Genomic DNA, 57380 nt, shown 5'->3' with positions numbered 1-57380 from the left:
AGCCGGTCACCGAAGCCCCGGCCGATCTCCCGGCCGGCCCCGGCACGGCGTGGGCGGAGAACTTCCGCGACCCGTTCGTCTGGGAGGAGGACGGCACCTGGTACCAACTCGTCGGCAGCGGCATCGTCGATTACAACGGCAACCAGATCACCAAGAAGCACGGCGGCACCGCACTCGTCTACACCGCCCGCCGCCCCGAGGGACCGTGGACGTACCGAGGCCCCCTGCACCACAACGACCTCGCCACCGTCCCCGAACCCGGCGAGGTGTGGGAGCTGCCCGTCCTCCTCCCCCTTCCCGGCCCGAAGGGAGGGCGCACCGGCAAGCACATCCTGCTGGTCAGCCCCTGGTGGGAGGCGTTCAACCCGAACGCCGTCAAGCACACCTACTACTGGATCGGCACCTTCGACAAGGACACCTGCCGCTTCACGCCCGACCACGACAAGCCCCGAGAGTTCGACTTCGGAGAGCACTTCACCGGCCCGTCCGGCTTCGTCACCCCCGACGGCCGCTCCGTTCTCTTCAGCATCACCCAGGACCGCCGCAGCGAACAGCAGCACGCCCAGTCCGGCTGGGCGCACAACGCCGGCATGCCCGTCAGCGTCTCGCTCCGCCCGGACGGCACCCTCGGCGTCGAACCGATCGCCGAGGCCGCCCGCCTGCGCGGCAAGCAGCTCGCCCGGATCCGGCAGATCTCCGTCAAGGAAGCCGACCGCCGGCTCGCCGACGTCTCCGGCGACATGCTCGACATCGAGGCCGTCATCGACCCGGGCGACGCCACCACCATCACCCTGACCGTCCGGGCGAGCGCCGACGGCAGCGAACAGACCCTGCTCTCCTACGACACGACCGAGCACCGCTTCTCCATCGACCGCAGCCGCTCCAGCGTCGACCCGGACGTACGCAAGGGCGTCCACGGTGGGGCGGTCGAACTCGACGGCGGACAGCTGAAGTTGAGGGTGCTGCTCGACCGCTCGATGCTGGAGGCGTACATCAACGGCACCAACAGCCTCACCAGCCGCGTCTACCCCACCCGCAAGGACGCCACCGGCCTGCGGCTGACCAGCGAAGGCGGCTCCGCCCAGGTCGTGTCCCTGGACGTCTGGCGCATGAACGGCGCCTACGACACCACCGTCGCCCCCGCCGCCTACGACCCGCCACGCCCGACGGACGTCGACGCCCTCCCCAACCACGACTTCGCCACGGGGGATCTCATCGGCTGGACCGTGGTCTCGGGCGCGACCTTCAGCGACGCCAACGTGACCACCCGCACCGACTGGGGGTGGGGCGGCCCCTTCTACCAGGCCGAGACCCCGGACGACCCGGCCGGCCACCACCTGTGGGGTTTCAACCCGGACGCGGGCGGCGATGACGCCACCGGCGTCCTCCGCTCGGCCACCGTCGTCCTCGGCGGAGACGGCGTGGTCGACCTGCTCGTCTCGGGCGGCAACGACCCCGACCGTCTCTACGCGGCCGTCGTCCGCGCCGGCGACGGCAAGGTGCTCGCCAAGGAGACCGGTCGCGGCGTCGAGCAGTACCGCCGCGTCGTCTTCGACCTCGCGGCTCACATCGGTGAACGGATCTACGTCGAGGTCGTCGACAAGGCGACGGGTGGCTGGGGCCACATCAACATCGACGATGTCAACGTGCCCGTCCGTCGGACGTGACTGTGCAGGCGTAGGACGAGCGGCTGGTCGACCATGCCCAGACGCTTGCCCGCCATCAACCGCGCCCTGCACGGCGGGGAGGCGGTCAGCCCGGGAATCGGACCGGAGAAGATCCATACGGGACAGCGGGCGGCATCGGTCTGGAGCGTCAGCTGAATGACTCGAGCCCTGGTTGTACAGGCCCAGCTGTCCCACTCCAGGCCGGTGCCCCGGGCCCCGGGGACGGTGAGGGCGTGGCTCCAGTCGCCGGGTTCGGCGAACAGGTCGAGGACGATCCGCCTCACCAGGCCGGCTCGATCGGGGCCTGGGGGAGTGGTTCCCGGGAGCGGTGCGCGAACGCCTGCGCGAGGAGCCGACCCGCCGCAGGAGGGCACTCCCCGGTGCGAAATACTCTCCCGATGAGGTCACGCACATCCCCGATCAGTCAGCCGATCACGATACGGAGAGCTGTCGCGCGGGATGCCAAACGGCTCACGCGGCTCGTGCGTGGCTCAGGCGCCTACGCGGGTAAGTACGCAGCCGCAGTCGCGGGCTACCGGGTCGGGCCTGATTACATCGAGGCCCACCGCGCCTTTGTGGCCGTCGGCGCCGACGAGCACGGGGGCCGGGTCCTCGGGTTCTACTCGCTCGTCCTCGCTCCACCGGAGCTCGACCTGCTGTTCGTCGCCGACGACGTGCAAGGACGGGGTATTGGACGACTGCTCGTCGCGCACATGCAGTCCGAGGCCCGTGCCGCCGGGATCGACCGTGTCACGGTCGTGTCGCACCTTCCCGCCGAGGACTTCTACCACCGCGTCGGTGCGGTGCGGACCGGGACCGCGTTCGCGAACCCGCCCGCCGTGCCGTGGGACCGTCCCGAATTCGAGTTTCGCATTCCCTCGGGATGACGCGGTGTGCCGGTTGGCGGGGCACCGGCTTCGCCTGCATGGTGGCCGGCTTGCAGGAGCCGCTGGACGCCGCGCGCTCCGTGTGTGTCTCCTCTGCTCTGCGTAGCCCTTCGCCCGCGAGCAGCCGAACGCCCTGGAAGAATCCTCCACGGTTGCTGACATCGCGCGGCGGCACCGACCGAGGGCCGAGCTTCCGAGGCGCCGTCAGCTCGAAGCGTCTCCTCTGTGGGGTGTGTCGGCCGCGCGGTCGCCGACGCGGGGGGTGGGAAGGGGTGCGCGCGCCTTCTCGCGGCGGAACGCGTGGGCGATGGCGTGCGCCTCGATGCCCGCCTGACGGAGAACACCCGTAAGGGGATTGGTGTATCCGGCGAAGTACAAGCACGCAGCTTCGGGAAGAGTCCGCCCCCCTACGGCGAGGGGTTGCCCGGCCTCGTCGAGTACGCCCAGGGACCCGACCAGATCGTGCAGGTTGGGCCGGTACCCGGTGGCGGCGATGACCGTGTCGGGCCGCAGCCGCGTACCGTCGGCCAGTAACACGTCGGGGCCTTCGAACGCCTGGACGGCCGCGACCGGCTCGACCCGCCCGGACCGGACGGCGTCCACGAAGCCGTGGTCGAGCACCGGGTTGACCCCTTCGCGGATATTGCGGGTGTACAGGCCCGATCGGGGCCGCGGCAGTCCCCGTGAGGTCAGGTCGGGCACCGCGAGACATTGCGTGAGCAGCGAAGTGGCGTCGCGCCACGCGAGCGGGAGGGCCTGCGTCAGCCGGCCGACCGCATGCCATCGGGCGCTGGAGCGGGGCAGGATGTTGGGTGGGGTACGGACCGCGATCCGCACCCGTGCGGCTCCGGCCCCGGACAGGACGTCGGCGATCTCGGTACCGCTGTTACCGGCGCCGACCACCAGGACGTCCCGTCCGCGGTAGGGGGCCGGAGAGCGGTAGTGGGCCGAGTGCAGCAGCGTGCCGGTGAAAGTCGAACGCCCGGGCCAGTCGGGGAGATCAGGGGTGTGGCAGCGGCCGGTGGCCACCACGACCGCACCAGTGGCCAGCGCACCGTCGGGGGTGTGGACCAGCCACTGTGCTCCCGAACCGGGCTCGGCCCGCTCGACGCGCTGCACCGGGGTGGTCACCCGGACGTCGAGTCGGTGATGGACGACGTAGCGCTCCAGGTATCGCACATAGTCGTCCCGGCTCACCCACGGGCCCGCCCGGCGCGGCACCGGCAGGCCGGGGAGCTTGGAGGTGCCGGAAGTGGTGTGCAGGCGCAGATGGTCATAACGCTGCGCCCAGCTCGCTCCCACGCGCTCCGACCGTTCGAGGACCACGGCCTGCACTCCGGAGCGGCGCAGTAGCGCGGCGGCCGCCAGGCCGTGGGGACCGGCTCCGATCACGATCGCGGGAGCGCTGAAGTCACGCTGTGGTGTCGTGGGCATCGCCTCCTACAACGGCCGACCGCGGCCCACGTCACGCCCAACGCGCAGGCGCAGAGCACGTGGAGTGGCGATGCCCGCTGTTCACCGGAACAGTGGGTGGCCGCCGTTACACCGGTGGTACGGACTCGTTGAACACCGGGCGGTAACGCGCCGCTTCGCGCAGGGAGTTCGGTCCGCTCAAGGGGCCCGGCCGTCGGGGCCGGGCGCGGCTGAGCGGCCATGAACCGGACAGGCCAGGGAACTTGAGCCTCCCGGTCCCGGCCTCGCAGGCGCACCTTCCTCCGGGTGGCTCGCTACGCCTGTCCGATCTATCGAGGGGCTCATGTGCAGGCAGGCTCGACGGGCCAACGGCCACGGCTGCGGATCCGCGGAGTCTGCAAGGAGTACGGCGGCAGGCAGGTTCTGCGCAGCGTCGACCTCGACGTACCCGCCGGGACGCTGATCGGAGTCGTCGGCGAGAACGGCGCGGGCAAGAGCACGCTGCTGCGGATCGCCGTGGGACAACTCGCACCTGACCGCGGAACGGTGACACGGACCGGGGCGGTGGGCTACTGCCCGCAACGGGCGGTGCTGAACGATGCGTTCACCGTCGGACAGCATCTGCGGTTGTTCCAGATGGCCTACCGGCTGCCGACGCTGGAGCGGGCCGGCGAGCTGATGGAGCTGCTGGCACTGACCGACTGCCGTCGACAACCGGTCGGCGAGCTCAGCGGCGGAACACGGCAGAAACTGAACTTGCTGATCGCCCTCATGCACGATCCGCAGTTGCTGGTCCTGGACGAGCCCTACCAGGGCTTCGACTGGGACACCCACCAGCGGTTCTGGGCCCTGGCCGCCGATCTGCGTGATCGGGGCCGGTCGATCATCGTGGTTTCGCACCTTCTGCACGACCTGCACCACTTCGACGCCATCGCTCAACTGCGCCAGGGGCGTCTGCACTTCGAGGAGACCAACCGTTGAGGCTGTCCTGGACGGCATTCACCGAACTGCTGCGCTGCACTCTTCGGGGCCACCTGCGCAACCGGCTGGCCATGGTCCTGGCGGTCGCGTTCATCCCCATCTGGATCGCCGTGGCACGCCTGTGCACCTCCGACCAAGTGGTGCGCATCCGGCTGGACGCCATCGGCGCCCCCGTCTCCGCCCAAGCCAGCCAGGTGGGCCAAGTGGCCAGCGCGCTGGGCGCCGTCACCTTGGTCGCCGGCTTCGTCACTTTCACGGAGACCTTCCTGTCCCGGCAGATGGACCGCCGACTGCTGCTGGCCGGCTACCCCCGGCTGCCGATGCTGCTGGCCAAACTCGCTGCCGTCGCCCTCACCGCCGCCCTACTGGCCTTGTACACCACGATCCTGCTGTGGATCTCCCTGCCCGTACGCCACGCAGGCCCCCTGGCGCTGGCCCTCGCTGGCGCCGGCCTCGCCTACGGCGGCATCGGTCTTCTGCTCGGCTCTCTGGTACGCGGCGAGTTGGAGGGCTTCTTCCTCATCATCATGCTCAGCCTGGTCGACACCGGCCTGCAGAATCCCGTCTTCAACACACTCATGGATGTGGCAGGCGTGTCCGCGCTTCCTCTGTACGGCGTGAACCAGCTGGCACTGAGCTCAGCCCTCAGCCCCCACGTCCCCTGGTCGCACGGCCTGCTCTCCCTCACCTGGTCCGCAGCGACCGGCGCTCTGGCGCTGCTCGTCCTTCACACCCACCGCCCTTCCCGCTCCCCGTGGCTCCGCAGGACATCAACATCACAGCCACGGCCCGCGCGCGACGGGAGGTGACCACGGCCGCCGCCCTCATCGCCCCCGTGCGGTTCCACCCCGCCAGAGATGGTGGACGCTCGTCTAGCCCGGCTCGTGGAATGTCACGCGCCCCAGCTGCTCGAGGGTGGTGGGGATCGGTCCGGACACGGCCGCCAACGTCCCCAGCGAGGCGCCGGCCCAGCTCGGTGACGTACGGGGCGTACTGAGGGCCCCGTACGCCGTCGTCGGCGCCATCGTGCGCAACCTCAGCGGCAACTGGCCGCTCTGGGAGCTCTACAGCCAGGAGGGCCTGCTGGTGGCGGTTCAACGTCTCCCTTCGCAGACGTTGAACCGCCAACAGGACCCCCGGGCGCCGCGGACGCATAGTGAGGAGTGGCCGTGCGGCGTCCGTCCGCGCACTTCTGGCCGCTACCAGGCGTCCGTGAGGAGGCCCCCTCATGCCGTACACCCGCATCCAAGGCGAATTCCGGATCGTGGGGACGAGCCCCGACGGGGACACGGTCCGGTTCTACCCGGACGACCCGGCGGTCTGGGACACGATCCCCGGCCCGGTTCCCATTCAGATCCGCGGCCCCGGCGGAGCCAATCTGCGCCTGGAGGGCATCGACGCCCTGGAGACGCACTTCGATCCCCCCTTCGTCGGCGGGGGCGTGCTGCACCAGCCCAAGGCGCAGGCCGAAGGGGCGGCCGCCGAACTGCTGAGCCTCCTCGGGTTCGACCCCGTACAGCGCACTCCGAGCGGGAAGGTCAAGGCCCCCACCAACCCCGCCGCCGTCCGCGGGTACGTCCTGACCCGCGGCGGTGACCGGCTCGGCCGCTGCATCGCCTTCACCGGGCCTGGAGCAGGGCCCGACGCCGATGCCGACGGCAACGTCTTCTTCACGCCGGCCATGCTGCACGAGACCGTCAACCACAAGCTGCTCGCCAAGGGCATCGTCTACCCGACCTTCTACCGGTCCCTCTTCCCCGACCTGCGCAACGACATGACCGCGACCGCGCGCAAGGCCCAGGCCGACGGCGAGGGTCTGTGGCCGCTCGACAAGACTCAGAAGCCCACGGTAGTCGTGGGCCCTCCGGAGGTCAGCAAGGACGTCATCCTGCCCAAGTTCTACCGGCGGCTCGGCGAGTACGTGCTGCTGAACGACGGAGACCCCGACCTCAGCGGTTTCGTGGTGTTCCTGCGTCGCAAGGCCGACACGTTCACCATCCTTTCCACCGGGCACACCAGCACCGGCCTCGACCTCATCATCGAGGTCATCGACAGCAAGGTCCGCTGGACCCACGACATCGAGGACATCGTCTTCGACCCCTGAGCCGGTCTGCCAGTCACCGTCCCGAGCCCCCGGCGGCCCTCAGCCGCGTCGAGTGCGGTGTGGCAGCGGTGGTGGTTGTAGGTGTGCAGGAAGTCTGCCAGGGCGTTGGTGCGTTCGGTGTTGCTGGTGTAGGGCCGCTGGAGGGCCCCTTCGTCGAGGAGGGTGCGGTTGAAGCGTTCGACCTTGCCGTTGGTCTGCGGCCGGTGTGCGTGGGAGAGCTTGCGGCTCGCGCCGACGAGGTGCTCGACGTGGGTGCGCAGCTGGGCCAGTTCGGTGGCGTTGTGGTGCGGAGCTCCAACAGTTTGACGATCTGCCGGCGCAGGCGGACCTCGAAGTCCGGCGTCCCGCCGCCGCGAAGACGCCCCCGCCCCTGCGCCGTGCCCGCCTGCGGGCCGTCCACCGGGTGCTCCCGGCCCTGCTGCTCACCGCCGTCGCCCAGGCCGGACCGTGGCTCGCCCCGCACGCCATCGACGCCCCGGTCACCGCGCCCTACGCGGAACCCGGCGGTGACGCCCCGCTGGGCGGCGACCAGCTGGGGCGCGGTCAGCGCCCTGCGCCCGGCCGTCGGACGGGTCGTCGAACGCACCGCCGACGTGCTGATGCTGCTGCCCGCCGTGCTCGGCATCCTGCTGGTCACCCTGTCCTGGCCGGACGGCGGACGGCTCGCCGTCGTCACCGCATCTGTCGTCCTCGGTGTCCCGTACGCGGTGCGCCTGGTCGCCGGGGCCGCCGCACCCGTGGCGGCCTCCGGGTACGTGGAGGCGGCGGCCGTCGGCGGCGAGTGACTGGGGTACGTCGTGGTCCGGGAGGTACTGCCCCACCTGCGGGCCACCCTGCTGGCGCTGTTCGGGCGGCGCTTCGTCGTCGCCGTCTACCTCGTCGCCACCGCCGGCTTCCTCCAGGTCGGCTCCCAACCTCCTGCAGCCGACTGGGCGTTGATGATCGGAGAGAACTCCCGCGGCATCGTCCTCAACCCCTGGGCCGTCCTCGCACCCAGCATCGCCATCGGCCTGCTCGCAATGAGCGTCAACCTGGCGGCCGCTGCCCACCCGACTGGTACTCCGACAGCCAAGCGGCGGACGCAGAGAGCGGGGGTCCGGGTCGCTCGTCCTGGTCAGCCACGACCTGCGCTTGGTCGCCGACCGCACCGTCCCACCCCGTGACCGCCGCCATGGCCACCGGGACCCTGCTCGGCGGCTGACAGCGTGACCGCGGCCAGGAGAGGGTTCGCCCACGGAGCCCGCCCTCCAACGACTCGGACGAATACCCGGTGACGACCGATAGTTGGCCGCACGGAGCGCCGTAGTCAGACCTCCAACCTGACTCAGAAGAGAGGGGTCCGCCGTAGCGGGCGCGGACGGCTAGCAGCGAGGATGCCCGCCATGGCTACTGACGGAGACCTTGCTCTCGCACGTCCGACGCACTCGACGCCTCTGGTCTTCGGCGCGGGAGCGGCCATCGGCGTGCTGGGCGGAATGATCGGCCTGGGTGGCGCGGAGTTCCGGCTGCCACTGCTGGTCAGCCTGTTCGGGTTCGCGGCACTGTCCGCGGTCATCCTGAACAAGGCGATGAGCCTGGTCGTGGTCCTGGTCGCCCTGCCCACCCGTCTGGCGGCGGCCTCGGCCCACGAGGTGGCCGCGCACTGGCCCGTCGCGGTCAACCTGCTGGCCGGGAGTCTGCTGGGCGCCTGGGCCGGGGCGAGTTGGGCGGTACGCATGCGCAGCTCCACCCTCTACAAGGTTCTTGCGGCGCTGATGGTGCTCATGGCCGCTGCCCTGATGGTCACCCACGCCACCACCCTGGGGACGCTCGCGCTGCCGCTGCGGGCTCAGGTGCCCGGCGGAGTGGTGGCCGGCTTCGGCATCGGGGTGGTCGCCGCGATCATGGGCGTGGCCGGGGGCGAGCTGCTGATCCCGACGATCGTGCTGCTGTTCGGCCAGGACATCAAGACAGCGGGCAGCCTCTCCCTGCTGGTGTCGCTGCCGACCATGCTGGTGGCCTTCGCCCGCTACAGCCGGGACGGCAGCTTCGCGGTGCTGGGCGCCAACCTCCGCTTCACCCTGGTCATGGCCGCGGGCTCGATCGCCGGCGCACTGCTGGGCGGGCTGCTCGTCGGTGTGTTCCCGGACCTGGTACTCATCCCCGCTCTGGTCGTGATCCTGCTCGTTTCCGCGGTCAAGCTCGCCCGTCACGACTGAGTCTCCGGAGCCGGCCTGCTCATCCCTGAGAACGCTGCTGGGCGGCCGACGCGTGTCCCGAGGCGGGGCCGACGGATGTGGAACTCCGCTGCTGTCGCGGGCCGATGAAGGCGGTGGCGGCAGCCGTAGCGAGGACCAGCCATGCCGCGACGCAGAAGGCGTTCCGGGCGCCTGTCAGCGCGGCGCTCCCGTGCGCGTGCGCGCCGGACGCGGCGGTGTGGAAGAAGACGCTGCCGAGCAGGGCGACGCCGAGGGTGCCGCCGAGTTGCTGGACGGCGTTGAGCAGGCCGGCCGCCGATCCGGTCTCGTGCGGGCGGACGTGGTGCAGGACGGTGGTGAAGAACGGCACGGCGTACAGGCCCTGGCCGAGACCGGCCACCGCCAGCGCAGGGAGCAGCGGCCACGGGTAGGCGCCGGGCCGGCCGGTGGCGTACACCACCGCTGCGGCCGCGGCGCCGGCGAGCAGGGCCAGCAGCCCGGCGGACATGACGCGGGCGCCGTACCGCGGTACGAGCCAGGCGCCGGCGGCCCAGGACGACAGGGCCATCGCGACCGATCACGGCAGCAGGGTGAAGCCCGCCGTCAGCGCGTCGCTGTGCGACCCCACTTGCAGCTGCACCGCGATCACCAGCATCAGACCGTTGACCGCGGCGAAGAAGAGCACGGATGCCAGCAGAGCGGCAGGGAAGCCGATTCCGCGGAACAGGCTCGGCTCGACCAGCGTGCTGCGGCCGCGTCGCCCGCCACCGCTGGTGGAGAGCGAAGCAGGCCAGCAGTGCGCCGCCCACGGCCGGCAGCTCAGTTTCGCATTCCTTCGGAATGACGCGGTGTGCGGGCTGGCGAGGCACCGGCTTCGCTGCGTGGTGGCCGGCTTGCAGAGGCGATGTCACCGGCTCAGCCTTCGGTGCCGGCTTGGCTTATGGCTTCCATGGTGGGTCGGGCCTGGTGGTGCGGTGGTCATGGGTGTTCTTTCTCAGGCGGAGCGGCCGGGCTTGATGGGTATGACCAGGGTGGTGAGATCGCCGCGGTCGGCGGAGCGGATCGTGATGGGCTGGTCGTTTCCCCTCAGGTCGAGCATCACGTCGGGGCCGGATCGCGGTGCTCACGGCGGGATAGAGCGTGGTCAGCTCGAAGCAGATCTGGAGGGCCTGCCCCGTCGCGGTTGCCGGGAGCGGGATGTCGGGGTGCTCGTCATCTGCTGACACGATGTCCACTTCCTGGGCGGCAACGTGCAGCGAGATGCGCTCGCCGGGGTGTTCTTCCAGGGCTCGCAGGAACAGTTCCTGGACCGTCACACGGGTGATGACTCGCTCAGTGACGCGAGCATCAGCCGATAGTCGGGGAACTCCTCGAGCAGCAAACGGCAATGCCGGTCCTCCCGGTCGGCCACGCGGAGCCCGATCCCGTGCGGCAGTCGCATCAGCCCGCTGCGGCGGATCTCGGCGACCGCGGCCCGCCTCTCATCGCCGTTGACCGTGCCGGCCCACGTCTGCCTCGGTGGTTCAGTCGGCACCAGGGTTCGGGTGGAGAGCGGGTATCGGTCAGTCGCGGTCAGGGGGACCGCCTCATGACTCGCCTCGATACGCAGGCCAGCAAACACCGGCATGCCGGGCTAGCGTGCGGGCGCGGTCAGGACCTGCTCGACCGCATCCGCCAGCACGGGACCCTTCAGCGCCGTGATCGGAAGACCCGGCACGTTCCCGAGCGCGGACGTGATGACAGCAGCCTTCTGCTGTGCGGCCGCCGCGTCTCCCGCGTCCGGCTTGCTGACCTGCACCCGCAGCAGGGGCCTGCTGCCCTGCCCGGCGCCCCGCTCGTAAGGCTCGATGCGTGGCTCGACAGCTCGCCCGTGGAGTGGGGCCGTTCTTCAAGGGGAACGGTTGTACCAGGCCGACCCGCTGCCAGCACCCGTACACAGGGGCGATCGGTATCGGCGGCGCGAGGTTATGCCGTGTGTTAGTGTCACGCGTTTGCGTGGTCGTCGCGGTGGGCGATTCTGTCTGTTCCGTTCGGCTTGTGCGTGGGCTGTTCAAACCTGCCGGGCCTTCCTCGGTAAGTTCCCTTGCGGAAGGCTGTTCATGAAGCATCCCAAAGACTCCGGCATAGCTCACGGCAGTCCCGCCCAGCCTGGGGCAACGACCCCGGCGCTGCTCCCGGCCGTCACCTTCGCCGGTCTGGAACTGCCGACGGAGGTGCTGCGGACACTGAGCGAACTCGGGGTGCGCGAACCCTTTCCGATCCAGGCCGCCACACTGCCCGATGCCCTGGAGGGGCGCGACATCCTGGGACGCGGGCGCACCGGATCAGGCAAGACGCTCGCTTTCGGCCTGCCGCTGCTCGCACGGACGGCCGGGCGGCGCGCGGAACCGAAGCAGCCCCTTGCTCTGATCCTGGTGCCTACCCGGGAGCTCGCCCAACAGGTCACCCAGGCGCTGGCGCCGTACGCCGAGGCACTGCGGCTGCGGATCGCCACGGTCGTCGGCGGAACGTCGATCGGCCGGCAGGTCGCCGCGCTGCGCCAGGGAGCCGAGGTGGTCGTCGCCACCCCCGGACGCCTGCACGACCTGATCGAGCGCAACGCCTGCCGCCTGGGACGGGTGAGAATCACCGTGCTGGACGAGGCCGACCAGATGTGCGACTTGGGATTCCTGCCGCAGGTTGCCGACGTGCTCGACCAGGTGCACCCCGACGGTCAGCGGATGCTTTTCTCTGCCACTCTCGATCGCGACGTCGATCAACTGGTCCGCCGCTACCTCCACGACCCCGTCGTCCACTCGGTCGACCCGGCCGCGGGCACAGTCACGACGATGGAGCACCACGTTCTGGTCGTCCACGGCCCTGACCGCTACGCCGTCATCACGGAAATCGCCGCCCGCGACGGCCGCGTACTGCTGTTCCTCGACACCAAGCACGCCGTCGACCAGCTCACCCGGCATCTGCGGGCCAGCGGGGTGCAGGCCGGGGCCCTGCACAGCGGCAAGTCCCAGCCACAGCGCACACGGACCCTGGCGCAGTTCAAGAACAGCCAGATCACCGTTCTGGTGGCGACCAATGTCGCGGCCCGTGGCCTGCACGTCGACGACCTCGATCTCGTGGTCAACGTCGACCCGCCCACCGATGCCAAGGACTATGTGCACCGGGCGGGCCGCACCGCCCGCGCCGGTGAGTCCGGCAGCGTGGTCACGCTCGTGCTGGCGGGCCAGCGCCGCGAGACGAGCCGCATGATGGCCGGGGCCGGCATCGAGCCGACCGTCACCAAGGTGCGCTCGGGCGAGGCGGAGCTGAGCCGGATCACCGGCGCCAAGACTCCCTCCGGGATCCCGCTCGACGGCGAGCCCGCCGTCCCCCGACCCAAGAACACCAACGCTCCCTTCCGCGGCCTCGGCACCAGCAAGGGCACCTCCCGCGGCGCCGGCGGCAAGTCCCGAAAGGCGGGCGAGGCCCGCAAGCTCGCCGAGGCCCGCAGGGCCGCCCTCGTGCGTCGCAACGGCTGAGAGCCGTTGCCCTGGCAGCCTGGCCAGGGGATCGACAACCCTCGGCCCGGCCCGAAGCCGTCCTGTGTGCCTCACCTACGAAGTCAACGCCTTTGGCCGCGAGAGGGATGCCCGCCGAAACGGAGCAGGATGATGTTGCCGGCGCCTCGCACTGCGCCCGGCATGACAAGCTGTGCTTGCCCACCCCCCCCGAACCCAGGAGGTCACCATGACCGCAGAGCCCGTATCCACGGAAGGTTCGGAGCCGGCTGCCCCGGAGACGTCCCCTCTGGAGCCGGACAGCGACGGCAACTACGACCTCAAGCGCAAGTTCCGCGAAGCCCTGGCGCGCAAGCGCGGTGCGCAGGCGGATGGCGCTGATATTGCCGCCAAGTCCGATGCGTCGAAGGTGCGTTCGGCGCACGGCCCGGCTGCGAGCCAGCGGTCGTTCAGGCGCAAGAGCGGCGGCTGAGTCGATGAGTCCCGCGATCTAACCGCTTCACCGGCACTCGCGCTATCCACTCGCGCGTCCCGTGCAGTGGCCCGCGACGTGCGCATGCCCGTGCGCGCGTCGCGGGCGGGGCGTAGCCGGGGACTCGCCTGGGGGAATGGCCCAGATGCGGTTGGCTCGGTCGGTGGCGCGCCGAACTGGAATTCCGGGATGAGGGCACTGCCTTGTCCGAGGTACGCGGCGGGTGTCGCGCGCCTTGCGTGCCCCTGTACCGCTGTGAAAATCGACTGCGGTTGTCCGGGGTGACGGTAGACATCCGCGTGGCAAGGACATTCGTTCCCCGTCCTGCTCGAGCGCGGCGACAGGGCCGTCGCTCGCAACACCGACTCCCTCGCGGATCTGCCGGTTTGCCCACGGCGAGGCGATCCGCCTCGTCGAGCCCGGCGGCTTCGCCACCGTCCGGTCCGGGCGTGCTCGACCTCGATGCTCGCGGGGCCGCCACCGGAACCGCGGACCGTGCTGCCGGGTGCGGCTCAGGCGTCGATGATGACGGGGATGATGAGAGGCTTGCGGCGATAGGTGCGGAACGCCCAGTTCGCCACGGCGCGGGCGACGAGTTGTTCGAGTTGGCGCGCGTCCCCGACGCCTTCCTCGGCCGCGGTGGCCAGGGTCTTCTCGATGACGGGGATGACCGGCTCGAAGGTGGTGTCGTCGTGGACGAAGCCCCGCGCCAGGAAGTCGGGGGCCTCGGCGAGGGCGCCGGTGTCCGCGTCGACGATCGCCACCACCGTGACGACGCCTTCGGCGGCGAGGGTGAGGCGGTCCTTGAGCGACGCTTCGGTGGCGCCGCCGACTTCCATGCCGTCCACGTAGACGTTGCCGGCGGGGACCTTGCCGGTGATGGACGCCCGCCCATCGACCAGGTCGACGACGACGCCGTCCTCGGCGATGACGACCCGTTCGGGGGCGACACCGGTACGGATGGCGAGGTCGCCGTTGGCCCGCAGATGGCGCCATTCGCCGTGCACGGGCATGACGTTGCGGGGCTTGACGATGTTGTAGCAGTAGACGAGTTCGCCGGCGCTGGCGTGCCCGGAGACGTGCACCTTGGCGTTGCCCTTGTGGACCACGTGGGCGCCCCACCGGGTGAGTCCGTTGATCACCCGGTAGATGGCGTTCTCGTTGCCGGGGATCAGGGAACTGGCGAGCAGGACGGTGTCGCCCTTGCCGATGCGGATCATGTGGTCGCGGTTGGCCATCCGTGACAGCGCGGCCATCGGTTCGCCCTGGGAGCCGGTGCACACCAGAGTGATCTTGTGGTCCGGGAGCTTCTCCAGCTCCTTCGTGCTCACGACCAGACCGGAGGGGACCTTCAGATAGCCCAGGTCACGGGCGATGCCCATGTTGCGGACCATAGACCGGCCGACGAAGGCGACCTTGCGGCCGTGCTGGTGGGCGGCGTCTAGGACCTGCTGGATGCGATGCACGTGGCTGGCGAAGCTGGAGACGATGACCCGGCGCGGCGCGGTGCGCATCACCTGCTCGATCGCCGGGTTCAGCTCACGCTCGGAGGTGGTGAAGCCGGGTACTTCGGCGTTGGTGGAGTCGGTGAGGAACAGGTCCACGCCCTCCTCACCGAGGCGGGCGAAGGCGCGCAGATCTGTGATGCGGTCGTCGAGAGGGAACTGGTCCATCTTGAAGTCGCCGGTGTGCAGCACCATCCCGGCCCGGGTGCGGATCGCGACCGCGAGGCTGTCGGGGATGGAGTGGTTGACCGCCACGAACTCGCAGTCGAAGGGCCCGAAGCCACGCCGGTCGCCCTCCCGCACCCGCACCGTGCGCGGCCGGATCCCGTGTTCCTTGAGCTTGGCCTCCAGGAACGCCAGCGTCAGCTTGGAGCCGACGACGGGAATGTCGGACCGCTCGCGCAGCAGGTACGGCACGCCGCCGATGTGGTCCTCGTGGCCGTGGGTGAGGACCACGGCCACGATGTCGTCCAGCCGGTCCCGGATCGAGGTGAAGTCCGGCAGGATCACGTCCACGCCGGGCTGGGTCTCCTCGGGGAACAGCACGCCGCAGTCGACGATGAGCAGCTTGCCCGCGTGCTCGAAGACGGTCATGTTGCGGCCGATCTCACCCAGGCCGCCCAGGGCGATGACCCGCAGCCCTCCTTCGGGAAGGGGCGGGGCGGCTTTCAGCTCGGGGTGCGGATGACTCATACCCTGACGGTACCCGGAGAGCGGACAGGGTGATCCATTGCCTGTGCGATCTCCTTTTCCCTACGGAGCTGGGCACCCGCAGCGTGCCTCGGCACGATCGGATCACGCCGGCGACCGGGGACAGGGAGCTGTGAAAGCGGTACCACCTTCCGTGGCCGAACCGTTCGCCCGGTGCTGGAGAAGATCTCGTGCACCCTGTCGTGTTTTCCGGCGTTCGCTGCCTCCCGGCGGGCCTCGGCACTGGTCCACTCGCAGTAGTCGAGACTCGGGTGTCCTCGGCGCTCGTGGTGCCCCATCGAACTCGACGACGAGGTCGCGCGGGGGCGGCTCGTCCGTGGTCTCGAGCCGGTTCCGGGAAGTCGAAGGTGACGTCGTGTGGGGAGGGGCCGGTCACGCATGATCGGTGGGACCCACCCGGAGAACAGTCGGCGGCGGGGAGAGACCATGCCTCGCCGCAGCCTTGTGCAGAAGAAGGGCGCGAAACTGCTTGATCACCATCGACCGAGCCTCACGGGCGATCCAGCCCTTCGTTCCGGGCCGGATGCTGGCGCGTTTTCGCTAGCGGCTTCCGTCATACCGTTATAGCGTTGTGACCAGCAGTCGTGGTTCCGAAGTTCCGTTCGCCCGTGATCGCCTCACGGGCGTTCTTGCTGTTCAGCGCCTCTCCGGACCAGGGCGATCACCTCCCGGTCGCGCAGGGTGCGTGCCCGGTTTTCCCTCAAAGGAGACAGTCATGGCCAAGGGCACAGTGAAGTGGTTCAACAGCGAGAAGGGCTTCGGCTTCATCGAGCAGGAGGGCGGCGGCCCCGACGTCTTCGCCCACTACTCCAACATCGCCAGCCAGGGCTACCGCGAGCTGCAGGAGGGCCAGAAGGTCGAGTTCGACGTCACGCAGGGCCAGAAGGGCCCGCAGGCTGAGAACATCCGCCCCGCCTGATCGCGCCCCGCTAAGGGGGCCCGGCATCCCGGCTTCGGGACGCCGGGCCCTTACCGTCGCACGACGGTTCATCAGACCCGGAGCGCTTCAGTTCCGCACCTGCGCGCGCCTCAGCCCGCGCGACGGCGAAGGCGATGAGGACGCCGTGGCCCAGGCCACCCACATCACCCTGAGCCTGCTGGCCCAGCGCATCGAGCAGCTCACCCGGCAGATCGATGAGCTGAATCAGCGCCTGACCCGGCTCGTCGAACGCCACGCCCCGCAACTGCTCACACCATTGGGCATCAGCCCGGACAGCGCCGTCACTCTCCTGAGCACCATGGGAGACAACCCCGAGCGGCTGAGCACCGAGGCGTCTTTCGCCGCTCTGTGCGGAGTCAGTCCCATCGAGTACTCCTCGGGGCGACGGAGCTCGCGTCGGCTCAACCACGGTGGCGACCGCCAGGCGAACGCCGCCCTGCACCGCATCGTCTTCACCCGGCTGCGCCACGACCCGCGCACCCAGGCGCACTACGAACGCCGACCCAGGAGGGCAAGACCCGGCGTGAGAGCATCCGATGCCTCAAGCGATATGCCGCCCGAGAGGTCTTCACCTGGTCAGGACGGCGTCCAGCGCCCCCTCGTTATAGGGGCGTCCGTGATACGTGAGAGGGTCTGAGGCGTGAGTGAGACACCGTCGAACACCCTGCAATACCGCTTTGACGGGCCAGAAGAGGCTCCCGTCCTGATCCTGGGTCCCTCCCTGGGTACCACATGGCACATGTGGGACCGGCAGGTCCCTGAGCTCGCCCAGCAGTGGCGTGTCTTCCGGTTCGACCTGCCGGGGCACGGCGGCGCGCCCGCGTACCCGGCGGGCTCGGTCGGTGGTCTCGCCGAGCGGCTGATGGCCACCCTCGACGGCCTCGGCGTGCAGCGCTTCGGCTTCGCCGGCTGCGCCTTCGGCGGCGCCCTCGGCATCGAACTCGCCCTTCGCCACCCGGACCGCGTCGCCTCGCTCGCCCTGATCGCCGCCTCGCCCCGCTTCGGCACGGCCGACGAGTTCCGGCAGCGGGGTGTGATCGTGCGCACGAACGGCCTCGACCCCATCGCCCGCACCTCGCCGGACCGCTGGTTCACCTCCGGCTTCGCCGCCGCCCAGCCGGCGATCACCGAGTGGGCGGTGCAGATGGTGCGCACCACCGACCCCGGCTGCTACATCGCCGCCTGCGAGGCACTCGCCGCCTTCGACGTACGGTCACGACTCTCCGGTGTCACCGTGCCCACGCTGGTCCTCGTCGGCTCGGACGACCAGGTCACCGGCCCCGCCGAGGCCCGCACGCTGGTCGCCGGGATACCGGACGCACGTCTTGCCGTCGTCCCCGGCGCCTCCCACCTCGTCCCGGTCGAGCAGCCCGCGGCCGTCACCGACCTGCTGGTGCGGCACTTCTCCACCGCCTGGCAGCCGGCCTACGACTCCACCACCGGCCAGATGGCCATCGTCGCGGCCCCCGCCAAGCCGGTCCTGGCGGCCGCGCCTCCCCAGCCGGCGCCCGTCGCCGAGATAGCCCCGGCCGCCGTACCGCCGCAGCCGGCGGGACGACCGGACCCGTACGACGCCGGGATCAAGGTCCGTCGTGAGGTGCTCGGCGACGCGCACGTCGACCGGGCGCTGGCGCAGGCGGACGAGTTCTCGGGGGACTTCCAGGAGTTCATCACCCGGTACGCGTGGGGCGAGATCTGGGACAGACCCGGTCTCGACCGGCGCTCGCGCAGCTGCGTCACCCTCACCGCCCTGGTCGCGGGCGGTCACATGGACGAACTCGCCTTCCACGTCCGTGCCGCCCTGCGCAACGGCCTCACCCCGGGCGAGATCAAGGAAGTGCTGCTGCAGGCGGCCGTGTACTGCGGCGTACCGGCGGCGAACAGCGCCTTCAAGGTGGCGCAGCAGGTCATACGCGAGGAGACCACCCCGCAGGAGTGAGCGGCCGCGGCGGCGGGCATCCGCGGGTGTGAGCATCCACGACGGTGAGCACCCGCCGGTGCGAGCGTCCGCCATGGCCGCGCGCCAGGATGGACCCATGAAGCTCACGAAGAAGTCGCACGCCTGCGTCCGGCTCGAAAAGGACGGACGGACGCTCGTCCTCGACCCCGGGGGATTCAGCGAGGAGGACGCCGCGCTCGGCGCGGATGCGATCCTCGTCACACACGAGCACCCCGACCACTTCGACGAACTCCGCCTGCGCGCGGCCATGGAGGCCAACCCGGCCGCCGAGATCTGGACCCTGACGTCGGTCGCGGAGAAGATCGCGTCGGCCTTCCCGGGCCGCGTGCACACCGTCGGCCACGGCGACACCTTCACCGCGGCCGGCTTCGACGTCCAGGTCCACGGCGAACTGCACGCCGTGATCCACCCGGACATCCCGCGCATCACCAACGTCGGCTACCTCGTCGACGGCGGCCGCGTCTTCCACCCGGGCGACGCCCTCACCGTTCCCGACCACCCGGTGGAGACGCTGATGCTGCCGGTCATGGCCCCCTGGAACAAGATCTCGGAGGTCATCGACTACGTCCGCGAGGTCAAGCCGCAGCGCGCCTACGACATCCACGACGCCCTGCTCACCGATCTTGCCCGGCCGATCTACGACCGTCAGATCGGCGGCCTCGGCGGCGCGGAGCACCTGCGCCTGACGCCGGGGGACTCTGCGCGGGTGTGAGCGGTCCCACCCCGGGCGGGGCCGGGTTGTCAGTCCCGCCCGGTAGGTTGTCAGGCATGCGCATCGCGACCTGGAACGTGAACTCGATCACCGCCCGCCTGCCGAGGCTCCTGGCCTGGCTGGAGAGCAGCGGCACCGACGTGCTGTGCCTCCAAGAGGCCAAGGTCGCCGAGGACCAGTTCCCGATCGACCCGCTGCGCGACCTCGGCTACGAGGCGGCGGTCAACGCCACCGGGCGGTGGAACGGCGTGGCGGTGCTCTCCCGCGTCGGCCTCAAGGACGTCGTCAAGGGTGTGCCCGGCGATCCCGGCTACGACGGCGTGGTGGAGCCCCGCGCCATCTCCGCGACCTGCGGCCCGGTCCGCGTCTGGTCGGTCTACGTGCCCAACGGCCGTGAGGTGGACCACCCCCACTACGCCTACAAGCTCCAGTGGTTCGAGGCCCTCAAGGCGGCTGTCGCGGGCGACGCGGGCGGCAGCCGCCCGTTCGCGGTGATGGGCGACTACAACGTGGCCCCGACGGACGACGACGTCTACGACGTGACCGCCTTCGAGGGCCTCACCCACGTCACCCCCGCAGAGCGCGCCGCCCTCGCCTCCCTGCGCGAGTCGGGCCTGTCCGATGTGGTCCCGCGCCCCCTCAAGTACGAGCACCCGTTCACGTACTGGGACTACCGCCAGCTCTGCTTCCCCAAGAACCGCGGCATGCGCATCGACCTGGTGTACGGCAACGAGGCGTTCTCCAAGGCGGTCACCGACGCCTACGTGGACCGCGAGGAGCGCAAGGGCAAGGGCGCGTCGGACCATGCGCCGGTCGTGGTCGACCTGGACGTGTAGGAAGGGCCGGCCCCGACGGGTCAGGGCACCAGCGCCTGGAGATCCACCGAATCGGCCAGCGCAGCCAGCCCCGCGTCCCCCGGATGCAGATGATCCCCACTGTCGTACTCGGGAAGCATCCGGGAGGGCCGCGCCGGATCCCGAACCACGGCATCGAAGTCGAGCACGCCGTCGAACACCCCGGCACCCCGGATCCACGCGTTCACCGCGGAGCGCTCGGCGTCAACGGCCGCCGTACAACGCGCCTCCCCCTCGCACGGCAGGATCGTCGCCACCAGCATCCGCAGCCCCCGTGCGTGCCCCCGGTCGGCGATCTCCCGCAGCCCCGCGATGACCTGCTCGGCCGTGGTCTGCCACCGCACGTCGTTGATGCCCTGGAACACCACCGCCGTACGCGCGGACGTCTGGGCCAGGACATCCCGGTCGAACCGGTACAGGGCGCTGACACCGGCGGTGTCGGTCGACACCCCGTCACCGGGATAGCGGTCGCTGACCACGCGGTTGCCGGAGATCCCCTGGTTGAGCACCCCGTAGTGCGGGACCTCGGTCTGCTTCAGCAGCCGGGTGGCCAGCACGTTGGGCCAGCGTCGGTTGGCGTCCACCGTGGACTTGTCGCCGTCCGTGATCGAGTCCCCCAGCAGCACCACGGACCCGGTCCCACCGCCCACGTCGACGCCGGTCAGCAGCGGCCAGCTGGTCAGGACCGTGCCGTACGGCGTCGCCGAGCCGTCCGCCGTATGGTCGCCCGGCCCGCTCACATACGACCGTTGCTGCGCGAGCCGGTGCACCGGTGCCGCCGGCACTGTCCCCGGCAGATGGAAGCTGACCAGCAGATTGGTGTCCGCGGGCGCGTCGAAGTCGAGGGGATCGCTGTACGCCTGCGCCCCTGCCGGGATCACGACGCCCGTCGCGCCCCCGAAGGTCACCGCGGCCGGCCTGCCACGCGCCGCCGCGCCCGTCCGCTGCACCGCCACGGTGGCGCTTCCGATCCGCACCGGCGCCGCCGCGAAGGTGTTGTCGAACCGCAGCCGTACCCGCGGCCCGCCCGCCGAGGTGTGCACGACCAGCCGCAACGTCCGGTCGGTCCACGGCCCCACGGTCGGATAGCCGCCCGTCGCGGCCGCCCAACTCCCCGTCCAGCCCGGAGCGGGGGAGCGTACGGCGAGCGCGAACACATGCAGCCCCATCGCGTGCGGCAGCCGTACCGAGGCGACCTGGCGTCCCGGCGAGAGCGGCACGGTCATGACGTACAGGCGTGCGCGCTCGGCGAGTTGACCGGTGGGCGTGTTGATGTGCGGCAGGGCGACCGCCTTGGTGGCGAGCGGGCCGGTGCGCCAGTCGGGGGCGGTCAGACGGTAGCCGGACCAGGTGCCGTCGGTGTACCGCACCGTCCCGGTTCCGCCGACGTCGGTGCCGTCGGTGCCGGCCACCAGGAACGCGAGCGCGTCGCCGCGGCCGCGCACCCGCACCTCCTGGCCGTCGGCCCGGACGTTGTCCGCCTCGCCCGGCTGCCGCTTCGGCCAGGTCAGCCGGGCGCCCTGCACGGTGAGCGCACGCCCGGGTGTCCAGCCCGCCGCCGAGAGATCCTGCGCCGACAGGGAGGCGCCCGACCCGTCGAAGTTCCCCTCCGAGGGCCGGGCGTCGTCACTGACCGCCATGTTGTCGAAGAGCCGCTCCAGCGGGAGCGGCGCGGCTCTGCGCTCGGGGGCCGCCTGTGCGGAGACCCCCGGCACCAGGGCCGCGAAGAGAGCGAGGACGACCGTGGACCCCCACACACATCGGCGCAACTCCGACTCCTCCCGTTCACGACCGCTCAGGACTACGTATGACTGCTCATGACAAGTTGGGACGAGACCCTCAGTCGGGACGCAAGACGCACCGAGAAGTTAGAGAGGCACCCGTGACCCGTCAACGAGCCATGCCCGAAGTCGGCGTGAACTCGACCGGAATCGACGGCCCGCGCGCCTGTGGTGCGTTCGGCAGTACGAATGACACGCTTGACGTATGAAGATCCCTTTTCTGGGCCACCGGCCCGAGAAGCGCGGGGCCCCCGACCCCGAGGGCATCGCCGAACTGCTCTCCGAGTGCGAACTCCTGCGTTCCCACGCGTCCCGGGCGGGGATCCAACTCGACGACACCGCGGCCTCGTTGGAGGCGCTCGACCAGTTGCTGCCGCGCTGGCGGGACGACGAGGAGATTCTGCCCTGGCTGGGCAATGACGCCGGGCTGTATCTCGGCACCGTCATCGTGCGTACCGTGCCCGGGGCCGCCTGGGAGATCTGGCCGGACGGTCAGCCGGTCGTCCGGCTGTCCTCCGGCCGTGAGTTCGATGTCGTGTCCTCGGGGCGGGAGTGGGCCGTGAACGGGGTGCCGGAGCTGTCGCAGCTGTACGCGGAAGTCGCGGAGGCGTGAGGCGCCGGCCCGTGCGCTGAGGCGAAGGGTGTACGGCGAGATAAGGGCGCCGTAAATACGGCTTATGTCCGAAAAGTGCGTGTCGCCTCTCCAGTGGGTGCCGACCCGGATAGTTTGCGGCGACCGCTATACGGCAGAACGCGACTGGGGGCTGAGCATGGTCGGCGTCATCATCGACCGCACCGGAATCCTCCCCGCGTCGGACCTCGACTACGATGTTCCGTCCGTCCCCAAGGCCGTGGCGTTCGCCTCGGCCGCGACCAGGGACGCTGCTGCCGGGTGGGGATCCCCCCACGGCCCCTGGGTCCAGGGGCGGCAGGGGGCAGCAGTCATAGAGCCATACCCGTCCGGCGCCGGCCGGAGATCACTGTTCGCGCAGTGGAATCGACACGTATGACGGGTCGTTCGCCGGCGAGGAGAAGGTCAGCCGCGCGCCGGACGGGTTGTGCTCGATGTAGAGCGGGTCGACGGTGTCGACGACCAGGGCGAGCCGGTGCCCCGCCGGGACGTCGTAGGCCGTGGAGTACAGCTCCAGGTCGACGCTGAACGGCTTTCCGGGCGTACGCCCGTGGAAGGTGTACGGCGCGGTGCTCACCAGCTTGCCGAGGCCGAGCGGGCCGACGTCGTAGAGGTAGGCGACGAGGGTGCCGCTCTCCTTCGTCGGGGTGACGGTGGTGTGCAACTTCGCCGTGCCGCGCACGCGTTGGGCCGTGGCGTACTTCTCCGACTGCCATACGCCCGCCCAGAGCCGGGGGATCAGCGGGATCGAGGCCACCGGGGGCAGTTGGGCCACCTGGTCGAGGATGCTGGACAGGAAGACGACCCCGCCGTCAGCGCCCGAGTTGACGTTCGTGTGGATGGTGGTCGTGCCGGCGAGGGCGATCTTCTTGTTCGTCGCACCGACCGACTTCCAGTCCGGGTAGCCCTCGTAGCCGCCCGTGGAGCGGGACTTGAGCCGCACGGGCAGTTCGCGGTTGATGCCGTTGTCCGAACCCTTGAGGTAGTGGTCGAACCAGCGGTGGGTGTCCGTCCAGACGTCGTTGGGCAGGCCGAACAGTCCGGTCATCTCGGCGGTGGCGTGGTCGCCGGGCCGGAATTCCAGTCGCTTCGGGCCGGTCAGCTTCTCGTAGAGGTCCGCGGACTGGTTGGGCGGGAAGATCGTGTCGCCCCATGCGTTGGCCATCATGACCGCGGCGCCGTTCTTGTTCAGTTGGTCCACGTATGAAGCGACCGAACGTTTCTTCCCCCAATTGATCATGTCCTGTTCCTTGGACAGGTTGGAGGCGTAGAAGTCGTCGAAGATCTGCCGGACTTCGGCGCTCTGGCGGCCGGTGACGAGGCTCGCGCCGTCCAGCACTGCCGCCGCCTGGACGTGCTGGGTGCGGCCGGAGTAGATCGAGTCGATGAGGTCGGCCCAGCCGCTGAGGGCGGCGACCGCCCTGACGCGTTTGTCGTGCGCGGCGGTCAGCAGACTGATGCCGGCGCCGTACGAGACGCCCGCCATGCCGATGTGCTGCGCGTCGGCCGGGGTGTTGGCGAGCGCCCAGTCGATGACCCTGGACGCGTCGGCTATGTCGGGCGGGCCCGCCACTTCTATCTCGCCGCCCGACTGCCAGAAGCCGCGCACGTTGTAACTGACCACCACATAGCCCGAGTCCGCGAGCTTCTGGGCCTGCGCGAAGTACTCGACCTGGGGCAGGCCCCAGCTCGTGGGCAGCACGAGCAGCGGGTAGCGGCGCGTGCCGTCGGCGCCGGCCGGGGTGATGACGTTCGCCTTGAGGGTGGTGCCGCCGTCGCCGGTGATGTCGACGAAGCGGACGTCGTTCGTGGCCGCCTGGGCGGCGGGGGCGAGCCCGAGGGCGCTACCGGCGATCAGAGTCGCGGAGACGGCGCCCACGGCGGTCGTACGCAGGGCCTTGCGAGGATGTCCCACGGGTCACTCCCTACTCGTGTCAGTACAAAGTGACCGAACGGTAACCGGGGTCCCTTACCGCAAGTAACCCGTGGGTAAGTTACGTGGCAGTAACGATTACTGGAATGTAACGGACCTCAGGAGGCGCGGTGAGAATTGCGCGGAGCCGCTGGTGTCGGCAGGGGTGCCTGCGCCGCCCGTGTCACGTCCGCCACCAGCTCCACCACATCCGGGCCGTACGCCTGCGAGTTGACCACCTTCAGCAGCAGGACGAAGGAGTTGTTGCCGTGCTTGCGGGACAGCCGCTCGTGGTTGCGGGCGAGGTAGCGGGTGGCGGCCTGGTTGGTGATCGAGGTCTGCCCGCAGAAGAGGAAGACGGGCCGGGTGCCCTGGCTCTCACCGACGGTGAGCCGGGCGATCAGCGCGTACTCCTCCTTGCCGACCTCCACCCGGTAGCGCTCGGAGCCGACCTGGAAGGCGCCCCGGTCCGGGCTGGGGTCGGCGTCGACGTTCACCCGTACCCCGGGCAGCAGCGAGGCCAGGTGGGCCATCATGCGGCGGTTCGACGCCGGGCCGCCGACACAGAACTCGGTGCGTTCGCCGAAGCCCTGGCGTGCCGCGTCGTGCGGGACGATCTGGGCGTGGGCGTTGCAGTCCTTGATCAGGGCGGCGAGTTCGAGCAGTGCGAACACGTCGTACCGCATCACCGTCAGCTCGGGCCCGCCGGCGCCGCGGTTGACCACCAGCAAGGACTCCGCGTTGTCGGGCAGCCCGAAGAACGCCTGCTTGCGGCGGAGCTTGCGCTTCCACAGGTAGGTGCGGGCAAGCCAGCCGAGCGCGGCACTGATGCCGGCCGCGACCACGCCCAGGACGATGTTGCGCACGTCGTCATTCATGGGCGCGCATGGTAGCGGGCGAACGCAAACCGTTGTTCGAGACAGGTCTCCGTGCGCTCCTGACGAGGGCATGGCGATCGAATAGGCTGCGCCAACAGCCCTTGACTGGAGGTGCGGATGCGTCGCTCTGTCGCGCGGAAACTGTCGGTCCTGGCGGTCTCGGTCGCCGTGGTGTCGGTGGGAGCGGCGGCGCCCCCCGGCGCACAGAGCAGCCCCGCCGAGAAGGTCCCCGTGGCCGTCGGCTACGGCGGTGCGGTCGCCAGCGTCGACCCGGACGCCTCGGCAGCGGGCATCGAGGTCCTGCGCAAGGGCGGCAACGCGGTCGACGCCGCCGTGGCCACGGCCGCCGCGCTCGGCGTCACCGAGCCCTACTCCGCCGGCATCGGCGGAGGCGGCTACTTCGTCTACTACGACGCCAGGTCCCGTACGGTGCAGACCATCGACGGCCGCGAGACCGCGCCGCTGACCGCCGACGACCAGCTCTTCGTGGAGAACGGCACGGCCATCCCGTTCGCCGAGGCCGTCAGCAGCGGCCTGAGCGTCGGGACCCCGGGCACGCCCGCCACCTGGCAGAAGGCACTGGACAAGTGGGGGAGCAAGGGGCTCGGCACCCTGCTCAAGCCCGCCGAGCGGCTCGCCAGGGACGGCTTCACCGTCGACGACACCTTCCGCTCACAGACCGCCGCCAACGAGACCCGGTTCCGCTACTTCCCGGACACCGCGAAGCTGTTCCTGCCGAACGGCGCGCTCCCCGTCGTGGGCTCCACCTTCAAGAACCCCGATCTCGCCCGCACCTACGCCGAGTTGGCGAGGAACGGCGTCGGCGCGCTCTACCGGGGTGACATCGCCGAGGACATCGTCGACACGGTCAACCACCCGCCCGTGGACCCGGGTTCCGGCTGGAACGCCCGCCCCGGCGACCTCTCCGCCAAGGACCTGTCCGGCTACCGCACCAAGCTCCAGGCGCCCACCAGGACCTCGTACCGCGGTCTCGGCGTCTACTCCATGGCGCCCTCCTCCTCCGGCGGCACGACGGTCGGCGAGGCCCTCAACATCCTGGAGAACACGGACCTGTCGAAGGCGAGCGAGGTCCAGTACCTGCACCGCTACATCGAGGCCAGCCGCATCGCGTTCGCCGACCGCGGGCGCTGGGTCGGGGACCCCGCCTTCGAGGACGTACCGACGAAGGAGCTGCTGTCGCAGCGGTACGCCGACTCGCGGGAGTGCCTGATCAAGGACGACGCGGTGCTGACGAGCCCCGTCGCGCCGGGCGACCCGCGCGACCCGGCGGCCTGCGACGCGAGGGGCACGGCGGCTCCGACCACGTACGAGGGCGACAGTACGACCCACCTCACGGTGGCCGACAAGTGGGGCAACGTCGTCTCGTACACCCTGACCATCGAGCAGACCGGCGGCAGCGGCATCACCGTCCCGGGCCGTGGCTTCATCCTCAACAACGAGCTGACGGACTTCTCCTTCACCCCGGCGAGCCCGGCCGTCCACGACCCGAACCTGCCGGGCCCGGGCAAGCGGCCGCGCTCCTCGATGTCCCCGACCATCGTGCTCGACCGGCACGACAAGCCCGTCGTGGCGCTCGGCTCGCCCGGTGGCGCCACCATCATCACCACGGTGCTCCAGACGCTGACCGGGTTCCTCGACCGCGGTCTGCCGCTGGTCGACGCGATCGCCGCGCCCCGCGCCAGCCAGCGCAACCAGACCACCACCGAACTCGAACCGGGCCTGTGGAACAGCCCGTTGAAGGACCGGCTGGCGGCGATCGGGCACGGCTTCCGGCAGAACCCCGAGATCGGCGCGGCCACCGGCGTGCAGCGACTGCCGAACGGGAAGTGGCTGGCCGCCGCCGAGAAGGCACGGCGGGGCGGCGGCTCGGCGATGGTGGTGCGGCCCGCGTCGTAGCGCCGCACCATCTGGGGCTCAGAGTTCAGGGGCGGGCGGCAGGTCCTCCGTGCGGAAGGCGAGCCGTCCGTCCTCCACGTCCACCGTCACCCGGCCGCCCTCGCCGATCCGGCCGTCCAGGAGGAGCCGGGAGAGCTGGTTGTCGACCTCCTTCTGGATGGTGCGGCGCAGCGGGCGGGCGCCGTACTCGGGCTGGTAGCCGCGTTCGGAGAGCCAGTCGACGGCCGCGCCGGTGAAGTCGACCGCGACGCCCTGGGCGTGCAGCAGACGGCGGGTCTTGTCGAGGAGCAGGTTGGTGATCCGTTCCAGCTGGTCGGGGGTCAGGGTGCGGAAGACCACGATCTCGTCGATGCGGTTGAGGAACTCGGGCCGGAAGTGATCGCGCAGCGGCCGCAGGATCCGCTCGCGCCGTGCCTCCTCGTCGGCCTCCGAGTCGCCCGCGCCGAACCCGATCCCGGAGCCGCCCCGGGTGATCGCCTCGGAGCCCAGGTTGCTGGTCATCACGATGACCGTGTTGGTGAAGTCGACGGTCCGGCCCTGGGCGTCGGTCAGCCGGCCGTCGTCCAGGACCTGCAGCAGGATGTTGAAGACGTCCGGGTGGGCCTTCTCGACCTCGTCGAGCAGGAGCAGCGAGTACGGGTGCCGGCGCACGACCTCGGTGAGCTGACCGGCCTCCTCGTGGCCGACATAGCCGGGCGGGGCGCCGACCAGGCGGCTGACGGTGTGCCGTTCCTGGTACTCGCTCATGTCCAGGCGGACCATGCGCTCCTCGCTGCCGAACAGGGCCTCGGCCAGCGCCCGGGCCAGCTCGGTCTTGCCGACGCCGGTCGGGCCGAGGAAGAAGAAGCTGCCGATCGGCCGGTCCGGGGCGGCGAGTCCGGCCCGGGAGCGCATGACGGCCTCCGAGACCACGCGCACCGCCTCGTCCTGGCCGACGACCCGCTCGTGCAGATGCTCCTCCAGGCCCAGCAGCCGCTCCTTCTCCTCCTGCGTGAGGCTGCTCACCGGGATGCCGGTCTGCCGGGAGACGACCTCCGCGATGGCCTCGGTGGTGACCTCCAGGTGCATGCCCTCGTCGATCTCCTCGTCGCCGGACGAGTCCGCGATGCGCTGCTTCAACTCCACGATGCGGTCGCGCAGTTGCGTCGCCTGCTCGTACTGCTCGTCGGCGACCGCCTGGTCCTTGTCCCGGCTCAGCTGCTCCACCTCGCGCTCCATGGTCCGTACGTCCGTGCCCTTGGTCCGCGCGCGCAGCCGTACCCGGGCGCCCGCCTGGTCGATCAGGTCGATGGCCTTGTCCGGCAGGCGGCGGTCGGTGAGATAGCGGTCGGACAGCTCGACGGCGGCCACGAGCGCCTCGTCGGTGTAGCGGACCTGGTGGTGCGCCTCGTAGCGGTCGCGCAGGCCGCGCAGGATCTCGATCGCGTCGGCGGAGGTCGGCTCGGGGACGAGGATCGGCTGGAAGCGGCGGGAGAGTGCCGCGTCCTTCTCGATCCTGCGGTACTCCTCCAGGGTGGTCGCGCCGACGATGTGCAGCTCGCCGCGCGCGAGGGCGGGCTTGAGGATGTTCCCGGCGTCCATGGACCCGCCCTCGCCGCCGCCTCCGGCGCCCACGACGGTGTGCAACTCGTCGATGAAGACGATCAGTTGGTCGGAGTGCGAGCGGATCTCGCCCACGATGTTGTTGAGCCGCTCCTCGAAGTCGCCGCGGTAGCGGGTGCCCGCGACCACCCCGGTCAGATCCAGGGCGACCACCCGTCGGCCGCTCAGCACGTCGGGCACGTCGACGTCGGCGATCCGCTGCGCCAGGCCCTCCACGATCGCGGTCTTGCCGACGCCCGCGTCGCCGATCAGCACCGGGTTGTTCTTGCCGCGCCGGGAGAGCACCTCGATGGTCTGCTCGATCTCCTCGTCCCGGCCGATCACCGGGTCGATACGGCCCCTGCGGGCGAGGTCGGTGAGATCGCGGCCGTACTTGTCGAGGGTGGGCGTCCCGCTGTCGACGCGGGGCCGCTGGTCGGCGCCCGGCCGGGTCGGGGCGGTGTCCGGAGCCTCGGGCGGCAGGCCGGAGGGGGCGAAGCGGGCCGCGTTGAGGATGTGCCCCGCGGCCGAGTCGGGGTTCGCGGCGAGGGCGCTGAGCACGTGCTCCGGGCCGATGTAACCGGCGCCCCGCGCGCGGGCCAGGTCGTGCGCGTCCAGCAGGGCGCGCTTGGCGGCCGGGGTGAGGGAGAGCGACGTCGGCGGCGGGGCCTCGCCCGGCGGATGCTGGACCGGGCCCGTGCGCTCGTCGATCTCCGTCGCCAGCGAGTCGGGATCCGCGCCGGCCCGGCTGAGCAGACTCCGGGTCGGCTCGGCGGACAGCGCGGCGCGCAGCAGGTGCTGGGTGTCCAGGTCACGGCTGCCGTGCTCGGCGGCGTACTGGGCGGCGCCGCGCACCAGCTCCCGGGCCGGCTGACTGAGCAGACGGCCGATGTCGATCTGCCGGGGGCCGGGGCGCGGTCCGCCGAAGAAGCGGGCGAGGAACTCTCCGAAGGGGTCGTAGTCTTCCGGACCACCACTGAAGCCGCTGGTCATGGCGTTCCCATCCGGCGTCCCTGCGCGGGCAGGGTCGCCCTCGCTGATCGACGTGCCGAGGCCGGGTAACCGGGTTCGGCCACGCTCATGCCACGATGGCACGTTCTGGCTCAGGGGGCATGTGCAGGAACACACGGGCTTCCGGCGCTGCCCGCTGCTTGCGGGCGGTCCGAGGCGCGTTGCGGGGCCCGCTCGGAGGCGTACGCCTCAGCCGTGGGACCGAGGGCCGTCGTGGTCCGTCGACGGCCCGCCGGGGCGCGGCATCTGGCTCGTAGACAAGGGGTAGGGGGCCGGCCACAGCAGCCGGACGGCCAGCTCCCGCGGAGCGGGGTCGATGCCTAGCACGGCGGCGAGCGTGTCGGCGCGGGTGGCGGCCACCCGTACGCCGTCGATCTCCGCGTGGAAGACCAGCCGCAGGCCCGAGGCGGTGCCCTGCACCCGGACCTGTCCGTCGAGGGCGGCGACGAGGTGGAAGCTGCCGGGGAGGGAGCGGGCCGGCGCGTCGAGCTCCGTCAGGTTCCTCAGCCGTGCGGCCGTACGCCGCAGTTGCACGGCCTCGACGGGGCAGCAGCCGATGACGGCGAGGGCGGCGTTCCCGGCGCTCGCGGTGACGATCTCGTCGTCGTGCCAGTGGCCGACCAGCCAGGGCCGGCCCGACGCGTGTGCGAGGGCCCGGCCACCGGGGCGGGCGAAGGAGCGGGCCACGGCGGCCGCGTCCGCAAGGTCTGGGAAGACCGCGAAGTGCGCGTCGCCGGGGCCCGTCCCCGCACTTTCGTGCAGTTCAGTCATGACGTCGGGTCAGTGCCGTCGCCCGTCAGTTCTTGCTGAAGATCAGCCGGTCGTTGCCGGAGCGCTGAAGGAGCCCCGTCTCCTTGCGGAACGTACCGAGCCGGACGAGCGTCGGTGCTTCGTATGCCTTCTTCATGACTTCTTCTCACTGCGGTGTGGTCCCAGTCCCCGGGTGGGGATCGGGCGCAGCAACCAGCCAGCTGCGGAGGGCCAGGGGTGTGGCAAGACAAGGCATGAAAGTATGACGATCTGAAAAGGCAAATGTCACTGGCCTGGCGACGGTCCGCACATGCCTGGCGGAAGGAGGCGCTGCGGTCGACAATTTGCCGTGCGCATGTGTGAAGAAACCTTCTCAGGTGTGACCTCGCGAGGGGTCGCGCGCAGCGCGCTCGAACGGCGGCGACGGGAGCCGCCGGGGCGCAGTACGCGCCCGTCGGCACGCGCCATCTCCGACGGGCGGGGCTCCTGGATGTCGTCGTCAGAGGGGCGTCCCGGGCGGTGAGAACGCGCGGCCCCGCCTCCGTGACCGCCACCGTGTGCTCCACATGGGCCGCCCGCGAGCCGTCGTTCGTGCGCAGGGTCCAGCCGTCCGGCGCCGCGTGGTAGCCGTCCTTGCCGCTCGCGATGAGCATCGGTTCGATGGCGAGGACCAAGCCGTGCCGCAGTGGCAGGCCCCGGCCCGGGCGGCCCTCGTTCGGCACCCCCGGGTCCTCATGCATCTTGCGGCCGATGCCGTGCCCGCCGAAACCGTCCGGGATGCCGTACCCGGCCCCCCGGCACACCGTGCCGATCGCGTGCGCGATGTCGCCGATGCGGTTGCCGACAACCGCCGCCTCGATGCCCGCCGCGAGCGCGCGCTCCGCCGTCTCGATCAGACGTACGTCGGCCGGGCGCGGCCTGCCGACCGTGAAGCTGATCGCCGAGTCGCCCGCCCAGCCGCTCAGTTCGGCGCCGCAGTCGATGGAGACGAGGTCGCCGTCGCGCAGGCGGTAGCCGGTCGGGATGCCGTGCACGATCGCGTCGTTCACCGAGGCGCAGATGGCGGCGGGGAAGGGAGTCGGGGCGAAGGACGGGCGGTAGCCGAGGAAGGGCGAGGTCGCCCCCGCGCCCCGCAGCACCTCGCGCGCCACCTCGTCCAGCTCCAGCAGGGAAACCCCCACGTCAGCGGTCTTTCGTACGGCCGTGAGGGCCTGGCCGACGACCTGCCCGGCCGCGTACATCGCATCGATCGACGTGTCCGTCTTCAGCTCTACCATGCCAATTACTATACCGGTATTTGAATAGGTGGGCAGGGGAGGATGCGGTATTAGAATGGGCGCCATGGTGCGCACCCCACTCACCCCCGAAGAACGCGAACGCGGCGAGCGGCTCGGCCGGTTCCTCCGCGAGGCCCGCGGCGGCCGCAGCATGACCGAGGTCGCGGCGAGCGCCGGCATCTCCGCCGAGACGCTCCGCAAGATCGAGACGGGGCGCGCCCCGACTCCGGCCTTCTTCACGGTGGCCGCGCTGGCGCAGGCCCTCGGCCTGTCGATGGACGAACTCGCCGGGCGGTGCACGCCGGTCGCCGAGGCCGCCGCCTGACCGGTGTGCACGTCACGTTCCGAGAGCCTCGGCGTACTCTGCGTTCAGCCGGAAAAACTCCCGTAGCACGCTCGTAACATCGCTGGTGTTGCCTAGCGGACCGGAGTACTCCGGTCTGGCGGGAGTTGGGCGATGTCAGTGGAACAACTCCCGGCTCGGGTACGGGAGTTCGTGAACTACCTGGACGGTCTTCTGGCGCGCCTGGATCAGGGCGGCGGCTGGTGCGGGGTGTTCTGGCAGCGCGACCCCGAAGGCATGCAGGCCTGCCTCGACGGACGTGAGGTGCCGCCCTGGGACGTGGTGGAGTCACTCCTGCACGACCTCGCCGCCCAGTACGGTCCCGGCGGCGCCGGCCCGGAGACGGAACGCGCCCGCACCCTGCACGCCGCCGCCCTCGCCGCGTACGACGCCCGGCCCGGCGGCCGCGACGCCCTCGGGGACCGCCTCGACGTCATGCTCCGCGAACAGCGCTACGCCGGCGAACGGCTGGCGGAACTGGGCCGGTCGATCGCCTCCGCGACCAGCCAGGAGGAGGCCGACGCGATCCGCCTCGACCTCGCCTGGGCCCGCGACGACCACGAACGCGCGACCGCCCGCTGCGCGGAACTCCGCTCCCGGATCGCCGACTTGGGCCGCCGGGCGGCGCGCGAGCGGGGGCAGGCGATACGGCGGGAGCGGGCGGGGCAGGGGGCCGCGTTCCGCCTCGACGGCAGGTTCGGGGACGAGGAGTTCGGCGATGACGGGACCGGCGGGGAGGGTGCGCAGCCGAGCGAGTACGGTTCCTACGGCGCCGGATTCCGGGGTGTGACGCATCAGCGGGACGAGCGGCCGGCGGCCGGCTGGTCCGAGGGGCGTGCGGAGGATCCTGCCGGGGCGCCGGGCTGGTTCGAGGGCCGGGAGACGGCCACTGCCGGGGGGCCGGGCTGGTCCGAGGGCCGGGAGGCGGCCCCCGCCGGGACAGCTGCCGACCCGCGCCGCGGGCAGCGGGCCGTCGCATCCGCTGCTGAAGCGGGCGTGTGGCGGGCGGCGCGGCGCGGCTCCGGTGCCGGGGCGGCGGAACACCCCGACGCCCACCCGGCGGACCCCGTGGATTCCCACGCCCCGGGAAGCGCGGCCTCCGACTGGCCGCAGGCGCACCCCACCCCGGCCGCCACCACGCCCGACGCCCCCGCGCAGGCCCCGTCAGCCACCCCCGAACCCGCCCCCACCGCCAAACAGCGCAAGCGGCGTCGCGGCAGTGCCCGCTTCGCCGGGATCGTCGAGGAGGAGGCCGCTCCGGTCGTCGTACCGCCGACCGCCGAACCCGTCCTCCCCACCCTCCCCGCCCAGCCCGTCACCAGCCGCCGCACCCCGCGTGGGGCCCGGTTCGCCGGAGCCGCCGACGAAGCGCCCGTGGTCCCGGACCCGCAGCCGCAGGTCGAGCCGGCGGGTGCGGTGGATCGGCGGGAGGTCGTCGGGACCGTGGAGACGCTGGTGCGGCTGCGGGGTGAGGGGCGCAGCGGTGAGGCGCACGCGCTGCTCGTCGAGGTCGCGTACTGGCCCGCCGTCCGCATTCCGCTGCTCGCCGCCGAGATGGAGCGGGCCGGGCTCGGCGCCGACTGGGCGACCCTCCTGTGGGAGGCCGCCTCGCTGCCGGCGGAGCAGCTCGTCGCCGCCGCCGACGCGCTGACCGCGGCCGGGCGGGCCGACGACGGCGAGCAGATCCTCCGGCAGGGCGTGGCGCGGCCCGCGCACGAGATCGGGCAGGCCGTGGTGGGGCTGGCGGGCGAGGCGCGGCACCGCGAGGTCCGGGCGCTGCTCGACGCCTACGTCCGCGTCCGCACCCCGGAGGAGGCCGCCCGCAGTGTCGCACCCGACCCGAAGACGCTCGTGCCCCTCCTGCTGCAGGCCGCCCAGGGGGTCTCGGACGAGTGCTACTGGGATCTCGTCCACGCGCTGCGCGTCGCGGGTTTCACCGCGTGACAGACCCCTCCCGCCGGCGTCATCCTTCACCCACAGGAGGGTGAAACCGGATCGACTCAGCGGGTTAACGACGATGGTCTTGGCAAGGCTGTTCCAGGGGCATACTTTCAAGCCTCTACGGCCCCCTCTACGGGCGTAGAGGCTCTGACGTCCCGTCGAAGGAGCAGCTCATGGCCAACGTCGTACGTGCCGCTCTGGTCCAGGCCACCTGGACCGGCGACACCGAGTCCATGGTGGCGAAACACGAGGAGCACGCCCGCGAGGCGGCCCGCCAGGGCGCGAAGATCATCGGCTTCCAGGAAGTTTTCAACGCTCCCTACTTCTGTCAGGTCCAGGAGCCGGAGCACTACCGGTGGGCCGAGCCGGTTCCCGACGGGCCGACCGTGCGTCGTATGCAGGAGCTCGCCCGCGAGACCGGCATGGTGATCGTCGTGCCGGTCTTCGAGGTCGAGCAGTCCGGCTTCTACTACAACACCGCGGCCGTGATCGACGCCGACGGCACCTTCCTCGGCAAGTACCGCAAGCACCACATCCCGCAGGTCAAGGGCTTCTGGGAGAAGTACTACTTCAAGCCGGGCAACATCGGCTGGCCCGTCTTCGACACCGCCGTGGGGAAGGTGGGTGTCTACATCTGCTACGACCGCCACTTCCCGGAGGGCTGGCGGCAACTCGGCCTCAACGGTGCCCAGTTGGTGTACAACCCGTCGGCCACCCACCGCGGGCTCTCCTCCTACCTCTGGCGCCTCGAACAGCCCGCCGCGGCCGTCGCCAACGAGTACTTCGTCGCCGCGATCAACCGGGTCGGTGTCGAGGAGTACGGCGACAACGACTTCTACGGGACGTCGTACTTCGTGGACCCGCGCGGCCAGTTCGTGGGGGAGACCGCCAGTGACAAGGAGGAGGAACTGATCGTCCGCGACCTCGACTTCGACCTCATCGAAGAAGTGCGGCAGCAGTGGGCCTTCTACCGCGACCGCCGCCCCGACGCCTACGAAGGACTGGTGCAGCCGTGACCAAGGACCTGCTGGGCCGCCACCGCGCCGTCATGCCGGGCTGGCTCGCCCTCTACTACGAGGAGCCGCTGGAGATCACGCACGGCGAGGGCCGCCATGTGTGGGACGCCGAGGGCAACCGCTACCTCGACTTCTTCGGCGGCATCCTCACGACGATGACCGCGCACGCGCTGCCCGAGGTGACCAAGGCGGTGAGCGAGCAGGCCGGGCGGATCATCCACTCCTCCACGCTTTACCTCAACCGGCCCATGGTCGAACTCGCCGAGCGCATCGCCCAGTTGAGCGGCATCCCGGACGCCCGCGTCTTCTTCACCACCTCCGGCACCGAGGCCAACGACACCGCCCTGCTGCTCGCGACGACGTACCGGCAGAGCAACACGATCCTGGCGATGCGCAACAGCTACCACGGCCGCTCCTTCAGCGCGGTCGGCATCACCGGCAACCGCGGCTGGTCGCCGACCTCGCTGTCGCCGCTGCAGACGCTGTACGTGCACGGAGGGGTGCGCACCCGTGGGCCGTACGCCGGCCTCAGCGACGAGGACTTCATCGCCGCCTGCGTCGAGGACCTGAAGGACCTCCTCGGGCACACCCGCCCGCCCGCGGCCCTCATCGCCGAGCCCATCCAGGGCGTCGGCGGCTTCACCTCCGGCCCTGACGGGCTGTACGCCGCCTTCCGGGACGTCCTCGCCGAGCGCGGCATCCTGTGGATCGCCGACGAGGTGCAGACCGGCTGGGGGCGCACCGGCGACCACTTCTGGGGGTGGCAGGCGCACGGGCAGTCCGGTCCGCCGGACATGCTGACCTTCGCCAAGGGCATCGGCAACGGCATGTCCATCGGCGGGGTCGTCGCCCGCGCCGAGATCATGAACTGCCTGGACGCCAACAGCATCTCGACCTTCGGCGGCACCCAGATCACCATGGCGGCCGGCCTCGCCAACCTGTCGTACCTGCTGGAACACGACCTCCAGGGCAACGCCCGGCGGGTCGGCGGGCTCCTGGTCGAGCGGCTGCGGGCCGTCGCGGCGCAGGTGCCGCACGTACGGGAGGTGCGCGGCCGGGGCCTGATGCTGGGCATCGAGATCACCAAGCCCGGCACGGACGACGCCGACGTGGCCGCCGCGTCGGCCGTGCTGGAGGCGGCCCGCGAGGGCGGCCTCCTCATCGGCAAGGGCGGCGGCCACAACACCAGTTCCCTGCGGATCGCCCCGCCTCTGTCCCTCACCGTCGCCGAGGCGGAAGAAGGCGCCGCGATCCTGGAGAGCGCTCTGAGGAGCATCTAGCAGCACCCACCGAGCAAGGGAAGCACTGCCATGACCACCACCTTGGAGCCCTTGGAGCCGGCGGAACCCCTGGAACCCGCTCTGTCGGTCCGGCAGGTCCTCACCCTGGAGCGGGTGCTCGCCGGGGAGCCCGAGGTGGTGGCGGGGGCCGGTCAGCTCGACCGGCCCGTGCGGTGGGTACATGTCGCCGAGGCGCCGGACGTCGGGGTGATGCTCAGCGGCGGCGAGATGGTGCTCACCACGGGCGTGCTGCTGGCCGGGGACGAGGACAAGCAGGCCGAGTACATCCGTTCCCTGCACCGGGCGGAGGCCGCCGCGGTGGTCCTGGGGCTCGGCCGGGCGTTCCCCGCGCCGCCGGAGGTGATGCGCCGGGTGGCGGAGCGGTGCGGGCTGCCCATGGTCGTCCTGCACCGGCCCTTCCCGTTCGCGGAACTGACCGAGGAGGTCCAGTCCCGGCTCGTCCGGCGGAAGTTCGCCGCCGTCAGCCTCTCGGAGGCCGTACGCACCGCGCTCACCGGACTCATCACCGCGGGCGCCCCGCTCCAGCGCCTGCTCGACGAGGTCGCCGCGCACAGCGCCTGCCCCGTCGTCGTCACCAACCTCGCCCACCGCGTCCTCGCCACGGCGGGGGAGCGGTCGGCGGTGGACGACGTACTGCGCGACTGGGAGCGCATCGCCCGCCAGGCGGGCGGCAGCGAGGGCGACGGCTGGATCCGCGCCGAACTCGGCGGACGAGGGGAGCGGTGGGGCCGGATCGTGCTGTGCGGGTACCGGGGCGACACCGCCACGGGGCGGCTGCTCGCCGACCGCGCGGCCGAGGCCCTCGTCCTGCACCGGATGCTCGGGGGCAACTCCGCGCACACCTGGGAGGAGCAGTCCGCGCAGAGCCTGCTGACCGACCTCGTCAGCGGGGTCGTACCGGCCAGGCAGCTGCTGCCACGCGCGCGTGCCGCCGGACTGCCGGTCAACCGGCGCACCTTCGTGCCGCTGGTCGTGCGGGACGGCGAACCGGCCCAACTGGAGCGCGTGCTGCGGATGCTGGGGCTGCCCGGGATCGTCGCCGAGCTCGCCGACGGTGCCACGGCGGTCCTGCTGAGCCTCGCCCGGGACCAGGACGACGCCGCGCTCGCCGCGAACTTCGCCGCCCGCGTGCGCTCGGAGTCGGGGGCGGCGCGGACCGTCGTGGCCGCCGCCGACGCGCGTACCGCCTGGGACGACGTACCCGCCGGAGTGCGCGAGGCCCAGCACGTCGCCGACGCCGTCGCCGACTCCTCGGCCGCCCTCGACCTCCCGGCCGTCGTACGCCTCAGGGACGTCCATCTGCGCGGCCTGATCCGCCTCCTGCGCGACGACCCGCAGGTGCAGTCGTTCGCGGAGCGTGAGCTGGACGGGCTGCTGTGCGGGCCGGACGACGAGGCGGGTGCCCTGCTCGCCGTACTGCGGACGTATCTCGCCACCGGCCGCAACAAGTCCCGCACCGCCCAGCTCCACCATGTCTCGCGGCCCGCGCTCTACCGCCGGCTGGAGGCGATACAGGCGCGCCTCGGCGTCGACCTCGACGACTTCGAGCAGGCTGCCTCCGTACACATCGCGCTCCTCGCGCACGACGCGCAACAGGGGTGAAACATGCGGCGACCTGGGAAAACGGCGGTGAAACATGGGTCCACGACAGGGTGACACCGTGGCACGCCGCGCGCCCGCAGACGTGACACTGTGCAACTCAAACCGGATCTTCGGACTTCCTAGTCTCACTGCACACCGAGCGACCGGAGGTCCCGATGAGCAGAGTGATCCGTGCCGCGATCTTCCAGACCGCCTGGACCGGCGACAAGGAATCGATGATCCAGGTGCACGAGCAGGCCGCCCGCGACGCCGCCGCGCAGGGCGCCCAGGTCATGTGCTTCCAGGAGTTGTTCTACGGGCCGTACTTCTGCCAGGTGCAGGACAAGGCGTTCTACGAGTACGCCGAGCAGATCCCCGAGGGCCCGATCGTCAGGCGCTTCCAGGCGCTGGCCAAGGAACTGGGTCTCGTCCTCGTGCTGCCCATGTACGAGGAGGAGCAGCCCGGCGTCCTCTACAACACGGCCGCCGTGATCGACGCGGACGGCTCGTACCTCGGCAAGTACCGCAAGCACCACATCCCCCAAGTGCCGGGATTCTGGGAGAAGTTCTACTTCCGCCCGGGGAACGCGGGCTGGCCCGTCTTCGACACGGCCGTCGGCAGGATCGGCGTCTACATCTGCTACGACCGCCACTTCCCGGAGGGCTGGCGGGCGCTGGGCCTCGCGGGCGCCGAGATCGTCTTCAACCCGTCGGCGACCTCGCGCGGACTCTCCTCCTACCTGTGGCAGTTGGAGCAGCCGGCCGCCGCCGTGGCCAACGAGTACTTCGTCGGCGCGATCAACCGGGTCGGTGTCGAGGAACTGGGCGACAACGACTTCTACGGGACCTCGTACTTCGTGGACCCCGAGGCCCAGTTCGTGGGCGAGGTGGCGAGCGACAAGGAGACCGAACTGGTCGTCCGCGACCTGGACATGGCCAAGCTGCGCGAGATCCGCGACCGCTGGCAGTTCTACCGCGACCGCCGCCCGGACGCGTACTCCCCGCTGACCGCGCCGTAACGAAACCCGACTGTACGCACCCTTCGACCACAACCCAGCGGAGCGTGACCGCATGAGCAGCCGTACCGTCATCCGCGGTGGTCTCGTCATCACCGCGTCCGACGAGATGCACGCCGACGTCCTGATCGAGGACGGCCGGATCGCCGCCCTCGCCGCGAGCGGCACCCCGGCCGCCGAGGCCTGGACCGCTGAGCGGACCATCGACGCCACCGGAAAGTACGTCATCCCCGGCGGCGTCGACGCCCACACCCACATGGAGCTGCCGTTCGGCGGCACCTTCGCCTCCGACACCTTCGAGACCGGCACCCGGGCCGCCGCCTGGGGCGGTACGACCACGATCATCGACTTCGCCGTGCAGAGCGTGGGCCACTCGCTGCGTGAGGGCCTCGACGGCTGGCACGCCAAGGCCGAGGGCAACTGCGCGATCGACTACGGCTTCCACATGATCGTCTCCGATGTGAACCAGGAGACGCTCAAGGAGATGGACCTGCTGGTCGAGGAGGGCGTGACCAGCTTCAAGCAGTTCATGGCCTACCCGGGCGTCTTCTACTCCGACGACGGCCAGATCCTGCGCGCCATGCAGCGCTCCGCCGAGAACGGCGGCCTGATCATGATGCACGCCGAGAACGGCATCGCGATCGACGTGCTCGTCGAGCAGGCGCTCGCGCGCGGGGAGACGGATCCGAGGTATCACGGGGAGGTGCGCAAGGCGCTGTTGGAGGCCGAGGCCACCCACCGCGCCATCAAGCTCGCGCAGGTCGCCGGGGCGCCCTTGTACGTCGTGCACGTCTCGGCGATGGAGGCAGTCGCCGAGCTGGCCAAGGCACGCGACGAGGGACTGAACGTCTTCGGCGAGACCTGCCCGCAGTACCTGTTCCTGTCCACCGACAACCTCGCCGAGCCGGACTTCGAGGGCGCCAAGTACGTGTGCTCGACGCCCCTGCGGCCGCGCGAGCACCAGGCCCAGCTGTGGAAGGGGCTGCGCACGAACGACCTCCAGGTCGTCTCCACCGACCACTGCCCCTTCTGCTTCGTGGGCCAGAAGGAGCTCGGCCGGGGCGACTTCTCCAAGATCCCCAACGGTCTGCCGGGCGTCGAGAACCGGATGGACCTGCTCCACCAGGCCGTCGTCGACGGCCACATCTCGCGCCGCCGCTGGATCGAGATCGCCTGCGCGACCCCGGCCCGGATGTTCGGCATGTACCCGAAGAAGGGCACGATCGCGCCGGGCGCCGACGCCGACGTCGTGATCTACGACCCGCGGGCCGAGCAGGTCATGTCCGCCGTCACCCACCACATGAACGTCGACTACTCGGCGTACGAGGGCAAGCAGACGACCGGCCGGGTCGAGACGGTCCTCTCGCGCGGCGAACCCGTCATCACCGAGCGGGAGTACACCGGGCGTGCCGGGCACGGCGTCTACACCCCCCGCTCCACCTGTCAGTACCTCAACTAGGAGCGGAGTACATGGACTTCGGACTCGTCCTGCAGACCGACCCGCCCGCCTCGCGAGTCGTCAGTCTGATGAAACGCGCCGAGCGTGGCGGATTCACCTACGGCTGGACCTTCGACTCCGCCGTGCTGTGGCAGGAGCCGTTCGTCATCTACAGCCAGATCCTGGCCAACACGCAGAAGCTGAAGGTCGGGCCCATGGTGACCAACCCGGGCACCCGCACCTGGGAGGTCACCGCATCCACCTTCGCCACGCTCAACGACATGTTCGGCAACCGCACGGTGTGCGGTATCGGCCGCGGCGACTCGGCCATGCGGGTCGCCGGCCGCAAGCCCAACACCCTGGCCCGGATCAGCGAGGCCATGAAGGTCATCCGGGCGCTCGGCAGCGGCCAGGAGGCCGACCTCGGCGGCGGCACGGTCGTCAGGTTCCCGTGGATCAAGCCGGGCGCCGAACTCCCCGTGTGGATGGCGGCGTACGGCCCGAAGGCCCTGAAGATGACCGGCGAGGAGGCCGACGGGTTCATCCTGCAGCTCGCCGACCTCTATCTGACCGAGTACATGGTCAAGGCCGTGAAGGACGCGGCCGTCGCCGCCGGCCGTGACCCGTCCGAGGTGAAGATCTGCGTCGCCGCCCCCGCGTACGTCACCGAGGACGACTCGCCCGAGAGGCTCGCCCACGCGCGTGAGCAGTGCCGGTGGTTCGGCGGGATGGTCGGCAACCATGTCGCGGACCTGGTGAGCAAGTACGGCGAGCACTCCGCCGCCGTCCCCGACGAACTCACCGACTACATCAAGGCACGCGAGGGGTACGACTACTCCCACCACGGACGCGCCGACAACCCCGACACCGCGTTCGTGCCCGACGAGATCGTCGACCGGTTCTGCGTCATCGGACCGGTCGAGAAGCACATCGAGAAGCTGAACGCGCTGCGTGAGCTGGGCGTCGACCAGTTCGCCGTCTACGACATGCACGACGCGCAGGAAGCGGTCATCGACGCGTACGGCTCGCGCGTCATTCCCGCGGTCAACTCCTAGCCCCGATCGCCGGGTTCGCACACCTCGCTTCACCCGACCCCCCACACCTTGTCCCCCTCCCCGCCGTCCCGGGGAGGGCCCAAGGCCCCCGCACGGCCTGTCTCCATCCCCTCCCGCTCTGTCGATTGGCCTGCTCATGACCGAAACAGTCCCCACGGGGTCGCCGATATCCCAGTCCGCCAACGCCGGCGGACGCATCGAACTCGCCCCCGAGGCATTCCCCGCCGACAGCCCCTTCGCCAACGAGGACCTGCGTCCCGTCCCGGTCGCCGAGCGCAAGTGGACGACGTACAACTTCGCGGCGCTGTGGATCTCCATGGCCCACTGCATCCCCAGCTGGACCCTGGCCTCCGGCCTGGTCGCGCTCGGCATGGACTGGAAGCAGGCCGTCTTCACCATCGCCCTGGCCAACGTCATCGTGCTGCTGCCGATGCTGGCCACCGGGCACGCCGGGCCCAAGTACGGCGTCCCGTTCCCGGTGCTGGCGCGGGCCTCGTTCGGGCTGCGCGGCGCCAACATACCGGCGATGATCCGGGCGGCCGTGGCCTGCGGCTGGTTCGGCATCCAGACCTGGATCGGCGGCAGCGGCATCTTCGCCCTCGGCTCCAAGCTCACCGGGGGCGGGTGGGAGAACGCGGCGAAGGTCGCCGGCAATCCCTGGCCGCTGTGGCTCTGCTTCCTCCTCTTCTGGGCGTTGCAGATCGCCATCATCTACCGCGGCATGGACTTCCTGCGGCACTTCGAGAACTGGGCCGCGCCTTTCGTCATCGTCGGCGCCTTCGTGCTGCTGATCTGGATCGCGGTCAAGGCGGACGGGTTCGGCGCGCTGCTGGACCAGCCCTCGAAGCTCGGCTGGGGGCCCGACTTCTGGCCGGTCTTCTTCCCGTCACTGATGGGGATGATCGGGTTCTGGGCGACCCTGTCGCTGAACATTCCCGACTTCACCCGTTTCGGTGCCAGTCAGAAGGCGCAGACCTGGGGCCAGTCCCTGGGCCTGCCCACCACGATGACCCTGTTCGCCGTTCTCGCCGTACTCGTCACCTCCGGCTCCGAGGTGGTCTACGGCGAGGCGATCTGGGACCCGGTCACCCTGGCCGCCAAGACCGACAGCGTCTTCGGTCTGCTCTTCGCGCTCATCGTCGTGCTGGTCGCCACGGTCTCCGTGAACATCGCGGCCAACGTGGTCTCCCCGGCGTACGACCTCGCGAACCTGGCCCCGAAGCTCATCAACTTCCGTACGGGCGCGCTGATCACCGGCGTGGTCGGCATCCTGATCTTCCCGTGGAAGCTGATCTCCACCCCGGAGTTCTACATCTTCACCTGGCTCGGCGTGGTCGGCGGCCTGCTCGGCACGGTCGCGGGCATCCTGATCGCCGACTACTGGATCGTCCGTCGCACGGTCCTGCACCTCGTCGACCTGTACACGCCCGGCGGGCGCTACTGGTACTCGGCCGGCTGGAACTGGCGCGCGATCGTCGCCTTCCTGGTGGGCGGCGTCCTCGCGGTCGGCGGCTCGTACTCGGGTATCGGCGCCGACGGCGCGAAGACCGGACCGTTCCCGACCGACGGACTGATCCCGTTCCTCAAGCCCCTCGCCGACTACGGCTGGGCGGTCGGACTGGGTGCCTCGCTGGTGCTGTACGTGGTGCTCATGGGCGGCCGCAAGGAACGCGCCGAAGCCTGATCCCGGGCGGCGGACAGCGTCGGAGCACGGCTGTGAAGGACGGCTGTGGAGGGCGGTCAGCCCTTCCGGCCGTCCTCCAGGGCGGCGACCGCCTCCTTGGCGGCCTTGATCGCGCCCTTGTTGATCTCGTCCGTGCTCGGCGCCTCCTTCGACTCGAAGTCGCTGCCGCTGTACGTGATGGAGACCAGCGCGTTGGACGTGCGGATCAGCACCACGCCCTCACGGGTCTGCTGCTTGTCCTCGGTGGTGAGGTTCACGACGGAGTAGCCGGCGTCACCGATCCCCGGCACGTCCCCGCCGCCGCTCCTGTCCGCGATGCGCTCCTTGTAGGACTCCAGCGCCGCGTCGTCCGACTCCGTGATCTCGAAGGACACGTCCAGCCAGCGGTAGTCGTAGCCCTTGAGCGCGTTCCACGAGCAGGTGCGGCGCAGCTTCGAGTCGGTCGACGGTATCTCCTTGCCGGCCGTCTTGGCGCCCGGCACCAGGGACTTGATCGTCTTCGCGCCCAGGCTGTCGCACGGCGGGGGAGCGGTGGCGTACGTCTTCGACACCGCTGCCGTCGCGGGGGCCGAGGGCGACTCGCCGCCCTCGCTCTTCTGCGTCACCCCGTCGTCGGCGGCCGGAGTCGCGGCCTGCGGGCCGGACGACAGTGCCCAGCCCGCCGCGGCGAGCACGACGACGGGCGACAGACGCGCGGTGAGGGCGAGCGGCAGGGGAAGAGAACGCACGGCGCACTTTTCGTGGGGGACGGTGCGGAGGGAGTCCGCACTGCGGACGGGACGCCAGTTTCACATGACTGCCTGTGGGGCGGAAGTGCGAACTCGCTCCGTGCTGACGCCGTTACGGGAGGGCCGTAATTACGTGGTGTCCTGGGCGAGTTACAGGGCTTGACGGCTGATTTGGGTGGAAAGTGCGCTTTCGATGCGGTCAACGGCGACGAACGCCCCATATGCGACCAGGTGCACCAGACAGTGGTCGGTGTGCTCCGGCCGGCGCCAGGCCGCCACGTCCTCGTCCGTGACGCGGTACGGCGCGAGGGCGGCCAGCAGGGCGAGGCGCGCGCCGGGACGCTCCCGTCGGTCCGGGAAGCCGCTCAGGTCGAGCGGCGGATGCGCTCCGTCCCAGTCCTGGATGACGTCCTCCACCAGGTCCTGGTCGTCGGGGTCGAGGAGGCCGGCACCCGCGAGGGCCGCCCTGAGCAGCGCCGCGTACGCGAGGCCGACGGCGGTGCCGCCGGCCCATGCGGGGGCTTCGCCGGGGTCGGCGTGGTCGAGGAGGGCGAGGGCGGTGCCGGGGCGGGCCGGGCGGCGTACGGTCCGGGCGAGCGTGCGGCCCACGGCGCTGCGGACCGCCCGGATCCGCTGGGCGCCCGCCGGCAGCAGGTTCTCGGTCAGCAGGGCCGACGCGATGCGGTTGATGAAGTGGAAGGTGAGCGCGGTGCCGAGATAGGCCGGGGCGTGCGCGTGCGGGAAGGGGTACGGCGTCAGGGCGGCGCCGGGCACGCGCGTGTGCCGGCCCCAGTCGAGCACGCGCGCGTGCTCCTCGTCTCGCGGTGCTTCTCCCCGGGCCAGCCGCTCGGCCAGCGCGTGGTCGCCGGTGGCGTGCAGCAGCACGGTGTGCGCGTCCACGCAGAACGGGCACTTGTTGGCGAGCGACACCCCGAGGGCCACCAGCTCCTTGCCGGTGCGGCTGCCCGCCCCCGCGATGAGCGACTCGCGCATCAACGCCCAGGTGGGAGCCAGGAGTTCGGGCGCGGAGGACAGGACCGCGAAGGTGGGGGGCGCGGCGATGCCGAAGTCGAGTGCGATCTGCGCGTACACCTCGGCGACGGTGCCGGTGGCCGACCCGGGCGGGAGGGGTGCGGTGTAACGGAAGGGTGTGGGCATGGACAGCAGCGTGCGCCGACGGGCCGGTCCGGGGCGTCGTACGGCCGAAGGGAGTCGGGGCTGCGACGGCGGGGTCGGCCGGCGCCGGGCACTACTGCGTGGGGAGTAGTCGGGAGGCCGTCCACAGGGGTGACGTCACTGTCGGTGCGGCGGTCTACTGTGCGGGGATGAGCGGGAGCCGGATCACACGCGAGCGGTTTGCCGACGTGGCCGTCGCGGTCGTGGTCGGCGCGATCGTCGTGCTCGTCGCCCGGGCGGGCGACCGTGCGGGGCCGCTCGACCTCACGCTGATCGCCGCCGGTTCGCTGGCCCTGGCCGCGCACCGCACGGCTCCGCGCCTGGTGCTCGCGGTCACCACCGGCTGCCTGCTCGCCGCGGTCGTCCACGCCGGGCCCTCGGCCATCATGGTCCTCCCCGTGGTGGGCGCGGTGCACACGGCGGCACGGACCGGGTACCGGGGCACGGCTGCCGCGGCGGCCGCCGTCTTCCTCGGCGGCTATGTGGCGGCGGGCTCCGCGAGCGCGGACGTCGCCCGGGAGGCACTGCTCCTCGCCGGCTGGTTCCTGTGCGCGGTCGTGACCGGGCTGGCCGACAGCAACTGGCAGGCGTACCTGCGGCAGACCGAGCAGCGCGCCCTGGAGGCCGAACGCACCCGGGAGGAGGCGGCCTTGCGCAGGGCCGGCGAGGAACGCCTGCGGATAGCCCGCGAGTTGCACGACTCGCTCACGCACAGCATCTCCATCGTCAAGCTCCAGGCGGGCGTCGCCGTGCACCTGGCCCGCAAGCGCGGCGAGGAGATACCGCCCGCGCTGCTCGCCATCCAGGAGGCGAGCGGCGAGGCGATGCGCGAGCTGCGCGCCACGCTGGAGGTGCTGCGCACCGACGAGCCGACCGGCACGCCCGCGCTGCTCGTGGAGCGGGCGCGGGGCGCCGGACTCGCGGTCGAGCTGACGGTCACGGGGCAGGAGCAGCCACTGGCGGCGACCGTCGACCGGGCGGCGTACCGCATCGTCCAGGAGGCCCTCACGAACGCGGCGCGGCACGCGGGACCGGCGAAGGTGGCCGTGCAATTGGAGTACGGCGAGGACGACTTGACCATCCACGTGGAGGACGACGGCGCCGCCGACCCGTCCAGCCCGCCCACCCCCGGCATCGGCCTCACCGGCATGCGCGAACGCGTCACGGCCCTCGGCGGCACACTGGACGCCGGCCCGCGCGCGGAGGGCGGGTTCGCGGTGCGGGCGCGGCTGCCGCTGGGGGAGGCGGGATGAGAACGGGGTGACGGCGGGATGACGGACGACGTGATCAGGGTGGCGCTCGTCGACGACCAGGCGCTGATGCGGGCGGGCTTCAGGGCCCTGCTGGACGCCGAGGACGGCATCGACGTGGTCGGCGAGGCGGCGGACGGGGAGCGGGGGCTGGAGCTGATCCGGGCCCGGGTTCCCGACATCGCGCTGATCGACGTACAGATGCCGGTGATGACGGGCATCGAGGCGACCCGCCGTATCGCCGCGGACCCGGCGCTGACGACCGTCCGCGTGGTGATCCTGACGAACTACGGCCACGACGAGTACGTCTTCGAGGCCCTGCGCGCCGGCGCGAGCGGCTTCCTCCTGAAGGACACCGAACCGGCCGACCTGCTCCAGGCGATCGAGGTGGTGGCACGCGGGGAAGCGCTGCTCTCCCCGTCGGTGACCCGCACACTGATCGGCGAGTTCGTGTCCAGACCGCCGGACCGGTCCACCGCTCCCGGCCTGGAGAACCTGACACGCCGCGAACGCGAGGTGACGGCACTGGCGGCGCGCGGCCTGACCAACGAGGAGATCGCCGAGCACATGGTGATCAGCCCGTTCACGGCGAAGACCCACGTCAGCAGGGCGATGACGAAGCTGGGGGCGCGGGACCGGGCCCAGCTCGTCGTGTTCGCGTATGAGTCGGGGCTGGTGGCTCCGCGAACGTCATGCTGAGTCTCGGCGGCAGGGAGGACGCTCAGTCGAGACAGAACTCGTTGCCCTCGATGTCCTGCATCACGATGCACGACTCATTGACGCCATCGGCACGCAGGAGTCGCACGCGCACCGCACCGAGCGCGACCAGTCGTGCGCACTCGGCCTCCAGCGTGGCCAGGCGCTCCTCACCCACCAGTCCGGTGCCGACCCGCACGTCGAGGTGTACCCGATTCTTGACGACCTTGCCCTCGGGAACGCGCTGAAAGAACAGTCGCGGGCCGACACCTGAGGGATCCATGCAGGCGAACCATGAACCTTGATCCTCAGGAAACAGGGAGCGGTTGAAATCGTCCCACGTGGCGAAACCCCGCGGCGGCGGCGGTACGACGTAGCCCAACACCTCGCACCAAAACCGAGCGACGCGCTCAGGCTCCGCGCAGTCGAAGGTGACTTGGAACTGCTTGATCGACGACATCGGCGCACCATAGCAGGGGGACTCCGTTGCTCAATTCCCGGTGCGGATCCGCAGGTTGCGCCTCGGTAGTCTGCTGCCTGACGGGGCCGGCCGACGCACGCGAACACCGAGGTGAGGAATGCAGTTCACCACCCGACCCACGCTTCAGGGAACCTTCGGCATGGTGTCCTCCACGCACTGGCTCGCCTCGCAGTCGGCGATGGCCGTGCTGGAGGGCGGCGGCAACGCGTACGACGCGGCCGTCGCCGGCGCCTTCGTCCTGCACGTCGTCGAGCCGCACCTCAACGGCCCCGCCGGCGAGGTGCCGATCCTGCTCGCCCCCGCGGGCGGCGAGGTGCGGGTGCTGTGCGGGCAGGGCGTCGCGCCGGCCGGGGCGACGGTCGCGCACTACCGGGGACTCGGCCTGGACCTCGTACCCGGGACCGGTCCGCTCGCCGCCGCCGTACCCGGCGCCTTCGACGCCTGGATGCTGCTCCTGCGTGACCACGGCACCAGAACGCCTGCCGAAGTGCTCAAGTACGCCATCGAGTACGCCGAACACGGCCACGCGCCCGTGGAGCGCGTCGGCGAGACCGTCGAGACCGTGCGGGAGCTGTTCGAGACGGAGTGGACCTCGTCGGCCGAGGTGTATCTGCCCGGTGGCAAGGCACCCCGGCCCGGTGAGCTGCTGCGCAACCCCGCCCTCGCCGCCACCTGGAAGCGACTGCTCGACGAGATCGCCGGGGCCGGGGACCGGGTCGCGCAGATCGAGGCGGCGCGAGAGGTGTGGCGCGGCGGGTTCATCGCCGAGGCGCTGGTACGGCAGGCCCGGCGGCCCACCATGGACACCAGCGGCGAGCGGCACTCCGGCACGCTCACGGCCGCCGACGTCGCCGGCTGGTCCGCGACCTACGAGGCGCCGGCGACGTACGACTGGAACGGCTGGACCGTGTGCAAGGCCGGCCCCTGGAGCCAGGGCCCGGTCCTCCTCCAGCAGCTCGCGCTGCTCCCGCCCGAGCTGCCCCGGTACGGGTCCGCCCAATACGTCCATCTGCTGATCGAGGGCTGCAAGCTGGCCATGGCCGACCGCGAGGCCTGGTACGGCGACGCGGCCGCCGTACCGCTCGCCGAGCTGCTGTCGGATCCCTACAACGCCGCCCGGCGGGAACTGATCGGCGAGAAGGCATCCCTCGAGCTGCGGCCCGGCAGCCCCGGCGGCCGCCCCCCACGGCTGTGCGCGCACGCGCGCGTGGTGGCCTCCGACGAGCCCGGCTTCGATGTGCTGGGCGTCGGCGAGCCGACCGTCGCCAAGCGCCCGACGTCCCCGGTGCCGGGCGAGCCGGACATCGCCGCGGACGGCGCCACCCGCGGCGACACCTGCCACCTCGACGTCGTGGACCGCTGGGGCAACATGATCGCGGCCACGCCCAGCGGCGGCTGGCTGCAGTCCAACCCCGTCGTGCCCGAGCTGGGCTTCCCGCTCGGCACCCGGCTCCAGATGACCTGGCTGGAGGAGGGCCTGCCGAACTCGCTGACCCCGGGGCGGCGCCCTCGCACCACCCTCACCCCCTCCATCGCCCTGCGCGACGGGGTGCCCGTCATGGCCTTCGGCACGCCCGGCGGGGACCAGCAGGACCAGTGGCAGCTGCACTTCTTCCTGGCCGTGGCGCTGCGCGCCCAGGTCCGTGGCGGCCTCGACCTCCAAGGCGCGATCGACGCCCCGAACTGGCACAACGACGGCTTCCCCGGCTCCTTCTACCCGCGCGGGATGCGGCCGGGCAGCGTGACCGTGGAGTCCCGTACGGACGCCGAGGTGGTGGAGGAGCTACGGCGGCGTGGTCATGAGGTGACCGTCGGTGACGCATGGTCCGAGGGGCGGCTGTGCGCGGTCGCGAGGGACCCGGAAACCGGTGTTCTGTCGGCGGCGGCGAACCCGCGAGGGATGCAGGGATACGCCGTCGGACGCTGAGAACACGCCCTGACCTGCGCAGACGCTCTCTGACGCCGGCGCCCGGAGTTCACGCCGATACCATCCGGCGTCCACCTGGTGGGCGGGGATTGTCAGTGCGGCGTGCTCTCATGGAGGGGTGATCGGATACGAAAACGAAACCATCGACGAGTTTCTCGCGCAGCACTCGGCCGACGTGGAGGAAGCGGTCCGCAAGGCGGCCGCGGCCGAGATCATGCCCCGCTTCCGGCAGCTCGCCGCGCACGAGGTCGACCAGAAGAGCGGACCGCACGACCTGGTCACCGACGCCGACCGGCTCGCCGAGCAGTACCTCACCGAGGCGCTCGCCGCCCTCCTGCCCGGCTCGGTCGTGGTCGGCGAGGAGGCCGTGCACGCCAACCCGGTGACCTACGAGGCGCTGCAGGGTGACGCCCCCGTCTGGATCGTCGACCCCGTGGACGGCACCCGCCAGTTCGTGCACGGCGAAGACGGCTTCTGCACCCTCGTCGCGCTCGCGCGGCGCGGCGTCCTGCTCGCCTCCTGGACATACGCCCCCGCACGCGACCAACTGGCCACGGCGATACGAGGCCAGGGCGCCTTCCTCGACGGGGAGCGGCTGCGCTCCGGCGTGCCGGAGCCCGGCCGGGACCTCGAAGTCGCCACGTCCCACCCGGACTACACGACCGACGACCAGAAGCGGGCGCTGCTGGGTCTGTGGACCGACGGCGTCGCGCCGCGTGCTTGTGGCTCGGCCGGTCTGGAGTATCTGGCCGTCGCGCGGGGCGAGTTGGACGCGACCGCGTTCAGCTGGGAGGCCGCGTGGGACCACGCGGCGGGCATCCTCCTGGTCGAGGAGGCGGGCGGTGCGCACCTGACGCGGGCGGGGGAGCCGTTCCGGATCACCGGCGGTAATGTCCTGCCGTTCACGGCGGCGCGGGACGCGGCTACGGCGCGCCGGGTGGTCGAACTGCTGTCGGGTACAGCTTGAGCTGGGATGACGATGACGTGCCCCACCAAGGGGCGCGGGGCTGTGTCGATGTGCGGCTCCGCCGCGTGGGCGCGACCAGCCCCCATGTCACCCGCAGTCGCCATACAACGGATCGAACCGAGCTCTTAGGCGATGCTGCCCACGCCCGGCGCTGTCGCACCCCGGCATATCCTGATCCTTCAAGGCCGTCGGCTGACGAAGGAGTCCGAAGGTGCCGTCGATGCTCGATGCGGTCGTGGTGGGTGCGGGGCCGAACGGACTGACCGCTGCCGTGGAGCTGGCCCGCCGCGGCTTCTCCGTGGCCGTGTTCGAGGCACGCGACACCGTGGGCGGGGGAGCCCGCACGGAAGAGCTGACCCTCCCCGGTTTCCGGCACGACCCGTGCTCCGCCGCACACCCCCTCGGCATCAACTCACCCGCGTTCCGGGCGATGCCGCTCGAGCGCTACGGCCTTGAGTGGCTGCACGCCGAGCTGCCGATGGCGCACCCCTTCACCGACGGCGGCGCCGCCGTGCTGTCCCGGTCCGTCGCCGAGACCGCCGCCTCCTTCGGCCCGCGCGACGCGGGCACGTACCGCAGGCTGGTCGAGCCGTTCCTGCCCAGGTGGGACACGCTGGCCCGGGACTTCATGTCGCTGCCCCTCACCGCGCTCCCACGCGACCCGGTCACGCTCGCCCGCTTCGGCCTCGTCGGCCTGCCCCCGGCGACCTGGCTGATGCGCCGCTTCCGCGACGAGCGGGCCAGGACCCTGTTCGCCGGCCTGGTCGCACACGTCATCGCCCCGCTCGGCGGCTTCGCCACCGGCGCCATCGGCCTGGTCTTCGCCCTCGCCGCCCACGCCCGTGGCTGGCCCATGGCCCGCGGCGGCTCCCAGTCCATCTCCGACGCCCTCACCGCGTATCTCAAGGATCTCGGCGGCGCCGTCCACACCGACTACGAGGTCAAGCGGCTCGACGACCTGCCGCCCGCCCGCGCGTACGTCTTCGACACCTCACCCACCGCCCTGGCCCGGATCGCCGGCTTCGGCCGGTACTACGAGGGGTATCGCTACGGTGCCGCCGCCTTCAAGATCGACTACGCGCTCGACGGCCCCGTGCCCTGGACCGCGCCGGAGGCCCGGCGGGCCGGCACCGTCCAGGTCGGCGGGAGCAGCGCGGAGATCGGCGCCGCGCTGCGGGCCGCGGCGAGGGAGGGCCGGGCGCCCGACAAGCCGTTCATGATCACGGTTCAGCCCAGTGTCGTCGACCCGACCAGGGCACCCGAGGGCAAGCACGTCTTCTGGGCGTACGGCCATGTGCCGAACGGCTGGACCGGAGACCTCACGGACGCCCTGGAGCGCCAACTGGAGCGCTTCGCCCCCGGATTCCGCGACCGAGTCCTCGCCCGAGCGACGGCGGGCCCGGCCGAACTCGCCGCGCGCAACGCCAACTACGTCGGCGGCGACATCGCCTCCGGCGCGGCCTCCGGACTCCAACTCCTGCTGCGCCCCAAGCTGTCGCTCTTCCCTTACCGCACCCCGCACCCGGCGGTCTACATCTGCTCGTCGGCGACCCCGCCCGGACCGGGCGTGCACGGCATGTCGGGACACAACGCGGCCAAGGTGGTGTGGCGGCGCCTGCGGCAGGAGCCGTGAGGCGCTGCTCAAACGACCCAGGTTTACCGCTAGTTCGGGTCGCGCGGTGAGGAAAACCCGTGTCTTCTTTGTCACTTCTCTTACCGGGCGGTAGGTACCTGAAGGGTTGACGGCCGCGAGTAAGGTGCCGCCATGAAAGATCGGAAAGCGGTTGCCCGCTTGGGATCCCGGTCTGCCGTGCGCCTCGCCGACCTCGCCCAGCTCGTCAGGGCGCCGGCCGCGCTGAGTGTCCCCGGTGACGTGATCGCGGGAGCGGCCGCCGCCGGACGCCCCCTGGGTGTCCGTACCCTCGGAGTGATCGGTTCCTCCGTGTGCCTCTACTGGGCCGGCATGGCCCTCAACGACTACGCCGACGCCGCGGTGGACTCCGTCGAGAGGCCGGACCGACCTGTGCCGTCGGGACGTGTTCCGCGCCGTACCGCGCTCGGCGTGGCCGTTGGGCTCACTGCGGCGGGGCTCGGTCTTGCGGCGGCCGCGGGTGGACGCCGCAGTCTGCTGGGAGCGGTTCCGCTGGCGGGGCTGGTCTGGGCGTATGACCTGGGGCTCAAGAACACGTCGGCGGGTGCGGTCGCCATGGCGGGGGCGCGCACCCTTGACGTCTTGGGCGGGGCGTTGGTTCCGGGCCCTGATATGGCGTCGTTGGGCGAGGCCCTGCGCCGTGCCGCTGTACCCGCCGCCCTGACGGGCGTTCACACCGGCACGCTGATGGCCCTCAGCCGGCACGAGATCGCCGGTGCGCCGGTGCGCGTTCCGGCCACGACCCTTGCGGTGTCCGCGGCGACGGCGGTCGCAACGGCCGTTCCGATTGCCCGAAGCGACGCAGGAAGTGCGGCGAAGGGTCGTCAGTCGTCTGCTGCGCCGTCGGCGCTGGTCGCGCAGTTCCCCGCGCCCCTCAGGGGCGTTGCCGGCACCGCCCCTTCCATCAGGCTCCGCACCACCGTCACCACCGCCGCCGCCCTCGCCTACCTCGGTACCTACGGCACCGCCCAGGCCCGCGCCCTGCGGGAGCCCTCGGCCGCGAACGTGCGGCGGGCCGTCGGGGCCGGGATCCTCGGGCTGATGCCCCTTCAGGCGGCGCTGACCGCGCGCGGCGGGGCCCCGGCCGTCGCCGCGGCGCTCGGTGTCGTCCACCCCCTCGCGCGACGGCTGGCCCGGCGCATATCGCCCACCTGAGACCCACCACCTCCGTGTGAGGAACCGGCACCATGAGACCTCCCCCCACCCCCCTGAAGTTCGGCTACGGCACCAACGGCTTCACCCACCACCGGCTGACCGACGTCCTGGCCGTCCTCGCCGATCTCGGCTACGACGGCGTCGCCCTCACCCTCGACCACAACCACCTCGATCCCCACGCCGACGACCTGCCACGGCGTGTCACCGCCCTCGCCGGGCAACTCGGGCGGCACGGCCTCGACGTCACGGTGGAGACGGGCGCCCCCTACTTCCTCGACCCGTGGGGCAAGCATCTGCCGACGCTGATGTCGGACGGCTCCGAGCTCAGGATCGACCTGCTGCGCCGCGCGCTGCGCATCGCGGCCGACCTCGGCTCGCCCACCGTCCATCTGTGCAGCGGGCCGGCGCCGGAGGGGCTGCCGGAGGGAGACGTGTGGAAGCGGCTCGCGAACGGGGTCGCGACCGTGCTGGAGACGGCGGAGAGGTACGGGGTGGCGCTGGCCTTCGAGCCGGAGCCGCACATGTTCGTCGACACCGTCGAGCGCTGCCTGCACCTGGCCCGACTGGTCGACGGACACGAGCTGTTCGGGATCACCTTGGACATCGGCCACGCGCACTGCGTGGAGGAACGCCCCGTGCCGGACTGCGTGCGGCAGGCGGCACCGCTCCTGCGCAACGTGCAGATCGAGGACATGCGGCGCGGCGTCCACCAGCACCTCGAATTCGGCGCCGGCGACATCGACTTCCCGCCCGTGCTGGCTGCCCTGCGTGAACTCGGGCACCGCGGACTGGTCTCCGTGGAGATCCAGTGCGGCTCGCTCGACGCGCCCGACATCGCGCGCCGCTCGATCGAGTTCCTGCGGGCGGCCGTACAGACCGCCGTGGCCGCCGTATAGACGGCCATGGCCGCCCTGTAGGCCGCCGCAGCCACACAAGCGCCGACCCACCCATCTCCCGGCCCAACGCCCCTCATCTCTCCGGAAGTTGTTCCCCCATGGCAGCTGTCATGACCGCGTCCCACTCGACGCCGGCAGATCCTCGCCCCGCCCTGGCCGCCTTACTGGACCCCACCGCCCGCACCTGGCTGGACGAGAGCGCCGCCAAGGTCGCCGCCGATCCCGCCGCCGTCCGGCGTCTCTTCCCCGCCGTCCGCAGGCGCTGCGGACACGGCCGTCTCACCGACTACTGGACCGTCGACGAGGCCGCCCGCGCCGTACTGCTCACCGCCCTGCCCCTACGTGACCAGGCCCTCGCCGACGAGATCACCCGCCTCCACCGCCACGGCGACCCCGCCGAGCAGCGCGCCGTCCTGCGAACCCTGCCGCTGCTCGACCTCGGCGACCTCGCCCTGCCCCTCGTACGGGAGAGCCTGCGCGGCAACGACACCACCCTCATCGAAGCCGCCCTCGGGCCGTACGCCGCCGCGCACCTCCCGCACGCCGAGTACCGCCAGGCCGTACTGAAGTGCGTCTTCTGCGAGATCCCGCTCGACCGCGTCACCGGCCTGGACAGCCGGGCGGACCGCGAACTGGCCCGTATGCTCGCCGACTTCGCCCATGAGCGGATCGTCGCGGGACGGGACGTACCCCACGACATCCTGCCCGTCGTCCGCGCCTTCCCGGACGTCATCGGCGCCGAACTGAAGCACGCACTCACGGACGTACTCACGGACGTACTCAAGGAAGAGGGCTGACCGTGCGCATCTTCGACCCCCATATCCACATGACCTCCCGCACGACCGACGACTACGAGGCGATGTACGCCGCAGGAGTGCGCGCCGTCGTCGAGCCCGCCTTCTGGCTGGGCCAGCCCCGCACCTCGCCCGAGAGCTTCTACGACTACTTCGACGGGCTGCTGGGCTGGGAGCCGTACCGCGCGGCCCAGTTCGGCATCCAGCACTTCTGCACGATCGCGCTCAACCCGAAGGAGGCGAACGACCCGCGTTGCGTCCCGGTTCTCGACGAACTGGACCGCTATCTCGCCAAGGATCGCGTCGTCGCCGTCGGCGAGATCGGCTACGACTCGATGACCCCTCAGGAGGACGAGGCGCTCGCCCGCCAGCTCCAGCTCGCGATCGAGCACGAGCTGCCCGCTCTCGTGCACACCCCGCACCGTGACAAGGCGACCGGCACCCGGAGCACCCTGGACGTCGTACGGGAGTCGGGCATCGCCCCCGAACTCGTCGTCCTCGACCACCTCAACGAGCTCACCGTCGGCATGGTCCTCGACAGCGGCTGCTGGGCCGGGTTCTCGATCTACCCCAAGACCAAGATGAGCGAGGACCGGATGGTCGAGATCCTCAAGGAACACGGGACCGAGCGGGTGCTGGTCAACTCGGCGGCCGACTGGGGTCGTTCCGATCCGCTGAAGACCCGGAAGACCGCCGACGCCATGCTCGCCGCCGGGTTCGACGAGGACGACGTCGACAAGGTGCTGTGGCGCAACCCCGTCGCCTTCTACGGACAGAGCGGGCGGCTGGAGCTGGACGAGCCCAAGCCGGACGAGGAGGCCACCTTCCAGGGCAACTCCATACGCCGCGGGGGAGCGTGAGCGAGCCATGCGTTTTCAGCACCCCGACGGCACCACCGTCCACCTCGGCTACTGCAGCAACGTCCACCAAGCGGAGGACCTCCAGGGGGTCATCGCCCAACTCGCCGAGTACGCCGAGCCCGTGCGGGAACGCCTCGGCGCCGACCGGCTCGGCATCGGGCTGTGGCTGGCACGTCCCGTGGTCACCGAACTCGCCGACGACGAAGCAGCGTTGGAGCGTCTGAAGGGCGAGCTCCGGGCGCGCGGCCTCGAGACCGTCACCCTCAACGCCTTCCCCTACGCCGGATTCCACCGCGAGGTCGTCAAGAAGGACGTGTACCTGCCCGACTGGGCCGACGAGGCCCGGCTGAAGTGCACCTTGGACTGCGCCCGCGTCCTCGCCGCCCTCCTCCCGGACGACATCGACCGCGGAAGCGTCTCCACCTTGCCCCTGGCCTGGCGCACCCCGTGGACGCCCGCCTGCGCCGAGGAGGCCCGGCACGCCCTGGACCGGCTGACCACCGGGCTCGCGGCACTGGAGGCGTGGACGGGCCGCCGTATCCGCGTCGGCTTCGAACCGGAACCCGGGTGCGTCGTCGAGACCACCACCCAGGCGGTACGGGAACTGGGCGGACTGGACCACGACCGGCTCGGTGTGTGCCTCGACGCCTGCCATCTCGCCGTCCAGTTCGAGGAGCCCGCCGAGGCCCTGCGCCGCCTCGCGGAGGCCGGGATGCCAGTGGTCAAGCTCCAGGCATCCTGCGCGGTCGAGGCCGAGCGCCCGGCCGACCCCGCCGCCCGCGCGGCTCTGCAGCGGCTCGCCGAACCCCGTTTTCTGCACCAGACCCGTACGGCGACGGACGGCGGCGTCATCGGCGTCGACGACCTCCCGGGCGCCCTCGACGGCGGCCTTCCCGACGCCGACGGCCCCTGGCGGGTCCACTTCCACGCCCCGCTGCACACCGACCCCGAACCCCCGCTGCACACCACCGCCGGCCAGCTCGACCAAGTCCTCGCCGGGCTGCTGGGCGGCGCCTCGGCAGGCTGCGACCACATCGAGGTCGAGACCTACACCTGGTCCGTCCTCCCCGAACCGCCCGCCGACCTGCCCGGCGGCATCGCCGCCGAACTCGCCTGGGCCCGTGGCCGGTTGACCGGTCTCGGCCTCAAGGAGGACCCCTCATGAACCGCGTGGTCGTACTCGACATCGTCGGCCTGACCCCGAAGCTCCTGAAGCACATGCCCGCCGTGGCCGCCCTCGGCGAACGCGGCTTCCAGGCCCGGCTGGACACCGTGCTCCCGGCGGTGACCTGCACCGTCCAGTCCACCCTCCTCACCGGCGAACCGCCGTCCACCCACGGCGCCGTGGCCAACGGCTGGTACTTCCGCGACCTCGGCGAGGTTATGCTCTGGCGCCAGCACAACGCGCTGGTCGGGGGCGAGAAGATCTGGGAGACGGCCCGGCGGACGAACCCCGACTACAAGGTCGCCAACGTCTGCTGGTGGTACGCGATGGGCGCCGACGTCGACTGGACGGTCACCCCGCGCCCCGTCTACTACTCCGACGGCCGCAAGGAACCCGACTGCTACACCTGGCCGCCGTCCCTGCACGACGAACTCACCGACCGCCTCGGCCCGTTCCCCCTCTTCACCTACTGGGGCCCGAACGCGGGCATGCCCTCCACCCAGTGGATCCTGGCCGCCGCCCGCCAGATCTTCGACGAGAAGCGCCCCGACCTCACGCTCGTCTACATCCCGCAGATGGACTACGAGCCCCAGCGCTCCGGCCCGGCCTCGGCGCAGACCATCCGCGCCGCCCGCCAACTCGAC

The 57380-nt window shown here is 71.1% G+C and carries 48 protein-coding genes and 4 pseudogenes (2 of these 52 cut by a window edge); 36 read left to right on the top strand and 16 right to left on the bottom strand.

Features of this window, described 5'->3' with window-relative positions:
• Both IF78_RS0101265 and IF78_RS0101260 read left to right on the top strand, forming a co-directional pair.
• Positions 1 to 1667 carry the 3' portion of a glycoside hydrolase family 32 protein gene (locus IF78_RS0101265; protein WP_078662263.1) on the top strand. Its footprint begins 1270 nt before the window's first position, so the window shows 1667 of its 2937 coding nt (coding positions 1271-2937); its start codon lies beyond the left edge, outside the window; the stop codon is at positions 1665 to 1667.
• A gap of 398 nt (positions 1668 to 2065) precedes the next feature.
• Positions 2066 to 2554 (top strand): GNAT family N-acetyltransferase, encoded by a 489-nt coding sequence (locus tag IF78_RS0101260; protein WP_031475571.1) that lies wholly within the window; start codon positions 2066 to 2068, stop codon positions 2552 to 2554.
• A 204-nt stretch (positions 2555 to 2758) separates the two neighbouring features.
• Here the strand turns inward: IF78_RS0101260 and IF78_RS0101255 are convergent, their stop codons facing one another.
• Positions 2759 to 3988: a flavin-containing monooxygenase gene (locus IF78_RS0101255; RefSeq protein WP_051827439.1), complete on the bottom strand. Its 1230-nt coding sequence runs from the start codon at positions 3986 to 3988 to the stop codon at positions 2759 to 2761.
• Positions 3989 to 4312: 324 nt separating this feature from the next.
• Here IF78_RS0101255 and IF78_RS0101250 point away from each other — a divergent pair, with 324 nt between their 5' ends.
• The gene (locus IF78_RS0101250) at positions 4313 to 4948 is read left to right on the top strand and encodes an ABC transporter ATP-binding protein (protein WP_031475575.1); all 636 of its coding nucleotides are present in this window, start codon (positions 4313 to 4315) and stop codon (positions 4946 to 4948) included.
• Positions 4945 to 5757, top strand: a complete 813-nt coding sequence (locus tag IF78_RS0101245) for a hypothetical protein (protein WP_031475577.1) — start codon at positions 4945 to 4947, stop codon at positions 5755 to 5757. The genes IF78_RS0101250 and IF78_RS0101245 overlap by 4 nt, the downstream gene beginning before the upstream one ends.
• Positions 5758 to 5820: 63 nt before the next feature.
• Here the strand turns inward: IF78_RS0101245 and IF78_RS48225 are convergent, their stop codons facing one another.
• Positions 5821 to 5973: a hypothetical protein gene (locus IF78_RS48225; RefSeq protein ID WP_158751240.1), complete on the bottom strand. Its 153-nt coding sequence runs from the start codon at positions 5971 to 5973 to the stop codon at positions 5821 to 5823.
• 203 nt (positions 5974 to 6176) lie between these two features.
• On the opposite strand from IF78_RS48225, the gene IF78_RS0101235 reads away from it, so the two are divergent.
• On the top strand, positions 6177 to 7052 hold the full coding sequence (locus tag IF78_RS0101235; RefSeq protein ID WP_031475579.1) for a hypothetical protein: 876 nt from the start codon (positions 6177 to 6179) through the stop codon (positions 7050 to 7052).
• A gap of 47 nt (positions 7053 to 7099) precedes the next feature.
• Here IF78_RS0101235 and IF78_RS45560 read toward each other — a convergent pair.
• Positions 7100 to 7285: pseudogene (locus IF78_RS45560) on the bottom strand (integrase core domain-containing protein); the annotation flags it as partial.
• Between the two features lie 137 nt (positions 7286 to 7422).
• Here IF78_RS45560 and IF78_RS43225 point away from each other — a divergent pair.
• Positions 7423 to 8098: pseudogene (locus IF78_RS43225) on the top strand (ABC transporter permease subunit); the annotation flags it as partial.
• Between the two features lie 336 nt (positions 8099 to 8434).
• Positions 8435 to 9250 carry a sulfite exporter TauE/SafE family protein gene (locus IF78_RS0101225; RefSeq protein ID WP_031475581.1) on the top strand — a complete coding sequence of 272 codons (816 nt, stop codon included), beginning with the start codon at positions 8435 to 8437 and terminating at the stop codon, positions 9248 to 9250.
• A 19-nt stretch (positions 9251 to 9269) separates the two neighbouring features.
• Here IF78_RS0101225 and IF78_RS45555 read toward each other — a convergent pair whose 3' ends face one another.
• The 3 genes from IF78_RS45555 to IF78_RS49360 form a co-directional block, all read right to left on the bottom strand.
• Complete coding sequence (locus tag IF78_RS45555) at positions 9270 to 9797, bottom strand: MFS transporter (RefSeq protein ID WP_051827438.1); 528 nt, start codon at positions 9795 to 9797, stop codon at positions 9270 to 9272.
• A 744-nt stretch (positions 9798 to 10541) separates the two neighbouring features.
• The gene (locus tag IF78_RS49365; protein WP_234439682.1) at positions 10542 to 10763 is read right to left on the bottom strand and encodes a hypothetical protein; all 222 of its coding nucleotides are present in this window, start codon (positions 10761 to 10763) and stop codon (positions 10542 to 10544) included.
• Between the two features lie 99 nt (positions 10764 to 10862).
• Positions 10863 to 11027, bottom strand: a complete 165-nt coding sequence (locus IF78_RS49360; protein WP_234439683.1) for a hypothetical protein — start codon at positions 11025 to 11027, stop codon at positions 10863 to 10865.
• A gap of 301 nt (positions 11028 to 11328) precedes the next feature.
• Here IF78_RS49360 and IF78_RS0101210 point away from each other — a divergent pair, with 301 nt between their 5' ends.
• Positions 11329 to 12744, top strand: coding sequence for a DEAD/DEAH box helicase (locus tag IF78_RS0101210; RefSeq protein WP_031475583.1), 1416 nt, complete (start codon positions 11329 to 11331; stop codon positions 12742 to 12744).
• Positions 12745 to 12952: 208 nt separating this feature from the next.
• Complete coding sequence (locus IF78_RS0101205; RefSeq protein ID WP_031475585.1) at positions 12953 to 13195, top strand: DUF5302 domain-containing protein; 243 nt, start codon at positions 12953 to 12955, stop codon at positions 13193 to 13195.
• Positions 13196 to 13707: 512 nt separating this feature from the next.
• Here the strand turns inward: IF78_RS0101205 and IF78_RS0101200 are convergent.
• Positions 13708 to 15393, bottom strand: a complete 1686-nt coding sequence (locus IF78_RS0101200) for a ribonuclease J (RefSeq protein ID WP_031475587.1) — start codon at positions 15391 to 15393, stop codon at positions 13708 to 13710.
• 733 nt (positions 15394 to 16126) lie between these two features.
• On the opposite strand from IF78_RS0101200, the gene IF78_RS0101190 reads away from it, so the two are divergent.
• The 5 genes from IF78_RS0101190 to IF78_RS0101170 all read left to right on the top strand — a co-directional run bounded on the left by IF78_RS0101190 (position 16127) and on the right by IF78_RS0101170 (position 19859).
• A complete protein-coding gene (locus tag IF78_RS0101190) occupies positions 16127 to 16330 on the top strand; it encodes a cold-shock protein (protein WP_014670069.1) in 204 nt (67 codons plus the stop codon).
• Between the two features lie 145 nt (positions 16331 to 16475).
• The gene (locus IF78_RS43210; protein WP_234439684.1) at positions 16476 to 16988 is read left to right on the top strand and encodes a transposase; all 513 of its coding nucleotides are present in this window, start codon (positions 16476 to 16478) and stop codon (positions 16986 to 16988) included.
• A gap of 3 nt (positions 16989 to 16991) precedes the next feature.
• On the top strand, positions 16992 to 18290 hold the full coding sequence (gene pcaDC / locus IF78_RS0101180) for a bifunctional 3-oxoadipate enol-lactonase/4-carboxymuconolactone decarboxylase PcaDC (protein ID WP_031475590.1): 1299 nt from the start codon (positions 16992 to 16994) through the stop codon (positions 18288 to 18290).
• A 97-nt stretch (positions 18291 to 18387) separates the two neighbouring features.
• Positions 18388 to 19023 carry an MBL fold metallo-hydrolase gene (locus IF78_RS0101175; protein WP_031475592.1) on the top strand — a complete coding sequence of 212 codons (636 nt, stop codon included), beginning with the start codon at positions 18388 to 18390 and terminating at the stop codon, positions 19021 to 19023.
• 56 nt (positions 19024 to 19079) lie between these two features.
• Positions 19080 to 19859 (top strand): exodeoxyribonuclease III, encoded by a 780-nt coding sequence (locus tag IF78_RS0101170; RefSeq protein WP_031475594.1) that lies wholly within the window; start codon positions 19080 to 19082, stop codon positions 19857 to 19859.
• A 20-nt stretch (positions 19860 to 19879) separates the two neighbouring features.
• Here the strand turns inward: IF78_RS0101170 and IF78_RS0101165 are convergent, their stop codons facing one another.
• A complete protein-coding gene (locus tag IF78_RS0101165) occupies positions 19880 to 21646 on the bottom strand; it encodes an SGNH/GDSL hydrolase family protein (protein ID WP_037639375.1) in 1767 nt (588 codons plus the stop codon).
• 217 nt (positions 21647 to 21863) lie between these two features.
• On the opposite strand from IF78_RS0101165, the gene IF78_RS0101160 reads away from it, so the two are divergent.
• Positions 21864 to 22271, top strand: coding sequence for a DUF6278 family protein (locus tag IF78_RS0101160; protein ID WP_031475598.1), 408 nt, complete (start codon positions 21864 to 21866; stop codon positions 22269 to 22271).
• A 364-nt stretch (positions 22272 to 22635) separates the two neighbouring features.
• Here the strand turns inward: IF78_RS0101160 and IF78_RS0101155 are convergent, their stop codons facing one another.
• Positions 22636 to 24204: a CocE/NonD family hydrolase gene (locus IF78_RS0101155; protein WP_031475600.1), complete on the bottom strand. Its 1569-nt coding sequence runs from the start codon at positions 24202 to 24204 to the stop codon at positions 22636 to 22638.
• A gap of 116 nt (positions 24205 to 24320) precedes the next feature.
• Entirely contained in the window at positions 24321 to 25079 is a 759-nt protein-coding gene (locus IF78_RS0101150; protein WP_031475602.1) for a hypothetical protein, read from the bottom strand.
• A 117-nt stretch (positions 25080 to 25196) separates the two neighbouring features.
• On the opposite strand from IF78_RS0101150, the gene ggt reads away from it, so the two are divergent.
• Positions 25197 to 26996 (top strand): gamma-glutamyltransferase, encoded by a 1800-nt coding sequence (gene ggt / locus IF78_RS0101145; protein WP_031475604.1) that lies wholly within the window; start codon positions 25197 to 25199, stop codon positions 26994 to 26996.
• Between the two features lie 18 nt (positions 26997 to 27014).
• Here the strand turns inward: ggt and IF78_RS0101140 are convergent, their stop codons facing one another.
• The 3 genes and pseudogenes from IF78_RS0101140 to map all read right to left on the bottom strand — a co-directional run.
• The gene (locus IF78_RS0101140) at positions 27015 to 29570 is read right to left on the bottom strand and encodes an ATP-dependent Clp protease ATP-binding subunit (protein WP_031475606.1); all 2556 of its coding nucleotides are present in this window, start codon (positions 29568 to 29570) and stop codon (positions 27015 to 27017) included.
• Between the two features lie 255 nt (positions 29571 to 29825).
• Positions 29826 to 30359, bottom strand: a pseudogene (locus IF78_RS48220) (lasso peptide isopeptide bond-forming cyclase); the annotation flags it as partial.
• A gap of 491 nt (positions 30360 to 30850) precedes the next feature.
• Positions 30851 to 31615: pseudogene (map, locus tag IF78_RS0101130) on the bottom strand (type I methionyl aminopeptidase); the annotation flags it as partial.
• Positions 31616 to 31679: 64 nt separating this feature from the next.
• On the opposite strand from map, the gene IF78_RS0101125 reads away from it, so the two are divergent.
• The 9 genes from IF78_RS0101125 to IF78_RS0101085 all read left to right on the top strand — a co-directional run bounded on the left by IF78_RS0101125 (position 31680) and on the right by IF78_RS0101085 (position 42990).
• Positions 31680 to 31940, top strand: a complete 261-nt coding sequence (locus tag IF78_RS0101125; RefSeq protein ID WP_031475612.1) for a helix-turn-helix domain-containing protein — start codon at positions 31680 to 31682, stop codon at positions 31938 to 31940.
• 132 nt (positions 31941 to 32072) lie between these two features.
• Positions 32073 to 33902 (top strand): hypothetical protein, encoded by a 1830-nt coding sequence (locus IF78_RS0101120; protein WP_031475614.1) that lies wholly within the window; start codon positions 32073 to 32075, stop codon positions 33900 to 33902.
• Positions 33903 to 34072: 170 nt separating this feature from the next.
• Positions 34073 to 34915, top strand: coding sequence for a nitrilase-related carbon-nitrogen hydrolase (locus tag IF78_RS0101115; RefSeq protein ID WP_031475616.1), 843 nt, complete (start codon positions 34073 to 34075; stop codon positions 34913 to 34915).
• Positions 34912 to 36195: an aspartate aminotransferase family protein gene (locus tag IF78_RS0101110; protein WP_031475618.1), complete on the top strand. Its 1284-nt coding sequence runs from the start codon at positions 34912 to 34914 to the stop codon at positions 36193 to 36195. Before IF78_RS0101115 ends, IF78_RS0101110 begins: the two co-directional genes overlap by 4 nt.
• A 30-nt stretch (positions 36196 to 36225) precedes the next feature.
• Entirely contained in the window at positions 36226 to 37818 is a 1593-nt protein-coding gene (locus IF78_RS0101105) for a PucR family transcriptional regulator (RefSeq protein ID WP_031475620.1), read from the top strand.
• 155 nt (positions 37819 to 37973) lie between these two features.
• Positions 37974 to 38816 (top strand): nitrilase-related carbon-nitrogen hydrolase, encoded by an 843-nt coding sequence (locus tag IF78_RS0101100; RefSeq protein ID WP_031475622.1) that lies wholly within the window; start codon positions 37974 to 37976, stop codon positions 38814 to 38816.
• 52 nt (positions 38817 to 38868) lie between these two features.
• Positions 38869 to 40272 carry a dihydropyrimidinase gene (gene hydA, locus IF78_RS0101095; RefSeq protein ID WP_031475624.1) on the top strand — a complete coding sequence of 468 codons (1404 nt, stop codon included), beginning with the start codon at positions 38869 to 38871 and terminating at the stop codon, positions 40270 to 40272.
• Between the two features lie 11 nt (positions 40273 to 40283).
• Positions 40284 to 41306, top strand: coding sequence for a TIGR03842 family LLM class F420-dependent oxidoreductase (locus IF78_RS0101090; RefSeq protein WP_031475626.1), 1023 nt, complete (start codon positions 40284 to 40286; stop codon positions 41304 to 41306).
• Between the two features lie 136 nt (positions 41307 to 41442).
• A complete protein-coding gene (locus tag IF78_RS0101085) occupies positions 41443 to 42990 on the top strand; it encodes an NCS1 family nucleobase:cation symporter-1 (protein WP_031475628.1) in 1548 nt (515 codons plus the stop codon).
• A gap of 56 nt (positions 42991 to 43046) precedes the next feature.
• Here the strand turns inward: IF78_RS0101085 and IF78_RS0101080 are convergent, their stop codons facing one another.
• Together IF78_RS0101080 and IF78_RS0101075 are read right to left on the bottom strand one after the other, a co-directional pair.
• Positions 43047 to 43718, bottom strand: a complete 672-nt coding sequence (locus IF78_RS0101080; RefSeq protein ID WP_031475630.1) for a hypothetical protein — start codon at positions 43716 to 43718, stop codon at positions 43047 to 43049.
• Positions 43719 to 43868: 150 nt separating this feature from the next.
• Positions 43869 to 44876 carry a carboxymuconolactone decarboxylase family protein gene (locus tag IF78_RS0101075; RefSeq protein WP_031475632.1) on the bottom strand — a complete coding sequence of 336 codons (1008 nt, stop codon included), beginning with the start codon at positions 44874 to 44876 and terminating at the stop codon, positions 43869 to 43871.
• A gap of 167 nt (positions 44877 to 45043) precedes the next feature.
• Here IF78_RS0101075 and IF78_RS0101070 point away from each other — a divergent pair, with 167 nt between their 5' ends.
• A complete protein-coding gene (locus IF78_RS0101070; protein ID WP_031475634.1) occupies positions 45044 to 46147 on the top strand; it encodes a sensor histidine kinase in 1104 nt (367 codons plus the stop codon).
• 18 nt (positions 46148 to 46165) lie between these two features.
• Complete coding sequence (locus tag IF78_RS0101065; RefSeq protein ID WP_031475636.1) at positions 46166 to 46843, top strand: response regulator; 678 nt, start codon at positions 46166 to 46168, stop codon at positions 46841 to 46843.
• A gap of 22 nt (positions 46844 to 46865) precedes the next feature.
• On the opposite strand, the gene IF78_RS0101060 is transcribed toward IF78_RS0101065, so the two are convergent.
• Entirely contained in the window at positions 46866 to 47300 is a 435-nt protein-coding gene (locus tag IF78_RS0101060) for a VOC family protein (RefSeq protein WP_031475637.1), read from the bottom strand.
• A gap of 118 nt (positions 47301 to 47418) precedes the next feature.
• On the opposite strand from IF78_RS0101060, the gene IF78_RS0101055 reads away from it, so the two are divergent.
• The 9 genes from IF78_RS0101055 to IF78_RS0101015 all read left to right on the top strand — a co-directional run.
• Positions 47419 to 49248, top strand: a complete 1830-nt coding sequence (locus IF78_RS0101055; RefSeq protein ID WP_031475638.1) for a gamma-glutamyltransferase family protein — start codon at positions 47419 to 47421, stop codon at positions 49246 to 49248.
• Positions 49249 to 49366: 118 nt separating this feature from the next.
• Positions 49367 to 50215 carry an inositol monophosphatase family protein gene (locus tag IF78_RS0101050; RefSeq protein WP_031475640.1) on the top strand — a complete coding sequence of 283 codons (849 nt, stop codon included), beginning with the start codon at positions 49367 to 49369 and terminating at the stop codon, positions 50213 to 50215.
• 220 nt (positions 50216 to 50435) lie between these two features.
• The gene (locus IF78_RS0101045; RefSeq protein ID WP_031475642.1) at positions 50436 to 51848 is read left to right on the top strand and encodes a phytoene desaturase family protein; all 1413 of its coding nucleotides are present in this window, start codon (positions 50436 to 50438) and stop codon (positions 51846 to 51848) included.
• A 132-nt stretch (positions 51849 to 51980) separates the two neighbouring features.
• Positions 51981 to 53021 carry an SCO3242 family prenyltransferase gene (locus tag IF78_RS0101040; protein WP_051827437.1) on the top strand — a complete coding sequence of 347 codons (1041 nt, stop codon included), beginning with the start codon at positions 51981 to 51983 and terminating at the stop codon, positions 53019 to 53021.
• Between the two features lie 32 nt (positions 53022 to 53053).
• Positions 53054 to 53917 (top strand): sugar phosphate isomerase/epimerase family protein, encoded by an 864-nt coding sequence (locus IF78_RS0101035; protein ID WP_031475646.1) that lies wholly within the window; start codon positions 53054 to 53056, stop codon positions 53915 to 53917.
• 98 nt (positions 53918 to 54015) lie between these two features.
• Positions 54016 to 54714 (top strand): EboA domain-containing protein, encoded by a 699-nt coding sequence (locus IF78_RS0101030; RefSeq protein WP_199921340.1) that lies wholly within the window; start codon positions 54016 to 54018, stop codon positions 54712 to 54714.
• A 2-nt stretch (positions 54715 to 54716) separates the two neighbouring features.
• Positions 54717 to 55571 carry a TatD family hydrolase gene (locus IF78_RS0101025; protein ID WP_031475650.1) on the top strand — a complete coding sequence of 285 codons (855 nt, stop codon included), beginning with the start codon at positions 54717 to 54719 and terminating at the stop codon, positions 55569 to 55571.
• Positions 55572 to 55578: 7 nt separating this feature from the next.
• Positions 55579 to 56736, top strand: a complete 1158-nt coding sequence (eboE, locus tag IF78_RS0101020) for a metabolite traffic protein EboE (protein WP_031475652.1) — start codon at positions 55579 to 55581, stop codon at positions 56734 to 56736.
• A protein-coding gene (locus IF78_RS0101015; protein WP_031475654.1) for an alkaline phosphatase family protein crosses the window boundary here: on the top strand, positions 56733 to 57380 show its 5' portion. 741 nt of this gene lie beyond the right edge of the window; only the first 648 of its 1389 coding nucleotides appear in the window; its start codon is at positions 56733 to 56735; its stop codon lies beyond the right edge, outside the window. Before eboE ends, IF78_RS0101015 begins: the two co-directional genes overlap by 4 nt.

The organism is Streptomyces bicolor (genome assembly GCF_000719285.1).
GTDB classification, from domain to species: domain Bacteria; phylum Actinomycetota; class Actinomycetes; order Streptomycetales; family Streptomycetaceae; genus Streptomyces; species Streptomyces bicolor.
Note: the sequence above shows the minus strand (reverse complement) of the source record. Positions and strands in the feature narration are given on the sequence as shown.

What these genes read in the sequence shown, in the direction of transcription:
- IF78_RS0101260 (WP_031475571.1), top strand. Translation starts at nt 2,066, where the DNA reads ATGAGGTCACGCACATCCCCGATCAGTCAGCCGATCACGATACGGAGA.
- IF78_RS0101255 (WP_051827439.1), bottom strand. Translation starts at nt 3,988, where the DNA reads ATGCCCACGACACCACAGCGTGACTTCAGCGCTCCCGCGATCGTGATC.
- IF78_RS48225 (WP_158751240.1), bottom strand. Translation starts at nt 5,973, where the DNA reads ATGGCGCCGACGACGGCGTACGGGGCCCTCAGTACGCCCCGTACGTCA.
- IF78_RS0101235 (WP_031475579.1), top strand. Translation starts at nt 6,177, where the DNA reads ATGCCGTACACCCGCATCCAAGGCGAATTCCGGATCGTGGGGACGAGC.
- IF78_RS0101225 (WP_031475581.1), top strand. Translation starts at nt 8,435, where the DNA reads ATGGCTACTGACGGAGACCTTGCTCTCGCACGTCCGACGCACTCGACG.
- IF78_RS45555 (WP_051827438.1), bottom strand. Translation starts at nt 9,797, where the DNA reads ATGGCCCTGTCGTCCTGGGCCGCCGGCGCCTGGCTCGTACCGCGGTAC.
- IF78_RS0101210 (WP_031475583.1), top strand. Translation starts at nt 11,329, where the DNA reads ATGAAGCATCCCAAAGACTCCGGCATAGCTCACGGCAGTCCCGCCCAG.
- IF78_RS0101205 (WP_031475585.1), top strand. Translation starts at nt 12,953, where the DNA reads ATGACCGCAGAGCCCGTATCCACGGAAGGTTCGGAGCCGGCTGCCCCG.
- IF78_RS0101200 (WP_031475587.1), bottom strand. Translation starts at nt 15,393, where the DNA reads ATGAGTCATCCGCACCCCGAGCTGAAAGCCGCCCCGCCCCTTCCCGAA.
- IF78_RS0101190 (WP_014670069.1), top strand. Translation starts at nt 16,127, where the DNA reads ATGGCCAAGGGCACAGTGAAGTGGTTCAACAGCGAGAAGGGCTTCGGC.
- IF78_RS0101175 (WP_031475592.1), top strand. Translation starts at nt 18,388, where the DNA reads ATGAAGCTCACGAAGAAGTCGCACGCCTGCGTCCGGCTCGAAAAGGAC.
- IF78_RS0101170 (WP_031475594.1), top strand. Translation starts at nt 19,080, where the DNA reads ATGCGCATCGCGACCTGGAACGTGAACTCGATCACCGCCCGCCTGCCG.
- IF78_RS0101160 (WP_031475598.1), top strand. Translation starts at nt 21,864, where the DNA reads ATGAAGATCCCTTTTCTGGGCCACCGGCCCGAGAAGCGCGGGGCCCCC.
- IF78_RS0101150 (WP_031475602.1), bottom strand. Translation starts at nt 25,079, where the DNA reads ATGAATGACGACGTGCGCAACATCGTCCTGGGCGTGGTCGCGGCCGGC.
- ggt (WP_031475604.1), top strand. Translation starts at nt 25,197, where the DNA reads ATGCGTCGCTCTGTCGCGCGGAAACTGTCGGTCCTGGCGGTCTCGGTC.
- IF78_RS0101140 (WP_031475606.1), bottom strand. Translation starts at nt 29,570, where the DNA reads ATGACCAGCGGCTTCAGTGGTGGTCCGGAAGACTACGACCCCTTCGGA.
- IF78_RS0101125 (WP_031475612.1), top strand. Translation starts at nt 31,680, where the DNA reads ATGGTGCGCACCCCACTCACCCCCGAAGAACGCGAACGCGGCGAGCGG.
- IF78_RS0101120 (WP_031475614.1), top strand. Translation starts at nt 32,073, where the DNA reads ATGTCAGTGGAACAACTCCCGGCTCGGGTACGGGAGTTCGTGAACTAC.
- IF78_RS0101115 (WP_031475616.1), top strand. Translation starts at nt 34,073, where the DNA reads ATGGCCAACGTCGTACGTGCCGCTCTGGTCCAGGCCACCTGGACCGGC.
- IF78_RS0101105 (WP_031475620.1), top strand. Translation starts at nt 36,226, where the DNA reads ATGACCACCACCTTGGAGCCCTTGGAGCCGGCGGAACCCCTGGAACCC.
- IF78_RS0101100 (WP_031475622.1), top strand. Translation starts at nt 37,974, where the DNA reads ATGAGCAGAGTGATCCGTGCCGCGATCTTCCAGACCGCCTGGACCGGC.
- hydA (WP_031475624.1), top strand. Translation starts at nt 38,869, where the DNA reads ATGAGCAGCCGTACCGTCATCCGCGGTGGTCTCGTCATCACCGCGTCC.
- IF78_RS0101090 (WP_031475626.1), top strand. Translation starts at nt 40,284, where the DNA reads ATGGACTTCGGACTCGTCCTGCAGACCGACCCGCCCGCCTCGCGAGTC.
- IF78_RS0101085 (WP_031475628.1), top strand. Translation starts at nt 41,443, where the DNA reads ATGACCGAAACAGTCCCCACGGGGTCGCCGATATCCCAGTCCGCCAAC.
- IF78_RS0101075 (WP_031475632.1), bottom strand. Translation starts at nt 44,876, where the DNA reads ATGCCCACACCCTTCCGTTACACCGCACCCCTCCCGCCCGGGTCGGCC.
- IF78_RS0101070 (WP_031475634.1), top strand. Translation starts at nt 45,044, where the DNA reads ATGAGCGGGAGCCGGATCACACGCGAGCGGTTTGCCGACGTGGCCGTC.
- IF78_RS0101065 (WP_031475636.1), top strand. Translation starts at nt 46,166, where the DNA reads ATGACGGACGACGTGATCAGGGTGGCGCTCGTCGACGACCAGGCGCTG.
- IF78_RS0101060 (WP_031475637.1), bottom strand. Translation starts at nt 47,300, where the DNA reads ATGTCGTCGATCAAGCAGTTCCAAGTCACCTTCGACTGCGCGGAGCCT.
- IF78_RS0101055 (WP_031475638.1), top strand. Translation starts at nt 47,419, where the DNA reads ATGCAGTTCACCACCCGACCCACGCTTCAGGGAACCTTCGGCATGGTG.
- IF78_RS0101045 (WP_031475642.1), top strand. Translation starts at nt 50,436, where the DNA reads ATGCTCGATGCGGTCGTGGTGGGTGCGGGGCCGAACGGACTGACCGCT.
- IF78_RS0101040 (WP_051827437.1), top strand. Translation starts at nt 51,981, where the DNA reads ATGAAAGATCGGAAAGCGGTTGCCCGCTTGGGATCCCGGTCTGCCGTG.
- IF78_RS0101035 (WP_031475646.1), top strand. Translation starts at nt 53,054, where the DNA reads ATGAGACCTCCCCCCACCCCCCTGAAGTTCGGCTACGGCACCAACGGC.
- IF78_RS0101030 (WP_199921340.1), top strand. Translation starts at nt 54,016, where the DNA reads ATGGCAGCTGTCATGACCGCGTCCCACTCGACGCCGGCAGATCCTCGC.
- eboE (WP_031475652.1), top strand. Translation starts at nt 55,579, where the DNA reads ATGCGTTTTCAGCACCCCGACGGCACCACCGTCCACCTCGGCTACTGC.